The following is a 56,717-nucleotide window of genomic DNA, read 5'->3' on the forward strand; positions in this document are numbered from 1 at the left end:
CGTGCACGACCTCGGCCGTCCGGTCGGGGCGGCCGGCGTAGTGGTAGGCCCACGGGGCGTCCAGGTCCGGCTCGTTGTTCAGTCCCTCGAAGCGCCCGAGCGCGTACCCGGCCTCCATCTCCGGCGCCCCCGGGCGCCGGCCGGGCTGGCTCACGGCGGAGGCGCCGAAGCCGAAGAAGCGGTCCAGCAGCCGGGTGAAGGCCGCGTCGCCGCCCGCGAGCGCAATCCGGGAACGCATGTCCGGCAGGAGCCGGAACGAGTAGTTCCACGCGCCGCCCTCGTAGTAGGTCGAGGGGCGCAGCAGGCCCGTGGCGGGATCAAAGGCGTTGCGCCACCACGTCGCCGGCTCGTCGAGCTCCGCCGCCAGGTGGTGATCGCCGACGCGGCGGGCGATCTGCGCCGCGCACCAGTAGCCGACGGCCAGGTCCAGCGTGTGGCTCAACGGCTCGGCGGAGCCGTGGAGGAGGAAGTCCTCGCCGTAGCCGCGGCGCAGGTCGTGGTGCAGGTGGACGAGGGCCCGGTCCCAGTCCAGCCCGGGCAGCCCGCGAGCGCAGAGCTCGGCGAGGAAGGTGTGGGCGAGCGCGCTGCCCTGCCGGGAGAAGCGGTCGGCGCCGCGGGCCATCCGGTAGCCGATCGGGAAGTTGCCTTCCTCCTCGCAGATCGTCACGAGGGCGTTGGCGAGCTCGACGGCGCGGTCCGGGAAGAGGAGCGCCAGGAGCGGCAACTGCGTGCGGTAGATGTCCCACAGCGTGCACAGGTCGAACGCGAACGCCCCGTGCCCGGGCCAGAACGGGCTCTCGTCGGGCGCGAACGCCGGCTTGACGAGCGAGTGGTAGAGGGCGGTCGAGAACACGGTCTGACGTCCGGCGTCGTCCGCGTCCACCCGCACCGCGCCCAGGTGCACGTCCCACGCCGCCCGGGCCGCCCCGGAGACCCGGGCGAACGCGCCGGGGCCGGATCCCCCGTCCCGCTCGAGGTTGGCCCGCGCCTGCTCGGGGCCGCGCAGGGAGAAGCCGATCCGCACCTCGACGGGCGCCTCGGGCGCGGCGGCCCCCGCCCACAGGAGCCCGAAACCGCGGAGCGTCGTGGGCCGGATCGCGTCGAAGTCGAGCCGCGAACCGCCGCGCATCAGGCGGCGGTCGTACCAGAGCATCTGCTGCCAGCCCAGGGCGTCGCACTCGATGTGCACGGAGAGCGGGGCGCCCTCGACGACGATGCGGCCCTGGGCGACGCCCGGCGCCACGAGCTCCAGGTGGGCGCGCAGCGGCACCGTCTCACCGTGCGGGATCGCGAGCCCGCCCTGGGAGAAGTCGACGACGATCCGCGCGTCCTCGTGGCGCGGGAAGACGTAGCGGTGCACGACCGACTTGGGCCCCGCGACGAGCTCGGCCCGGACCCCGGAATCCAGCGTGGCCGCGTAGTAGCCGGGGACCGCCCGCTCGTCGCCGAGGCCGTAGGCGGTGCCGAGCGCGTCGAGCGGCTGGAGCATGGGCGTGACGCGGAAGTAGTTGTAGTACTTGCGGATCGCGCCCGTGCCCGATTGCTGGAAATGCGTGAAGCCGCTCGCCTCCTGGCGGGACCGGATCTCCTCGGGCACGCCCTCCGTCGCGAGCCCGTACCGGCCGTAGCCCGTGGGATAGGCGCCCGAGTACGCGCACGCCGAGACCATGCCGAACGGGTAGGCCGCGCCCGGGTGCGTGTTGCCGATCTGCGGCTTGGGAAACCACCACGTCGCGGCCAGGCCCACGGGCTCCGGCAGAGCCGTGGGGGCGGTCCCGATGAACGGATCGACCGCCGCCGCCGGGCCCGCCGCGCGGGGCGCGTGCTCTTCCATGGCCCCACGCTAGGCGCGGGACGTGTCGCCCCTGTTTCGCGCCGGTAAAGCCGCGGAGACTAGCCTTCCGCCTTGCCGCGGCGCCAATAGCCCATAAAGGCGACCTGCTTGCGGTCGATCCCGACGTCGCGGACGAGGTAGCGGCGCAGCTCCTTGATCACGCCCGCCTCGCCGGCGATCCACGCGTAGAACGGCGCCGAGGTGCCCTGCGTGGTCTCCCACAGGATCGTCGCATCCACGTCGACGTCCTCCGGCTCGGCCGGTGCGCCGGCGGCGCCCTCCGCGCCCGCCTCCGGCGCGCGGACGGCCTCGCGCACCGCGGCGTCGAGCAGCTCGCCGTGGGCGCGGCCCTCGCGCGGGAGCCAGCGCACCGCGACGCCGGAGCGGCTCGGGCCGTCCAGGACGTCCGCGGCCGTCGGGACCTCGATGAGCGCGTCGCCCGTGAAGCCGGCCGGGAGGGCGTCGAGGATGGAGCAGATCGCCGGCGCGGCGGTCTCGTCGCCCGCGAGCAGGAGGCGCCGGGCGGCGCCGGGACGGAACTCGACGCCACCGTAGTCCGGACCCGTCAGGCGGCCGTTGGGGCCGAGCAGCGTCAGCGGGTCCCCGGCCACCGCGCCGGCCGCCCACACGGACGCCGGACCGCCGACGAGCCGGCCGTCCTCCTCGTGGACGTGCATGACGAAGTCGATGTCGATCTCGGGCCCGTCGCCCAGGTTCCCGGGGTGGCCCGCGGCGCGGTGCGCGCGGATCGTGTAGGTGCGCATGGAGCCGCGGACCGCCGGATCCAGGGCGAGCCACGCGCGGTACCAGCCCGCTGCCTCGTCCTCCGAGATCGTGCCGTCCGGGCGCAGTGAGGCGAACGGGTCGTCCCCGCCGGCCGGGGCGCCCTCGGGCGGGATGATGGCCTTGACCCGCACGTCCAGCGGGTGCCCGCCGACGCCGAAGTGGGCCAGGTCCTCCCCCGTGAAGGTGATGCGGCGGAAGCCCGGGCCGAGGTCCTGGACCGCGCCGACCGTGAGGCGGTAGGCGAGGGTCGGGCAGACCTCGGCGGAGGGGCGCGCGGACGGCGCGGCCCCGGCGTCGTCCGCGGCATCCGCGGCGTCGCCGGCCTCCGCGGCGAGCTCCGCCATGGCCTGCGCCGCGTCCCCCGCCGAGCCGGGCTCGACGACGCGGTTGCGCCCGATCGGCAGCACGAGCGGCGTGCCCGCGACCGGGTCCGGGATCACGCGGCACTCCATGCCGAACACGTCGCGCACGACCTCTTCCGTGACGACGCCGGCCGGGGAGCCCTCGGCGACGATCCGCCCCTTCTTCAGGGCCACGAGGTGGTCGGCATAGCGGGCGGCCAGGTTCAGGTCGTGGAGCACGATCGCCACGGTGGTGCCGCGGCTGCGGTTCAGCTCGGAGACGACGTCGAGCACCTCGAGCTGGTGGGAGACGTCGAGGAAGGTCGTGGGCTCGTCGAGGAGGAGCAGCTCGGTCTCCTGCGCGAGCGCCATCGCGATCCAGACGCGCTGGCGCTGGCCCCCGGAAAGCTCGTCGATGGGCCGCTCGGCGAGCTCGGCCGTGCCCGTGGCGGCGAGGGCGCGTTCGACGGCGGCGTCGTCGTCCGCGGACCAGCGGCGGAACCAGCCCTGGTGCGGGTAGCGGCCGCGGCCCACGAGCTCGGCGACCGTGATCCCGTCGGGCGCGATCGGCGACTGCGGCAGCAGCCCGAGCACGCGCGCGACCTCGCGGGCGGGCTCGGTGTGGATGTCCTTGCCGTCGAGCAGCACGGTGCCCCCGGCCGGCTTGAGCAGCCGCGAGAGCCCGCGCAGCAGGGTCGACTTGCCGCAGCCGTTGGCGCCCACGATCATCGTGATCTTCCCGGCCGGCAGCTCGAGGGTCAGGTCCTCGACGATGCGGGCGTCGTCGTAGGACAGCGTCAGTTCGTTCGCCTGCAGGGTGGTCATGGTCAGCCTCCGGTTCCTCGGGAGTTGGAGCGCACCAGCAGCCAGAGGAGGAACGGTGCGCCGAGCGCGCCGGTCACCACCCCCACGGGCAGGCTGGTTGCGCCGAATGCGTTGGAGCCCGCGAACTCCGCGCCGAGCACCAGGACGGCGCCGGTGAGCGCGGAGCAGAGCAGGCTGGGCCGCCCGCCGCAGAGCATGCGGGCGATCGGGCCGGACAGGAACGCGACGAACGCGAGCGGTCCGGTGACGGAGATCGCCGCGGCGCACAGGGCCACGCCGACGACGACGATGCCGAGCCGCGTGGCACGGACGTTCAGTCCCAGCGCCGCGGCGGAGTCGTCGCCGAGGGCGAGGATGCGCAGCCGCGCGGAGGCGAACGCCGCGAGCGGGAAGAGCACGGCGAGGGCCGCGGCCAGGATCCCGGCGCGCTCCCACGTGCTCGTGTTGAGCGAGCCGACGAGCCAGTGCAGGGCCTCGCCCGCCGTGCGCACGTCGGTCCGGGTCAGCAGGTAGTTGATGACGGCCTGGAGCATCGCGGCGAAGCCGATGCCCATGAGGATGAGCCGCCCGCCCGTGTGCCGGCCGGAGTCCGCGAGGGCGTAGAGGGCCAGCGCGACGGCGAGGCCGCCGAAGAACGCGAGCGCCCCCAGCGCGGGACCCTGCAGGGAGAAGACGAGGATGCCGACGACGGCGGCGGCCGCGGAACCGTAGCCGACGCCGATCACGTCGGGGCTCGCGAGGGGGTTGCGCAGGAGCGTCTGGAACGTCGAACCGGACGCGCCGAATGCCGCGCCGGCGAGGATCCCGACGACGGCTGCCGGCAGCCGGTCGTCCATGACGATGAAGCTCACGCCCTGGATCGTCCGGCCGCCGAGGACGGCGAGGAAGTCCGGCAGCGACACCACGAAGGTGCCGAGGAGGACCTTGCAGAAGAAGAGGACGACGACGGCGCCCGCGAGGGCGGCGGCGACGGTGCGGGTGCGGCGGCGCGAGGCGTGGCCGGGGGCCGGGACCGCGCGCTCGGCCCGGGTCGCGGGGGCGCTCACAGGGTCACCTGCTTCCGGGTGCGGATGAGCCAGATGAAGACGGGGGCGCCGATGACGGCCGTCATGACGCCGACCTGGACCTCCGACGGCGGCAGCAGGACGCGGCCCGTGACGTCGGCGAGCAGCAGCAGGACGGGCCCGGCGAGGAGCGAGAGCGGCAGCACGGTGCGGTAGTCGCCGCCCGTGAGCGCGCGGACGGCGTGCGGCACGACGAGGCCGACGAACGCGATCGGCCCGGCCAGCGCCGTGGCGCCGCCGCAGAGCAGGACGATCCCGAGACCGGAGACGAGACGGGCGCGGCCGACGCGGATCCCGAGGCCGCGGGCGGCGTCGTCCCCGAGGGCGAGGGCGTTGAAGAGGCGGGCCGAGCCGAGCGCGATCAGCGCGCCGACGGCGAGGAAGCCGGCGACCTGGGCGGCGTCCTCGAGCGGGCGGGCGGCGAGCGTGCCGACCTGCCAGAAGCGGAAGCCGTCCAGCGCGGTGCGGCTCGTCAGGAGCACGGCGTTCATGAGGCTCGTGAGCCCCGCGGCCAGGGCGGCGCCCGCGAGGGCGAGCTTGACCGGCGTCGCACCCTCCCTCCCGATGCTGGCGACGAGGTAGACGACGACGGCGCCGAGGGCGGCGCCGGCGAACGCGAACCAGATGTACCCGGTGAGGCTTCCGATCCCGAAGAAGGAGATGCCCGCGACGACCGCGAGCGCCGCGCCGGCGTTGATGCCGAGGATCCCCGGGTCGGCGAGGGGGTTGCGGGTCACGCCCTGCATCGCGGCGCCGGCGAGGCCCAGGGCGGCGCCGACCATGAGCCCGACGACGGTGCGGGGAATGCGCGTCTGGACCACGACGTGGTCTCCGTTCTCCGGGTCCGTGGCCGTGAGGGCCTCCCAGACCGTGGACAGGCTCAGGGGCCGGGCCCCCACCGCGATCGAGAGGAAAACGGCGGCGACGAGCACGGTGAGCAGGACGGCGCCGAGCAGGGGCGCCTTGGCCCTCATGCCGTGCTCCTTCCTAGACTGGGGCCATGCAGCCCGAGATCACCGTGTTGACCGCCCCGAACCCGGGTCCCATGACCCTGGACGGAACCAATTCCTACATCCTGCGCGCGCCGGGCTCCGGCTCCACGGTGGTCGTGGACCCCGGGCCGGACGAGGCCGGACACCTCGCCGCGCTCGCGGCGGCCGGCCGCGTCGAGCTCGTGCTGATCACCCACCGGCATCCCGACCACACGGCGGGGATCGACGCCTTCCACGCGCTGACGGGCGCGCCCGTGCGCGCCGCGCTGGACGGGTTCTGCCGGGACGCCGGGCCGCTCGCCGACGGCGAGGTGCTGCGTGCGGGCGGCCTGGCCCTCCAAGTGGTCGCGACCCCGGGGCACACCTCCGATTCGCTGTGCTTCTTCGCCGCCGACGACGGCCCGGGGTCGATGCTGACCGGGGACACCGTCCTGGGCCGCGGGACCACGATCCTGGACTTCCCGGACGGGACGCTGGCCGACTACCTGGCCAGCCTCGACGTGCTCGACGGCTTCGCCGAAGCGGCCCTGCTCCCCGCCCACGGGCCGGCGCATCCGGCCCTGGGCCCCGTCGTCGCCGCCTACCGGGAGCACCGGCTTGAGCGGCTCGAGCAGGTGCGCGCCGCCGTCGCATCCCTCCAGGCGGCGGGCGGCCCGGCCGCGCCGGGCGTCGCCGAGGTGGCCGACGTCGTCTACGCGGACATCGACCCCTCGGTGCGCGGCGCGGCCGAGCATTCCGTGGCGGCCCAGCTGGCCTACCTCTTCGGAGACCGCTAGTTCTTCGCGGCCTCGGCCGCCTCGACGGCGAGCGGGACGAACTCGTCGAGGGCCCACACGAGGCTCAGCGGGTTGGACGCCGAGATCGCGAGCGTGAGCTGGTCATCGCTCGTGGCGATCAGCCCGCCGTTCTTGATGCCCGGGATCTGCCCGATGAGCGGATCGGCGGCGATGGCCTCGTTCGTGGTCCCGGCCGGGACCCAGGTGAAGAAGACGTCCGACTCGAGCTCGTTGGCCCGCTCGGCGGCCCACGGGAAGTAGAACTGCCCCGACGGCGTGTTCTCCTCGACGACCGGCGCCTGCGTCATGCCGAGCGCGGTGAGGAAGCGGGGGCGGTTGTCGCCGCCGGCGTAGACGCTCAGGCTGCCCTCGGTGACCGTGAGGTCTCCCGCGATGAAGGTCGTGTCCTGGAAGACGGGGTTCGCGTCGGCGGCCGCGGCGATCTTGGACTCGACGTCCGCGATGACCTGCCCGGCCTCGGCCGACTTGCCGAGGGCCTCGCCGATGGCCTGCGTGGAGTCCTGCCACTGGGCCGTGTAGTTCTCGGCGAGCGGGCCCACGACGGGGGCGATCCTCGAGAGCTTGTCGTACTCCTCCTGCGTCAGGCCGGAGTAGGGGGCCAGGATGACGTCCGGGGCGACCTTGGCGATCTCCTCGAAGTTGATGCCGTCGGTCGGGTCGTACTGGACCGGGGCGTTCTCCGAGCCGATCGGGGCGCCGAGCTCCTCGAGCCTGGCGTCCTTCCAGTCGGTCGAGCCGTTCTCGTTCTGTCCCCAGATGTCCAGGTCCATGCCGGCGGGAACGACGCCGAGGGCCAGCGCGATGTCCGCATTGACCCACGAGACCGTGGCGACGCGCTCCGGCTGGGCCTCGATGACGGTCTCGCCGTAGAGGTGCTCGATCGTCACGGGGAAGGCGTCGGCCGCGGGCGCGGTCGTGCCGGGATCGGCGTCCGTGGAACCGCAGGCGGAGGCGCCGAGGACGACGGCGGCTGCGGCGGCGATCAGGGACGCGCGGCGGGTGATCTTCATGGGAGTCCTTTGGGTGTTGGGGTGGGTCGGAACGCGAACAGGGAATGACCCGCTTGGTAAGGTTAGCCTTGCAGAACCTCATGACGCAAAGGTCTCCTACCGTATTGTGGCGCGCGCAACACCCGGCGGCGCGTTACAGTCGGCATCATGACGATCCGCGAGCGGCATCCCGAAGCACACTTCACCCACGTTCCGCAGGCCACTGCGCTCGTCACGGGCGCCACGGCGGGGATCGGCGCGGAGTTCGCCCGGCAGCTGGCCTCCCAGGGCCACGCCCTGGTCCTCGTCGCCCGCGACGCCGCGCGCCTCGAGTCCTCCGCCGCATCGCTGCGGAGCCGCTTCGCCGTCCCGGTCGAGACGATCACGGCGGATCTGCTGACGGACGACGGCGTGGAGGCGGTCGCCCGGCGCCTCGCCTCGGTGGACTCCCCCGTCGCGCTCCTGGTCAACAATGCGGGTCACGGACTGCGCGGCAATTTCGCGGACAACGAGCTCTCCGACGAGCTGGACCTGCTGCGCATCCACACGCAGGCCCCGCTCGTCCTGGCCCACGCCGCGCTGCGCGCGATGGGCGCCGCGGGCGGCGGGCGGATCATCAACGTCGCGTCGATGGCGGCGTTCACCCCGCACGGCACCTACTCGGCCGCCAAGGCGCTCATGGTGTCCTTCAGCCGCTGGGCCAACGAGTACTACCGCCCCCGCGGCATCACGGTCACCGCGGTGTGCCCGGGGTACGTGCGCACCGAGTTCCACGAGCGGATGAGGCTCGAGCACCTTCGCGTCCCCCGCTTCGCGTGGCTGCAGCCGGACGAGGTCGTCCAGGCGGGGCTCGCCGACGCGGCGGCCGGCCGCGCCGTCTCCATCCCGACCCTGCGCTACAAGGCGGGAGCGGTCCTGGCCCGGCTCCTGCCCGACGCGCTGCTGGCCCGCGTGGGCCGCGGTTGACGGCCCACGCGAGACAGGTCCCTAGTCCCTAGCCGACCGTCAGCGAGGTGTCGTCGATGCGGAACAGCGTGGCGAGCGAGCCGTCCTCGACGCCGCGGAAGCGGATCGTGACCGTCTGGCCCTTGTAGGCGTTCAGGTTCACGGTCTTGAGCGAGTAGCCGCTGGACTTGTCCAGGTTGGAGAAGGCCGCGACGGTCGTCGTCGTGGATCCAGAGACGACCTGCACCGAGAGGGTGTCGTACTTCATCGACGCCGTCGTCTCATTCGAGAGCACGTGCAGGTGGAAGCCGAGCTGCGCGGTGCCCGTGCCGGACGGGACGGCGACCTGCTGGTCCAGGGTGTAGGTGTTGGCGTTGCCCCAGCCGTTGAGGCCCGCGAAGCGCGTGCCGGTGCGGGCGGCCGAGCCGGACTCGAAGGTGTCGGCGTGACTCGAGGTCCAGCCGGTGGAGCCGGACTCGAAGCCCGGGTTCTGCAGGAGCTGGCCGGTGCCCGGAGTGGGGTTGCTCCCGCCGCCCAGGGCGTTCATGACCTTGGCGGCGTCGACCAGGCCGGCGCCGCAGCCGATCGTGCAGCCGCCCGGCATGGCGCGCGTCCCGTTCTTGAGGGCCGTCTCGACGGCGGCCGGGGTGAGCGAGGGGCTCTTGGCCTTCATCATCGCCACGATGCCGGCGACGTGCGGGGTGGCCATCGAGGTGCCCTGGTAGAAGGCGTAGCCCTGGCCGGCCGGCACGGTGGAGCCCGTGTTCACGGTGGAGAGGATGCCGCCTCCGGCCACGCGGGTGTCCCCGCCGGGCGCGGTGACGTCGATCGCCGACCCGAAGTTGGTGAAGTAGGACGGGCCGCCGGAGGGGTTGGAGGAGGCCACGGTGACCACGTTGTTGCAGTTGGCCGGACGGACGTTGGCCGCGTTCTGCGCCTCGTTGCCGGCCGCGACGACCACGGTGGTGCCGCGCGAGACGGCGCCGTTGATCGCGTTCTGGTAGGTCGTGCCGCAGGCCCCGCCGCCGCCCAGGGACATGTTGATCACGTGGGCCGGGTTGGGGTTGGCGGGGACGCCGGAGACCGCGCCGCCGGAGGCCCACGTGATGGCGTCGGCGATGTCGGAGAGCATGCCGCCGCACTTGGCCAGGACGCGGACGGGGACGATCTTCGCGTCGGGGGCCGTGCCGGCGACGCCCGTGGAGTTGTTGCTCACGGCGGCGACGGTGCCGGCGACGTGGGTGCCGTGCCACGAGGAGGAGCCGCCCTGCGAGGATCCGCACTCGCCGGCGTTGTACCAGTCGCCCTCGTCGAGGGGATTGTTGTCGCGCCCGTTGCCGTCGCGGGCCGCGGCGGGATCGGAGACGAAGTCGTAGCCGGGCAGGACGTTGGCGTTCAGGTCGGCATGGGAGGTGATGCCCGTGTCGAGCACCGCCACGACGCTGCCGGCGCCGCGGGAGACGTCCCAGGCCGCCGGCATCCGCAGCCCGTTCGCCCCGTGGTAGCCCCACTGCTCGCCGTAGCGCGCGTCGTTCGGCGTCCAGGAGATGGTCATCCGGGCGTCCGGCTCGACCGATTCGACGAGCCCGCTCGCGGCGAGCTCCTGCATGAACTCCTTCGACGCGGCGGCGTCGAGGGGCTTGTCCGCCTTGATGACGAACCCGCCCGTGGACAGGGCCCGCAACTCCTTGACCGAGGTGCCGGCCCCGCGGGCGGCCTTGCCCCAGGCCTTGGCGCGGCCTTCCCTGGCCGCGGAGGACGGCGCGTCCTTGTAGTTGACGATGAACTGCTCGTAGCTCTCCCCGGGCTCGACGGCACCGAGGGCGACGCCGGCCGGCGCCGCGGCGACGGGGAGGGTCGGGGCGGGTGCGGCGGCCGCGGGGGCGAGGGCGCCCGACGTCAGGCCCGCGGCGCCGACGACGGCTGCCGCCGACAGGGCCAGGGCACGGGTGAAGCGAGTGGCATTCGATGCCATGGTGCACTCCTTGAAGGTGTCGATGGATGACGGCCGACCGGACGGTGATCAGGCGCCGGCGGGCGCGTACTACGGATCGTAGCCATCGATTGACAGGAATTGAAAGACTTCTCAAGGAAGTATTTGAGAAATTTTGAACGCTTCGGTCGATGTTCCACATAGTTCGTCAAGGCAACCGAAGCCCTCGCTTCAGGAGGTGCGCAGGCGGCGTTCTGCCGGCTAGTAGTAGACGGCCAGCGCCCCGTTCGGCCCGTCGATGACGTGCACCGGGGTGTCGAAGACGCGGGTCAGCACGTCGTCGACCATGATCTTCTCCGGGGGCCCGAACTCGACGACCCGGCCGTCCTTGACCGCGCAGATGTGGTCCGCGTAGTGGCCGGCGAAGTTGATGTCGTGGATGACGATCACCACGGTCTTGCCGAGCTCGAGCGCCGCCTGGCGCAAGTGCCGCATCATCTGCACCGAGTGGCGCATGTCGAGGTTGTTCAGCGGCTCGTCCAGGAGGACGTAGTCGGTGTCCTGGGCCAGCACCATGGCCACGTAGGCGCGCTGCCGCTGCCCGCCGGAGAGCTCGTCGAGGTAGCGGCCCTCCAGCCCGGTGAGGTCCAGGAAGTCGATCGCCCGGCTCACGACGGCCTCGTCCTCGCGGGTCAGCCGGCCCTTCGAGTAGGGGAAGCGGCCGAAGCCCACGAGCTGGCGCACGGTCAGGCGCGTGATGAAGTGGTTCTCCTGGCGCAGGATCGAGACGATCCGGGCGAGGTCCTTCGAAGTCGTGGAGACGACGTCGTACCCGGCGATGGTGATGGTCCCCTCGTCGAGCCCCAGGAGCCGCCCGATCATGGTCAGGAGCGTGGACTTGCCCGCCCCGTTGGGCCCGACGAGGGCCGTGACGCCGCCGGCGGGGATCTCGAGGTCGACGGGACCGATCGCCACGTCGGTGCCGTAGTTCTTCCTGACCTTGCTGAGCGTGATCACAAGCGGCCCTTTCGGAGGATGACGTAGAGGAACACGGATCCGCCGACGAGCTCGATGATGATCGAGACGACGCCTTCGGCGTAGAAGACGTTCCGCATGATGAAGTAGGCGCCGGAGAGCACCACGAACCCGGTGAGGAACGCGATCGGGAAGACGTAGCGGTGGTCGTAGGTATCGGCGAACTGGTAGGCGAGGGTCGCGACGAGGAAGCCGAGGAAGGTCATCGGCCCCACGAGCGCCGTCGAGACGGCCATGAGGATGGAGACGAGCAGGAGCACGCGGATCGTCTCGAAGCGGTGGTTGAGCCCCAGGTTCAGGGTCGCGTCCTTGCCGAGGCCGAGGACGTTCAGGCGCCGCGCCCCGAGGAGCAGGAGCCCGCCGGCCGCGACGCACAGCGGGATCGCGATCGGCAGGTAGTCCGCGTCGGCCTTGGCGATCGAGCCGAAGAGCCGGGCGGTGAGCAGGTCGAACTCGCTCGGGGTGAGGAGGCGCTGCATGAAGGTGGAGACGGAGCCGAGCCCGCCGCCGATGATGATGCCGATCAGGAGCATGATCTGCAGGTTGCCGTAGCGGCCGGAGAGCAGCCAGCCGTAGAGCAGGAGCGAGAGCCCCACCATGAGCGCGACCTGCAGGACGAACTGCCCCGTGCCCCGGAAGGCCACGAGCCCCGCCGCGCCGAGCGCGTAGACGGCCGTGGTCTGCACCGCGACGTAGAGCGACTCGAAGCCCATGATCGAGGGCGTGATGATGCGGTTGTTGGCGACGGTCTGGAAGGAGACGGTGGCGACGGCCTGGCAGAAGGCCACGACCGCCATGACCACGACCCCGAGCGTGCGCCGCTCGGCGATCCGCCAGAAGCCGTCGCTGCCGAACGGCATCGGATTGGCCCAGGCCAGGAGGCCGAACGCGAAGCCGACGGCGAGGACGGCCAGCACGCCGAGGACGATCCAGTAGCGCCGCCGGGCGCGGTGGTCCGGGAACGGCCCGGAGGCGCGTTGCGGTGCGGGTCCGGCCGGGGCCGGCAGGGTGCGCGCCTCAGCCACGGCGGCGCTGCCTCAGCAGGAGGGCGATGAACACGACGGCCCCGACGATCCCGAGGACCAGGGAGACCGGGACCTCGAACGGCATGATGATGGTCCTTCCGACGAGGTCGCAGACGGTCGTGATGGCGATGCCGAGCAGGCAGACCCACGGCAGGTTGGAGCGCAGGTCGTCGCCGCGGAACATCGAGACGATGTTCGGCACGATGAGCCCGAGGAAGGGCAGGTTGCCCACGACGACGGTGACGACGCCGGTCGCGACGGCGATCAGGCCCGTGCCCATGAGGATGATCCGGTTGTAGTTCAACCCGACGTTCGTGGAGATCTCCTCGCCGAGGCCGGCGACGGTGAGCCGGTCGGCGAGCACGAACACGGCCACCCCGACGAGCAGCACGATCCACAGGACCTCGTACTGCCCGCGCAGCACCGACGTGAAGCTCCCGGCGAACCAGATCCCGAGGCTCTGCAGCATGTCGGTCTGCAGGGCGAAGAAGGTCGAGACGGAGCCGACGACGGCGCCGAGCATGATCCCGACGATCGGCACGATGAGCGAGGAGCGCAGCGAGACGCGGCGCAGGAAGAGGAAGAACACCATGGTCCCGACGAAGGCGGCCGCGATGGCGCCGGACATGCGGGCCAGGATGGACGCCCCGGGGAAGAGCACCATGACGGTCAGCAGGCCGAGGCCCGCCCATTCGGTGGTGCCGGTGGTCGTGGGCTCGACGAAGCGGTTCTGGGTCAGCAGCTGCATGACGAGGCCGCACATCGCCATCGCCGCGCCGGCGAGGACCAGGGCGATGGTGCGGGGGATGCGCGTGATGGCGAACATCTCGTTGCCGTCCTCGGCGCCGAAGACGTCGTAGACGCCGGTCGCGAGGGACAGGGCGAGCAGTGCGGCGACGCCGAGGACGCCGAGCAGCAGCTTGACGTCGAAGAGCCGCCCCTTGGCCTGGGCGCGGGGCGCGGTGCTGGTGGTCACGGTGGGGCCGTCCGGGTTCGGTGGGTGCGCGGACGGCCGGCGGCGGGCCCGTGGGATGCGGGCTCCGCCGCCGGCCGGCGGCCGGGCGTGGCTAGTTCTTCGCCTCAAACGCGTCGGCGACGGCGTTGAAGAACTCGGTGTAGGTCTGGATGCCCTCGTTCGTGTAGGTGTCGGCGGGCATGTAGACGATGTTGCCGTCCTTGACCGCGTCGACGTTCTTCAGGGCCTCGGAACCCGCGAGCACCTCATTGGCGGGCACGTAGGCCCCGTCCTCGCTGCCGACGGCGGCGTCGCGGTCCATGGCCAGGATCCAGCCCGGGTTCGAGTCGGCGATGGCCTCGACGGAGATGTCGTCGCCCTGGTGGTCCGTGCTGGACTCGGAGACCTCGAGGGCCGGGGTCAGGCCGAGGATGTCGAAGACCGGGCCGAGGGTGCGGCCGACGGAGGGCGCGGCGTAGCCGATCTCGCCGCCGGAGGTGATGACGGCCATGACCGTATCGTCGGCCTGGTAGGCGGCCTTGGCGCGCTCGATGGCGGCCTCGAAGTCGGCCACGAGCTGCTCGGCCTCGGCCTGCTTGCCGAAGATCTCGCCGAGGACCGTGGTCTGGCGCTTGAGCTCGGCGTCGAACGGCTCGCCGTCGCGCGGGTCGAGGTCGATCACCGTGGCGTCCGGGACGAGCTCGCCGAAGTCCTTGGCGTAGTCGGCGAACCGCTGGCCGTTGATGATGAGGTCCGGCTCGACGGCGACGACGGACTCGAGGTCCGGCTCGCGGTGGTTGCCGAGGTCGACGATCGAGGCGTCCTTCGTGTAGGCGATGGTGTCCGGCATGAGGGCGACGGCGGCGGCGCTCAGCTCGATGCCCCAGTCGGAGAGGGTCTCGAAGGTGCGGTTGTCGGTCGCGACGACGGAGGAGAACGGCGGGGTCAGCGTGTGCGTGCCGGTGTTGTCCTGGACCTCGATCGCCGCGGCGGCGCCGGCATCCTGCGTGGATTCGGTGGCCGGGGCCTGGCCGCCGCAAGCGGCGAGGGAGAGGGCGAGGACGCCGGCGACGGCGCCGAGGCGGAAACGAGAGGCGTTCATGATGTCCTTATCAGCGAGCGGGGCCATTTGGGCACGAAAGCTTTTCTAAATGGCGAAGGCAAGACAAACCTAAGCGTGCCTCCGTTGAGACTTCAAGTGCATCCCTCGACGCCCCGGAGGGCCGCGGCCGGACGCCCCCGGCGACTCCGGAGCCGCGGAATCCGCGCCATCCCGCGGCTGTGGCGACCCCGTCGCGGGGGCCGCGCCCCGGCGTCGTTCCCCGACGGCTGTGGGCCATCTCACGACTGTTACCGGCCCCGGCGGGGCTACTGGCGGGCCGGGCGCCCCGGCGCTAGGCGGGCGGCCGGGGACCGACGGGCTTCGGCAGCGCCTCGGGGTATTTTTCCCGGAGCTCGGCGACGAGCCGCTCGCGCAGCTCGCCGCGCAGGGAGGCGAGGTCGGCGGCGTTGCGGGCGCTGACGAAGATGCTGATCTGCATCATGCCGCCGGCGGCGTCGGCGACGGTGACGGATCCGTGGCGCCCGTCCCAGAGCTCGCTCGCCTCGAGCAGCTGGGAGACCCGGGCGCGCAGCCGCTCGACCGGCGCCTGCCACGTCAGGTCAAGCAGGATCGAACCGCTGAGCTCCGTGGAGCCGCGGGACCAGTTCTCGAACGGGGTCGTCGTGAAGTGCGTCGAGGGCAGGATCAGGCGCCGTTCGTCGGCGAGCAGCACGACGACATAGGTCAGCGTGATCTCTTCGATGCTTCCCTGTTTCCCTTCCACGAAGACGACGTCGTCCACCCGGATCGCGTCGGTGAAGGCCAGCTGGAGGCCGGCGAACACGTTGGAGAGCGTGCCCTGGACGGCGAGGCCCGCGACCACGGAGATCAGGCCGGCCGAGGCCAGGATGCCCGCACCGAGCGCCCGGACCTGGGGGATGAGCAGCAGGATGCCGGCGACGGCGAGGGTGAGGACGACGGCGGTCGCGACCCGGCGCAGCAGACTCACCTGGGTGCGGAGCTTGGAGAGCCGGCGCGGGTTCGGACTCTCGCGGCGGTACTTGGCCAGGAGCGAGTTCTCGACGAGGTGCAGCAGGACGGTCGCGAGCCACGCGATCGCCCCGATGAGGCCCACGAACATGAGGAAGTCGGAGGCCTCGCGCCACGACGCGTCCGGCGCCGTGGCCTGCAGGGCGCTGAGCGCGCCGGCGAAGGACAGCACGAGCGTCGTGGGGATGCGGCAGCGGTTGATGTCCGAGCGCAGCACGGGATGCCGGCTCAGGATCCGGTTCACGATGAACGCGGCGACGTAGCTCACGACGACGGCGGCGAGGACGGCCACGCCGACGGCGATCCACGGCAGCGCCTCGGCGGGCACGCCGCTGGCCTCGACGGAGTCCGTGATCGCCTCGAGCGGTTCGCTTCCCGCGCCGGGGAGCGACGGCAGGGAGGACGGCACCAGGGTCGGGATGTAGGGCATGGCTCCAGCGTTCCACATCGTCGCGGCACTCGGCGAGGAGCGCGGCGGCACCCGTTCCGTGACCTCGGCCACCGCTCCGTGACCGCGGGCCGCCCCGGAGGGCCCGGCGCACCCCGTTCCGCAACCTTCGCGCGCCCCCGTCCGCGACCTGCGCGGCGCCGCGCCCCGCCGTCGTCCGGGGGCACGCCGTGACCCACGGTCACGAAAATGCGGCACTTGGAAAAACCTCTGGCGCGGGACGCGCAGCGGGCGCACCATGGGCACGTCACACCAACCACCCCCTGAGGGAGATGAGCATCATGAAGACCCTTCGAGCCGGAATCGCCAGCGCGCTGCTGGTGGCCGGCCTCGGGCTGGCGCCCATTGCGCCGGCCGCCGCCGCACCCTATTGCGGCATCACGTGGGGATCGCTCGCGGAGACCCGCGCCGCGATGTCCACGGCGCAGCTCACCGGCGTCCGCGCCGGCCGCCACGGCTGCTTCGACCGCCTCGTGTTCGACCTGCGCGGCAAGGCCCGGGGCTACGACGTCCGCTACGTCACGGCCGTCTACACCGAGGGCGAGGGCCGCCGCGTTCCCCTGACGGGAGCCGCCGACCTGCAGATCGTCGTCCGCGCCCCCGCCTACACCCCGGCCGGCCGGCCCACGTACCTGCCGGCGAACCGCAACCAGGCCGTGCCCGTGCCCGGCTACTCCACCTTCCGCCAGGTGGCGTTCCTCGGCAGCTTCGAGGGACAGACCTCGTTCGGGCTCGGCGTCCGCGCCCGCCTGCCGTTCCGCGCGTTCGTCCTGGACGGGCCGGGGACCGGATCCCGGCTCGTCGTGGACGTCGCCCACCGCTGGTAGGCCGCCGACGACGGACCGCACCGCGGCCCGGGCCCCACGCGGGGCCCGGGCCGCGTCATGGAGGTGCCGTGGCGCGCCGGGCGTGCCACGATGCTCCTATGAGCTCCCGCCCGTACCTGCAGGTCGACGTCTTCACCGCCGCCAAGTACCGGGGCAACGCCCTGGCCGTGGTGCTCGACGGCACGGAACTGGACCCCGCGGCGATGCTGGGATTCGCGGCGTGGACCAATCTCGCCGAGACGACGTTCGTGCTGCCGCCCACGGCTCCCGGCGCGGACCTGCGGGTGCGCATCTTCACGACCACGACCGAGCTCCCCTTCGCCGGCCATCCCGTCCTCGGAACCGTCCACGCGTGGCTCGAGTCCGGGGGTGTCCCGGCCCGGCCGGGCGAGGTGGTGATCGAGTGCGGGGCCGGCCCCGTCCCCGTGCGCCTCGGCCAGGACACGGACGGCGAGCGCGTGCTGTCCTTCCAGGCGCCGGCGTTGCGGCGCACGGGCCCGCTGGATCCGGACGTCCTCGAGTGGGCGGTGGCCGGTCTGGGCCTGTCTCCCCACGACGTGCTGGCGCACCAGTGGGTCGCCAACGGGCCGAACTGGGCCGGCCTGCTCCTGCGCGACGCCGAGGCCGTGCTCGGACTCGAACCGGACTTCGCCGCGCTCGCGGGCCTCGAGGTCGGCGTCATCGGCGCCTACGGGGCGCCGGGCAGCGCCGCCGGTTCCTATGCCGGGACGGCGTACGACGACGGGGCGCGCCCCGGGCGTCCCAAGGGCGCCCGGGCGGAGCTCGAGCCGCTCCCGGCGTCCCCTGGTGAAGCGGCCGGCGGGGCCTTCCAGGCGGCCGTCGCCTCGGCCCCGGCCGACTACGAGGTCCGCGCGTTCTGCCCGGGCGAGGGACTCCCGGAGGACCCCGTGACGGGAAGCCTCAATGCGGGCCTCGCCCAATGGCTCATCCCCAACGGCCTGGCCCCCGAGCACTACACGGTGCGCCAGGGCACGCGGCTGGGCCGGACGGGCCAGGTCGGCGTGGCCCGCGACGCGGAGGGGATCTGGATCTCCGGCCGCGCCGTCACGTGCATCACGGGGAGCGTCGAGCTGCCCTGAACGGGAGTACGCTTCCTCCAGTGAGCACAGCCCCCTCCCCCGCGCCGGCCACGGAGCGCGAATCCTGGACCGCCCTCTGGGCGCTCGTCATCGGCTTCTTCATGATCCTCGTCGACTCGACGATCGTCTCCACGGCGATGCCGGCGATCATGCGCGGCCTGGACACCGACATCAACGGGGTCATCTGGGTCAACAGCTCCTACCTCCTGGCCTTCGCCGTCCCCCTGCTCATCACGGGCCGGCTCGGGGACCGCTTCGGCCCCAAGAACGTCTACCTCCTCGGGCTCGCCGTCTTCACGGCCTCCTCGCTGTGGTGCGGGCTCGCCGGGGACGTGGGGACGCTCATCGCGGCCCGCGTCGCCCAAGGGCTGGGCGCCTCGCTCATGACCCCGCAGACGATGACGTTCATCACGAGGATGTTCCCGGCCGAGCGGCGCGGCAGCGCGATGGGCCTGTGGGGCGCCGTGGCGGGCATCGCGACCTTGGCCGGCCCCATCCTGGGCGGCGTGCTCGTCGACACGCTCGGCTGGGCCTGGATCTTCTTCGTCAACGTGCCCGTGGGACTCATCGCGCTGGCCCGCGTGTGGACCAAGGTGCCGCAGCTGCCGCGGCACAGCCACCGCTTCGACCTGCCCGGCGTCGCGCTGTCCGCGGTGGCGATGTTCCTGATCGTCTTCGGCATCCAGGAGGGCAACACCTTCGGCTGGGGCGAGATCGCCCGGGGCGTCACGGTGTGGCACCTCATCGGCGCGGGCGTCGCCGTGCTCGCCGCGTTCCTTCTCTGGCAGCGGCTGAACCGGCACGAGCCGCTGCTGCCGCTCGGGCTCTTCCGCGACCGCAACTTCTCCCTCGCCAACGTCGCGATCGCGTGCATGGGGCTCGCGATCACGGCCATGAGCTTCCCCATGATCCTCTACCTCCAGTCCGTCCGCGGGCTCACGCCGACGCTCTCGGCCCTCATGATCGCGCCCATGGCCGTGCTCGCCGGCGTCCTGGCCCCGCTCGCAGGCCGCCTCGTGAACCGGCTCGACCCGAAGCTCCTCGCGGTGCCCGGATTCCTGCTCTTCGGCGGCGCGATGCTCTGGTACGGCGCCGTCATGGGCCCCGCGACGCCCTACTGGCTCCTGCTCCTGCCTCCCGTCGTGATGGGGCTCGGCAGCGCGCTGATCTGGCCGTCCGTCTCGCTCACGGCGACGCGCGACCTGGGCCCCGCGGAGGCCGGTGCCGGCTCGGGCGTCTACAACACCACGCGCCAGGTCGGCGCCGTGCTCGGATCGGCCCTCATCGCCGCGCTCATGCAATTGCGGATCACGGCGGAGAGCGAGGCCGCCGTGGCCGCCCTGCGGCAGGACGCCGCGGACGGCGCGGCGTCCGTCGTCGTCTCCGCCGAGGGACCGCTCGGGCAGTCCGTCCCGGAGTTCCTGCACGCGGCCTTCAGCACGGCGTTGGGGCAGTCCCTCTTCCTGCCGGGCCTCGTCGCGGTCGCCGCCGCCCTGGTCTGCGTCTTCTTCCGCCGCCCCGGAACGATCTGACACGGGCGATACGCCGCGGAAACGCGTGCGTGACATCGGCGGGCGATGCTGGGTCCATGGTGAGACTCACGGGCCGTTCGGGCCTCAAGCGCCGCGCGTCACCGGCCCATCCCCTGGCCTGCTCCGAGTGCGGGCAGCTGCCCGAGCCGGAACGCGCCCGCCGGACGGTCGCGCTTGTCGCCGCCGTGCTGCCGGTCGAGCTCGCGGTCCACGCGGCCCTGCTGCACCTGCACCTGCCCTTCACCGCCAAGGTCCTGCTGCTCACCATCACGGCGACGGCGCTCGCGATCTGGGTCGCGGAACCCTCGGCGGCGCGGCTGCTGCGCGGGTTCCTCCACGCACCGCACGTGCGCCGCCACGAGGAGCTGCACGCGGCGCAGGCGCTGTGGCGGCTGCGCTTCGGGCTCCCCGACCGGGCCGGGGCGCTCGAGCGGGTGACCCACGAGCTCGCCGTGCTCGACGCCAACATCCTCTCCATCCACGTCCACCCGCTCGCCACCGTGGGGGGCGAGGTCCTCGACGAGCTCGTCGTCTCCGCACCCGCGGGGCTCGCGGAGGCGGAGCTGCTCGCGGCCCTGCGCACCGCGGGGACCCGGCACCCGGCGGCCTGGCCCACGACGCCGCTCTCGCTCGCGGACGCGCAGACGCGCAGCCTGGGCCTCGCGGCACGCGTCGCGGCGGACCCGGACGTGCTGCCCGAGGCCGTGGCCGAGCTGCTGTCGGCGCGCGTGGCGCACGCCGGGACGATCCGCTGCGCCGATCCGGCGTGGGACGGCCGCCCCGCGGGCCCGCCCGGCTCCTTCGCGGCGGACGCCGCCGACGGGGAGGTCCTGCGCCTGCCCACGGCGACGGGCGCCCCGCTCACCGCCTACCGGCCGGGCGAGCCGTTCACGCCGGCCGAGTCCTCCCGCGCCCACCGCCTCGCCGAGCTCGCCGAGGCCGTCGCACACAGCCGCGGCGGGCGTCCCGGGGCGGGGGGCGTGCTAGATTCTCGGGCATGACGGCCCCCTCCGCGATCCCCGAAGACGCCTTGCGCCTGCTCGTGGAGCAGGGTTTCGATGCCACGAGCGTCGACCAGCTCGCGGCCGCGGCGGGCATCAGCCGCAGCACGTTCTTCCGCCGCTACGGCACCAAGGAGGACATGGTCTTCGCCGACCTGGAGTCCGTCCTCGCCGAGCTCGAGCGCACGCTCGCGGCGGCCGGGCCGCACCCGGGCCACGCGGCCGTCGCGGGGGCGCTCGGCGTCTTCGACCACCACGCGGCCCGCCCCGAGGCGTCCCTGCTGCGCCACCGGCTCCTGCAGGAGGTCCCGGCGCTGCGCGACCGCGAGCTCGTGAGCACGCACCGCTACGAGCGCGCCTTCCGCCACGGCCTGGCCGGTGCGTTCCGGCCCGTGGCCGCCGCGGCGGGCGAGGCCGTTCCCCCGGCCTGCATCGCGTTCTGCGCGGGCGTCGTCGCCGTCCACAACGCCTACCTGCGGCGCTGGCTCTCGACGCGCGGTGCGGGCCTGCGGGCCGAGCTCGAGGGCGAGCTGCGCGCGCTGGCCGGCCTCTTCGCCCCGTACTTCGCGGTCCCCGGCTCCGGGGGCCCGGGCTCCGCCGGAACGGCGCCGGACGCGCCGGCGGGACCGCCACCGGGAACGACGCCGGGGCGGGGCCCCGTCGTCGTCACCGTCCTGGACCCCGGCGCGGGGACCGAGGACATCGTCGCCGAGGTCCGGCGGGCCCTCGGCGTGTGACACCGCGTTTCTTGACGTGAAACGCAGTGTCATGGATGCTGGTGGGAGGCAACCCCACGACGAAGGACCCTCCATGACCTCCTCCCCCGCGACCGGTACGCGCCCCACGGCCCCCTTCCCCGACGGCACGGTCGAGCCCGGATACGAGCTCTGGGGCGATGTCGACGTCGACCCCGCGGGCGTCTTCGACGACGTCCCGGAGGCCGACCGCGCCTACTGGGACCGCGCCCGCCGCTTCAGCCTCGAGGAGGTGCGGCCCGTCATCGACGACTACTGGAACCGCGCCGACTACCCGTTCCACCTCGCCACGCGCCTCGGCGAGCTCGATCTCCTGCGCGACGGCGTCGACGTCGACGGCTACCCGCGGATGTCCCCGCTCGCCGCGGGACTCGTGAACATGGAACTCAGCCGCGGCGACGGCTCGGTGGGCACGATCGGCGCGGTCCAGGCCGGACTCGCCCTGCGCTCCGTGGCGCTGTGCGGCTCGGCGGAGCAGATCGGGCAGTGGGTCCCGAAGCTCGCCCGCGCCGAGGTCCTCGGGGCGTTCGCGCTCACCGAGCCGACGCACGGCTCCGATTCCGTCTCCCTCGAGACCCGCGCGACGCGCGTGGACGGGGGCTACGTCCTCAACGGCGAGAAGAAGTGGATCGGCAACGGCTCCACGGGCGGCATCACCGTGGTGTGGGCGCGCGACGACGAGGGCGACGTGCGCGGCTTCATCGTCCAGCAGGAGTGGGAGGGCTACACCGGCACGACGATCGAGAACAAGCTGAGCCTGCGCGCCATCTGGCAGGCCCACATCCGCCTCGAGGACGTGTTCGTCCCCGACAGCCACGTCATGCCGGGCGCCCGCACGTTCAAGGACACCTCCAAGGTCCTCTTCGCGACCCGGCTCGGCGTCGCCTGGTCCGCCGTCGGCCACGCCATGGCCTGCTACGAGACGGCCGTGCAGTACGCGGGCCAGCGGATCCAGTTCGGCCGCCCGCTCGCCGCGAGCCAGATCATCCAGGAACGCCTCACGCGCATGCACTCCGAGCTCGCGACGATGCAGCTCATGGTCCGGCAGATGACGCGCCGCGAGGAAGCCGGGACCCTGAGCCCCGTGCAGGCCTCGCTCGCCAAGTACACGTGCACGCGCACGGCCCGGCAGATCGCCTCCAACGCGCGCGACCTGCTCGGCGGCAACGGGATCCTGCTCGACAACCGGATCGCCCGCCACTTCGCCGACCTCGAGGCCATCCACACCTACGAGGGCACCGAGACCGTGCAGGCGCTTATCATCGGGCGCTCCATCACGGGGCACTCGGCCTTCACCGGTTGAGCAGGAAGGGACGCAGATGCCCCAGGACCTCGTCCGCCGGGAAGAGCGTGGACGCGTGCGTGCGGCCGGGCAGCTCGGCGAAGCGGGCCGCGGGCATGAGCTCCGCGGCGCGGCGGGCATCCTCGAGGCGCCCGCGGTCGCGGCCGCCGGCCATCAGGAGCGCGGGCAGCTCCAGGCGGGCCAGCTCCTCCTCCGGCAGCCCCTCCTGGACCTCCGTCCGCTCGAAGTAGGCCACGAGCGCTTGCGGGTCGTTGGCCAGGAACGCGGCCCGCGTGGCCGGATCAAGCGGGCGCCCGGCGGCCGCGAAGCCGTCGACGAACGCCTGCATGCCGCCGTCGCGCAGGGCATCGAGGTAGCCGTCGAAGAAGATCCTCTCGACCTGTCCGGCGGCGGAGCGGAAGGTCCCGCCCAGGCTCGCGATCCGCTCCACGCGCTCCGGAGCGCCGGCGGCGAGCGAGAACGCGGTGCGTCCGCCGAAGGAGTACCCGACGACGGCGGCGCTGCCGATCCCGGCCGCGTCCATCGCTGCGAGCACGTCCGAGGCGACGAGCTCCATGGCGTACGCGCCCGGATCGTGCGGCTTGCCGCTGCGGCCGTGGCCGCGCAGGTCGGCCCGCAGGACGGTGAAGTCCTCCTTGAGCGCCTTGACGTAGCCCAGCCCGCGCCAGATCGCCCGGGACAGCGCCGAACCGTGCAGCAGCACGACGGCGGGGCCCCGGCCCTCGACGTCGAAGGACACGCGCGTCCCGTCCAGTGGATTCGTGGTCTCGGCCATGCCTCCACCCTATCCACCACCCCGTCCCCGGCCCCCACCCGCTCCCAGGAGGGAACACCATGAGCCACGCCACCGACGGCGACACCCCCGTCATCCTCGCCGGGGCCCGCACGCCCTTCGGCCGCTTCCGCGGGGCGCTGTCCCCGCTGACCGTCAACGAGCTCGGCAGCCACGCCATCCGCCACGCCCTGCTGCGCGCCGGGATCGGGCCCGAACGCGTGGGCCACGTGATCGTGGGCCAGGTCGTCCTCGCCGGGGCCGGGCAGGGACCGGCGCGCCAGGCGGCCCTCGGCGCCGGGATCGGCTGGAACGTGCCCACCGTGACCATCAACAAGCTGTGCCTGTCCGGGCTCACGGCCGTCATCGACGCGGCGCGCCTGATCCGGACCGGCGAGGCCGCGTTCGTGGTCGCGGCGGGACAGGAGTCCATGTCCAACGCACCGCATCTGGCCCCGGGGCTCCGCTCCGGCGTCGTCATCGGCGAAGCGCCGCTGCGGGACTCGCTCCAGCACGACGGCCTGCAGGACCCGTTCACGGGCGAGCTCATGGGCGCGGCGACGGACCGCGGCAACGCCGAGCGCGGGATCGGACGGGCCGGGCAGGACGCCTTCGCGGCCCGGTCCCACCAGCGCGCCGAGGCCGCGCGCGCCCTGCTCGCCGAGGAGATCGCGCCGATCGAGGTTCCGCAGCGGCGGGGCGCGCCCATCGTGGTCGCCGAGGACGAGGGCATCCGCCCCGGGACGACGGCGGAGCAGCTCGCCGGGCTGAAGCCCGCCTTCTCCACGGCCGACGACGCGACGATCACGGCCGGCTCCAGCTCGCCGCTCTCCGACGGCGCGGCGGCGGTCGTCGTCGCCTCGAAGCGCGCCGCCGAGGCCGCGGGACTGGCCTGGCTGTGCGAGGTCGGAGCGCACGGGCAGACGGCGGGCCCGGACGGCTCGCTGCACTCGCAGCCGAGCGACGCCATCCTGGCCGCCCTCGCCCGCGAGGGCCTCTCGCCCGGGGACCTCGACGCCGTCGAGGTCAACGAGGCCTTCGCCTCCGTGGTGCTGCAATCGGCCGCCGACCTCGGACTCGACCCGGAATCCATCAACCGCGAAGGCGGCGCGATCGCGCTCGGCCACCCCGTCGGCGCCTCCGGGGCGCGGCTCGTCCTGCACCAGGCGATGGCGCTCGCGCGCACGGGAGGAACCGGCGTCGTCGCCCTCTGCGGCGGAGGCGGCCAGGGCGACGCCCTGGTGCTGCGCTCGATTCACAGTGCGTTGTGACCCATTTTTCAGGGAACGCCAAGCTTCGGGCCCTAGTTTTATAGATACCTCATGAAGGTGCGAGTGATGAGAGCACCGGCCGGATATCGACATCCCCCCAAAGTCGACCGGCCGGTGCTCACCCCTTTAAGCGGACCCCTCGACACCTCCCCGCATCGGGGACACACTGGGATCATCAGGCACGCCGAGACCAGGAGCCCACCATGAGCGCACACCACGGCGACGTCCCCGGCGAGGACGAGGTTCCGCTGCCCGGCGACGTCGAGAACATCGACGCCATCGCGAAGGCCGAGGAGGCCGCGGCCCAGGACGCCCTGGTCCGCAAGCACGACCACGACGAGGAGCTCGTCGAGGAATGGGAGGACGAGTCCTTCCCGGCCTCCGATCCGCCGTCGAACTACTAGGTGCGTGGGTCAGATCCTTCCGTTAACGCGCCGGGGTGAATCCGGTGGATAGCGCGTGGCGCTGGGAGAATCGATTCATGAAGGCAGTTGTTGGCCCGGAGGGCCTGTTCGACATTGAGCCGGGTGAGGCGCGGGCGCCGGGCTCGGTGGCGCGGGCTGGCGCGGTGAAGACGTTCCGTGGGTATGACCAGGGGCAGTGTTTCCTGCTCCCGCCGAGTCTGGATGACTGGCTGGACGAGGATGATGAGGCCCGGTTCATCTCCGAGGTCGTCGAAGAGCTCTTGGATCTGACGCCGGTCTACGCGTCGTACGCGTCCGCCTCGGGTGCGCCTCCGTATGACCCGCGGATGATGTTGAAGCTGCTGCTGTTCGCGTACGCGACGGGCGCGACCTCGTCTCGTGAGTTGGAGCGGCGCTGCAAGCGCGACATCGCCTTCCGGTGGCTGTCGGGCAACCAGGCGCCCGACTACCGGTCGCTGGCCCGGTTTCGTCGGCGTCACCTGGATGCCCTGCCGGGGTTGTTCCTGCAGGTGCTGCGGGTCTGCGCGGAGGCGGGGCTGGTGCGGTTGGGGCGTGTCGCGCTGGATGGCACGAAGCTGGCTGCGAACGCGTCGCGGCATAAGGCGATGAGCTATGACCGGATCGTGCCGAAGATCGATCAGCTCCAAGCCGAGGTCGCTGCGCTGCTCGCCGAGGCGGAGGCGGTCGATGAGGCCGAGGATCAGCAGTTCGGCCAGGACCGGCGCGGGGACGAGGTCGCCCCGGAGCTGGCCCGCCGTGAGGGGCGCCTGGTAAAACTACGTGCCGCGAAGGACGCGATCGAGGCCGACGCCGCCGAGAAGGCGGCAGCCGTGGCGCGGAAGAAGGCCGACGCCGCCGGTCAGCCCCCTGAGCAGGCCGACGCGGCCGTCGCGACTGCGGTGGACACGGCGGCGCCGAAGCCGAAAGCGCAACGCAATTTCACCGATCCTGAGGCGCGGATGATGAAGACGGTCCGCGGCTTCGATTACGCGTTCAACGCGCAGGCCGTTGTCGATGAGGGCCACCAGATCGTGTTGAGCGCCGAGGTCACCCAGCAGGCTACCGATATCCAGCAGTTCGTCCCGATGGCCGAGCAGACCCTACGGAACCTTGATGCGGCAGGGGTCGAGCGTTCCCCGGAGGTCGTCCTCGCTGACGCGGGCTACTGCTCGGAAGCTAACCTCGAAGCCGCCGACGATCTGGACGCACAGGTGTTGATCGCGACGGGACGGCAACGTCACGGCGAGAGCTTCCCTACCGCCGGCGCCCCGGACCCGGCCCCAGAGGACGCGAGCCGGCGGGAGCGGATGGCGCACGCGCTGCGCACCGAGCAGGGCCGCACCGACTACGCGCGCCGCAAAGCCATCGTTGAACCCGCGTTCGGGCAGATGAAGACCCGGCAAAACGCCGGACAGCTCCGGCTACGCGGACTCGCCGGCGCCCAAGGCGAATGGCTACTCCACACGATCTGCCACAACCTCCGCAAGCTCCGCGTCGCTACAGCCGCCGGGCTGGCGCCCGCATAGGCCTCCCCAGGGGTCCCGGGGCGTCACAGCACGCACCGACAGTCGCCACGAGCCCCTCGCCGTGCGATCCCGCACGCTCTCACACCGCAACGGCCCGCCCGTTCCCGTTCGCGACCGTCAGCGCGCGATGCCAGAGTCAACGCCGCGCGCCACGCCACCCGATTCTGACCCGCGCACCTAGGGCCCGGAGGGCTCCCACCGTCCTCCGACCGCACGCACAGCGGACTCCAAGAAAGGGCCCCTAGGCTGAAACCACCTTCTCAAGGTGCGAGTGATCAGAAGCACCGGGTATCCGCGGTTTGTCGCCTCCTTGTCCGCGGACGCCCGGTGCTTCATTCGTTTCCCGGGTCCGGCCGGACCGGGGCCCTGGTATAGCGTGGAGATGGACAAATCCGCACCGAGGAGGACATCCATGCGTTCCACCATCCAGCGGCTCGCCCTCACCGCCGTCGTCGCACTGGCCGCGCTCTTCGGCCTTGTCCCCGCGGCCTCCGCCGCCCCGCCCACCGAAGTCGTCGTCGAGGACACCGCCGGGGTGCTGGACCGTGCGACGCTCGACCCGGCCCTGGCCGAGGTCGACTTCTACTCGCCGACGAAGGTCGTCGTGTTCACGCAGGAGGGCCGCGGATCGGACAACTTCAACGAGCGCGTCCTCGCCTACGCCCGCGAGCACCATCCCGAATGGCTCAGCGCCGACGGCCAGAAGTGGGCGGACGGGCTCTACCTCGTCGGGCTCGACCCGGTCGGGCGGCACATCGGCACCTACATGGGTGACGACCGCGCCATCCCCCTCTCCCAGCGCGAGGACATCCAGGAATCCACGTTCGACCTGCTGCGCGACGCCCAGTGGACCGACGGCATGATCAAGGCGGTCGAGGAGGGCGCCCAGCGCATCGACCGGCCCTGGTACCGCTCCCCCGCCCTCTACGTCGCCGCCGGCAGCGTCGGCGGCGTCGCCCTGATCGGCGGAGGCGGAGCGCTCGCGGTCCGCGCGTCGTACCGCCGCCAGTTCGGGGCGGCCCTGGAGCGGGGCGATGCGAGCTACCGCAACGTCACCCTGGACCTCGAGGCCACGGAGCTGCACGCCCGCACGATCCCGGATTCGTCCCGCTACGGGGCACTCGTGCTGGAGCGCTACCGGGACTTCCACGCGAAGTACGACTCGGTGCACGCCCGTCGCGGGGAACTCACGGCCAGGACTCCCCAGCAGCGCTCCACCAAGAAGTCGGTCAACCAGGCCAAGGCCTGGGCCGACGACGCCGTGACGCTCGACGGCCTCGACGACGCGATCCGCGACACCAACGACCTGCTGAACAAGAACTCCCGCTGGGCCGAGGCCTGGCGGCGGCAGGCGGAACCGTTCTCCGACGAGCTCGAGACGATCGACACGCTCTTCACGGGAGACAACGCAGAGCTCCGCGGCTCGGCGACGGGAGTGGCCCTCACGGGCTTCGCCCTGCGCTCGCTCCAGCTCGTCGAGGACACGGGGGCCGAGCTGGCCGAGGACCGGATCACGCCGGACGACGCCCTCGACCGGCTGCGCGACGCCCGCACGGAGCTCTCGGAGCTGCTCTCGTCCCACGCCGAGGCGGTCATCGAGCAGTACACGAAGTCCTCCTCGGAGGCGGAGACCATGCGCCAGGAAATGGACAAGGCGCAGAAGAGCGCCTCCCGGACGCCGCGGCGCAGCGGCGTCGGCATCCTGGACACCGCCTACCCGGGACACGTGTACTACTCGCTCCCGGCCTTCTCGCTCGGCTACCAGTCGGGCACGCAGCAGGTCGACTCGAGCCGCGTCTCCGCGTCCTCCTCCAGCACCGGCTACGGCTCCAGCGGCGGCAGCTTCTCGGGCTCGGGCAGCTCCTCGCGGTTCTAGCCCCCTGCACCGGGGAGGCCCGGTGTCCTCACGCGCCGCGGACCGCGCCGGCGATGCGGTGCGATTCGTCGAGCAGTTCCTCCAGCTCGGAGGGATCGACGCGGTCCAGGCGGACCAGGACGAGCGCCGGCGAGCGCTCGTGGTGCGGCGTCCAGAAGAACGTCTCCGGGTCGGAGGCCGCCAACGCCTCGCGCTCGGTGGTCTTCACGGTGAGGACCCCGTCCTCCCACATCCGGGCCATCAACGTGCGGGCGAACCAGGCCGGCTGCCCCCAGCTGCTGCGTTCCACGACCCCCGGAAAGCCCCAGGCGATCCGGCGGACGTCCTCGACGGTCTGCATGCCCCCAGCGTGGCACCACCCCGGGATGCCGGCAAGGCCCTCCGTGATGCGGTTCACTTTTGCCGCGAATCGCGACATGATGGGGTTTACCGTGGCATTTCAACCGTTGCGCCACGGGCATGCCCCGAACCACCAAGCAGCCAGAACACCCCAGCAGAAGGAGACCGGCCGTGAGCTCCACCGCCACCGCATCCACCGAACCCGGGTACCGAGTCGTCAACCCCGCCACCGGTGAGGTGGTGGAGACGTTCCCGACCGCCTCCGACGCCCAGGTCCAGGAGGCGCTCGCCGCCTCGGCCGACGCCTTCGACGCCTGGCGGGGCCGCCCGCTCGCCGAACGCGCCGCGATCGTGTCCCGCATCGCCGAGCTGTTCACCGAGCGCGCCGACGAGCTCGCCGCGATCATCACCGAGGAGATGGGCAAGCCGCTCTCGCAGTCCAAGGGCGAGGCCGAGTTCTGCACGGACATCTTCAACTACTTCGCCACCGAGGGGCCGGGCCTCGCCGCGGACCAGCCGATCAAGACGTTCTCCGGCGGCCAGGCCGTGGTCCAGAAGCTGCCCGTCGGCCCGCTGCTGGGCATCATGCCGTGGAACTACCCGTACTACCAGGTGGCCCGCTTCGCGGCCCCGAACCTGGTCCTCGGCAACACGATCATCCTCAAGCACGCCGAGTCCTGCCCGCGCTCCGCGCTCGCGATCCAGCAGATCATGGACGACGCCGGCGTCCCGGCCGGCGTCTACCAGAACGTGTTCGCCTCCCACGCGCAGATCGCCGACATCATCGCCGACGAGCGCATCCAGGGCGTCTCGCTGACCGGCTCCGAGCGGGCCGGCGCGATCATCGGCGAGCTCGCCGGGAAGAACCTGAAGAAGGCCGTGCTCGAGCTCGGCGGATCGGATCCCTACGTGGTCCTCGACGCCGACGACGTCAAGGCCGCCGCCGCGGCTGCCTGGGAGACCCGCATGGAGAACACGGGCCAGGCCTGCAACTCCAACAAGCGCATGATCGTCATGGAGGACATCTACGACGAGTTCGTCTCCGAACTGACCTCCCTCGCCTCCGCCATGAAGCCCGGCGACCCGGCCGCCGACGAGGACGGCACCTACGGCCCGCTCTCCTCGCGCGCCGCCGCCGAGGGGCTGGCCCGGCAGGTCCGCGACACCGTCGAGCAGGGCGCCACCCTGCACGTCGGCGGCACCATCTCCGACGGCCCGGACGCCTACCTCGCCCCCGCCGTCATCACGGGCGTCACCGAGGGCATGCGCGCCTACTCCGAGGAGCTCTTCGGGCCGGTCGCCGTGGTCTACAAGGTCGCCTCCGACGAGGAGGCCCTCCGGCTCGCCAACGACACCCAGTACGGCCTCGGCGGCGCCGTCTTCAGCACGGACCCGGACCGCGCGCGCAAGCTCGCCGAGCGCCTCGACGTCGGCATGAGCAACGTCAACGCCGCCGCCGCCGAGGGCGCCGAGATGCCGTTCGGCGGCGTCAAGCGCTCCGGCTTCGGCCGCGAGCTCGGTCCGCTCGGCATGGACGAGTTCGTCAACAAGCGCCTGCTCTACATCGCCGAGTAGGCGGGCGCCGGCCTGGCCGGGACGCGCCCCTGCCCAGCTAGGCCGGGATCGGCTGGGCGGGGAGGGACCCGATCAGGGAGGATCCGGCGTCGTACACCTCCAGCGCGTCCGCGAGGACGCGGACGGTGGCGATGGCCTGGAGCCACGTGTCGACTCCCTCGCAGTACATCATCGTGGACGCCATGGGCCCGACGGCCACCGCATCGCCGTCGGCCCGTTCCCAGCGGCCCATGAGCCGGTTGCAGCCGTCGGATCCGTACGCGCGGCCGTCCGCCTCGAAGCGGAGCCAGGGGCTGCCGCGCTCGTCGGAGCCCCACTGGAACGTGGTCAACGTGGTCTCTGCGTCCATGGGGCCACGGTACGGGCGCCGCGGGATGCGCGCTACCCCGGCGGAGCCTGCCTCCGGGCGGGCCGGGCGCCGTTAGAGTGGGGGAAAGTCCATCCACAAGGAGAACCATGACGTTCCGCCCCTTCCGCAAGCGCCGTACCCGCCGCGCCGCCCGCGCGCTGCACTATGACGCCGCGGCCCCCGTCGCCGCCGGCCGGGCCGCCGTCGCGACGCGCGCCGGTGCCGCGCCCGACGCGGCGGACGACCCCTTCTCCGGGATCGCCCCGCCCCCGGAGCGGGTGGCGCGGCTGTGGAGCGACAACCTCGGGCGGACCGCCACGCGCGCGGCCCAGATCCTGCTCGTCCTCGCCCTCGCCGCCGTCGGCGTCGCCGGCCTGCTGCAGGTGACCCTCGCCGCCCTGCCCGTGCTGATCGCCCTGATCCTCGCGAGCGCCCTCTGGCCGCTCGTGCGGCTGCTGCGCAAGGCGATGCCGGCGATGCTCGCGGCCTGGACCGTGTTCCTGGGCTCGCTCGTGGTCCTCGGGGGGATCGGCACGGCCCTGTTCTTCGCGGTCCGCGCCGAATGGCCCACGCTCCTCGAGCAGGGCATCGCGGGCTTCAACCAGCTCATGTCCCTCATCGAGGACCTGCCGTTCACCATCACGCAGGAGCAGATCGACGAGGCGCTGGAGACGGCCACGTCCTTCCTGACCAGCAGCCAGTTCGGCGCCGGCGCGTTCGCCGGGCTCTCGGCCGCGACGAGCTTCTTCGCGGGGCTCGTGCTGCTGCTCGTGATCCTGTTCTTCTTCCTCAAGGACGGCGACCGGATCTGGGAGTTCTTCCTGTCCTGGATCCCCGCCGAGCAGCAGCCCAAGTGGCGCGACTCGGGCCACCGGACCGTCGAGACGCTCGGCGGCTACATCCGCGGCACGGCGACCATCGCGGCCGTCGACGCGGCCGGCATCGGCATCGCGCTCGCGATCCTGCAGGTGCCCCTCGCCCTGCCTCTGGCCGTGATCGTGTTCATGACGAGCTTCATCCCGATGGTCGGCGCGACGTTCGCCGGCATCCTCGCGACCCTCGTCGCGCTCGTCGCCAACGGGCCGGTCATCGCGCTCGTCGTGCTCGGCGTCGTGATCCTCGTGAACCAGCTCGAGGGCAACTTCCTGCAGCCCGTGGTCATGGCGCAGGCCCTGAACCTGCACGCGCTCGTCATCCTGCTCGCCCTGACGGTCGGCACCGTCCTCGGCGGCCTCGTCGGCGCCGTCCTGGCCGTTCCGCTCACGGCCGTGGCCTGGGCCGTGATCAAGATCTGGACCGGGCGGGACCGCGAGGAGCTCGAGGCCGGGAAGCGGGGCGGGGAGGGCCGGAAGAGGACGACGGCGTAGCCCGGCTCCCGCCCCGGGCAGGACGAGCGTCGGGGACGGCGGGCGCTCAGACGAGCCGTCGCGCGCCCGGCCCCGGGACCACGGTGAAGACGTCGGGTGCGCCGTAGCCCGCCGCGTCGAACGCCGTCCTGACGGCGGCCTCCACGGCGGCCGCGTCGCCGGCGCGCACGAGCGCCACGGCCGATCCACCGAATCCGCCGCCCGTCATGCGCGCCCCCGCGGCCCCCTGGGCCAGGGCCGTGTCGACGGCGAGGTCGAGCTCGGGGCAGGAGATCCCGAAGTCGTCGCGCATCGACGCGTGGCTCGCCGACAGCAGGGCGCCGATCGCCGCCAGGCCGGCCCCGTCCTCCAGGCCGCCGTCCTCGAGCGCCGCCACGGTGTCCAGCACGCGCCGGTTCTCGGTCACGATGTGCTTGACCCGGCGGAAGACGTCCGGGTCGAGCCGCGAGGCCGCCGTGGCGAGGTCCTCCTCGGCCACGTCCCGCAGGGCCGGGACGCCGAGTTCCGCCGCGCCCCGCATGCAGGCGGCGAAGAGCTCCTTGTATCCGCCGGTCTCGTGCGCGTGGCTCACGCGCGTGTCGATCACGAGCAGCGCCAGCCCCGCGCCCGCGAGCGGCAGCGGCACGGACCGGGCCTCCCGGGTCCGGCAGTCCAGGAACAAGGCGTGGTCCGCCTCGCCGAGCAGGGCGGCGGACTGGTCCAGGATGCCGGTCGGCGCCCCGACGAAGTCGTTCTCCACCTCGCGGCACAGCAGCACGAGCTCCTCGCGCGACAGCCCGGCGCCGAGCAGCTCGTTCACGGCGAGTCCCACGGAGCATTCGACGGCGGCCGAGGAGGAGAGCCCCGCCCCGATCGGAACGTCCGAGTCGAGCAGCACGTCGAAGCCCGGTGACGGAGCCCCGCGGCGGGCGAACGCCCACGGCACCCCGGCGATGTAGCGGGCCCAGGAGGGCAGCTCGTCGGTGTCGAGCCCGTCGAGGGCGACCTCGAGCACCTCCTGGCCGGCCGCCCCCTGCAGCCCCGCGAGGCGCAGCCGCCCCGAATCGGTCCTCCGGACGGCCACGCGCGCGCTGTGGGGGATCGCCAGCGGGAGGACGAATCCCTCGTTGTAGTCCGTGTGCTCCCCAATCAGGTTCACGCGTCCCGGCGCGGCCCAGACCCCCTCCGGAACGGCCCCGAACCGTGCGTTGAAGGCGGAGGCCAGCGCCCCGGCGTCGTACGACCCGCTCATGCGGCACCTCCCGCGGCGCGGCCCGCGGCTCCCGCGGTGGGGCCCGCCTGGACGGTGACGCTCCGCACGGCGGCGCGCAGCCGCTCGGCCGTGGCCTCCGGCATCACGTCGCCGATGAACGCGCCCATCGCGGCCTCCGAGCCGGCCAGGTACTTGAGCTTGTCGGCGGCCCGCCGGGGGCTCGTGAGCTGCAGGTGCAAGCGGTACTCGCCCGCGTCCGGATGCCCGATCGGCGCCTGGTACCAGGCTGCGATGTACGGCGTCGGCGTCGGATAGAGCGCGTCGAGGCCGCGCACGAGGCGCAGGTAGACGGCGGCAAGCTCCGCACGTTCCCCGTCCGTCAGCCCCGTGAGGTCGCCCACGTGGCGGTTCGGCACGACGTGCACCTCGATCGGCATGCGGGCCGCGAACGGGACGAGCACCGTGAAGTGCTCGGAGCGCTCCACGATCCGGGAGCCGTCGGCGACCTCGGCGGCGAGGACGTCCTCGAAGAGGTTCCCGCCCGTGTCCTCGCGGTGGGCGACGGCAGCCCGGAGCTGCGTCAGCGTCCGCGGGGTCGTGTACGGGTAGGCGTAGATCTGCCCGTGCGGATGGTGCAGGGTCACGCCGATCTCCGCCCCGCGGTTCTCGAACGCGAAGACCTGGCGCACCCCCGGCAGCGCGGAGAGCTCGCGCGTGCGGTGCGTCCACGCCTCGACGACGGTGCGGGCGCGCTCGATCCCGAGATCGCCGAAGGAATCCGCGTGGCCGGCCCCGAAGGCGATGACCTCGCAGCGGCCGTGCGCCGGGTGGACGGCACCGAGGCCCGCCCCGAGCTCCTGCGCGTGCTGTTCCGGGCCGAAGGAGGGGAAGCGGTTCTCGAACACCACGACGTCGTAGTCCTCCGCGGGGATCTCCGTCGCCCGGCCGTCGCGGCTCGGGCAGAGCGGGCATTCGTCCGCCGGCGGCAGGTGCGTGCGCTGCTGGCGGTGGGCGGCGAAGGAGACCCAGTCCCCCGTGAGCGGATCGTAGCGGAGCTCGGAGGCCCCCGGCCGCCCGGGCAGGTCCCGGGAATCACGGGGCACGGCGGGCGCGGGACGGCCCGCATCCTGGAAGTAGAGCAGCTCCCGGCCATCGGCGAGGGCGGTACGCACGGGTTCAGTCATCACGGTTCCGTTCAACGGGGAGGGGCGCTCCGGCATCGCCCGGCTGGCCGCCGCTCACCGCACCCGCTCCACGTGCAGCAGCAGCGCCCGCTCCGGGTTCAGTGCCGGCATCGGCAGTCCGACCGTCCCGAGGTAGCCGCCCGGAAGCTCGAGCGGCTCCGCGAGCCAGGCCGGAGGCCTCCGGTGCCCGAACGTCCCCGCCTCGCCGCCCGGCACGATCGCGCTCACCCGGTAGGCGGACGCCGGATCGAGGCCGGGCACGGCCACGGTCCCCGGGGACTCGTCGTCCGACGCCGCGAGGCACGCGAGGGCGAACAGGGCCTCGCCGCCGTCCTCGGCCACGGTGCCGTAGAGCTCGAACGCCTCGTTCCCCAGGTCCGCCCGCACGGAGGTGCCGGAGTGGAGCAGCCCGCGGTGGCGCCGGTAGAGCGCGATCAGCCCGCGCAGCGTCTCCCGGTCCGCCCCCTGCGCCTCGCGGATGTCCCACTCCATGCCGAAGTGGCCGAAGAGCGCCGTGATGCCGCGGAACCCCAGCGCGTGGGTGCGCCCCGAGGTGTGGGCCGTGGCCGGGCCGATGTGCTGGCCGACGAGCTCCGGCGGCAGGACGCGCTGCGTCCAGTGCTGGATGCCCTGCCGGTTGAGGGCATCGTTGGAATCGGAGGCCCAGACCCGGTCCGTGTGCTCGAGCACGCCGAGGTCCACGCGTCCGCCGCCCGAGGAGCAGGACTCGATCTCGAGCCCGGGATGGCGCTCCTTGAGCGCGTCCATGAGCGCGTAGGCGGCGAGGGTCTGGGCGTGCTGGGAGGGCGCGCCGGCGCTGGAGACGTCGGCGAGGTCCCGGTTCTGGTCCCACTTCAGGAAGGAGACCGGGTGCCCGGCATCGCGGGCGCGGGACAAGACGGCGTCGAGCGAGTCGCGCACGTGGGCGAACGCGGCGGGGTTCGCCAGGTCGACGACGTGCTGCTGGCGCCACGTAGGGGCGAGCCGGTCCGCGCGCGCCCGACACAGCCACTCCGGGTGGTTCCGGGCGAGCTCCGAGTCGGGGTTCGCCATCTCCGGTTCGACCCAGAGCCCGAACTCCATCCCGAGGCCGCGCACGTGCGCGATGAGCGGCTCGAGCCCGTCGGGCCAGGCCTCGGGCGAGACCTCCCAGTCGCCGAGCCCGGAGGTGTCGTCCCGCCGCGAGCCGAACCAGCCGTCGTCGAGCACGAACCGCTCGACGCCGAGCTCCGCCGCGGTGTCGGCGAGCTCCTTGAGCACGCCCAGATCGTGGTCGAAGTACACGGCCTCCCACGTGTTCAGCACGACCGGCCGCGGAGTGCGCGGGTGGTTCGGGCGCGAGCGCAGGTAGCGGTGGAAGCGCTCGGTGATCCCGTCGAGGCCGGCCGTGGAGTGCGCGGCGTAGAGCCACGGGCTCGTGTGCGCACCCCCCGGCTCCAGCACGAGCTCGCCGGAACCGGGCAGCTCCCCGGCCCCCAGCAGTCGCTGCGGGGTGGAATGGCGCTCGGCGAACACGCCGTAGTTGCCGCTCCAGCCGAAGTGCACGGCCCAGACCTCGCCGGAGCGGTTGCCGAAGCCCGTGGTTCCGGCGGCGAGCAGGAGCGGGGAGTCGTGCCCCGTCCGGCCATGGCGCCCGTCCCGCCGCCAGGTGCCCTGGCGGAACGGCAGCCGCTGCGGGTGGCGTTCGCGCGTCCAGCGCCCGGTCGTGTCGAGCAGTTCGACGGCGGCGGGCCCGGCCGGCACCACGGCGTTGAGCGCGTCGATCCGGTACGGGGCCGCGCCCGTGTTGGCGAGCGTGTGGCGCAGGCGCAGCAGCCCCCCGGGGAGCAGCTCGATCCGGGTCGCGAGCCGCAGCCCGGCCTCGGCGTCCTCGGCGGTGAGCGTCAGGCCGCCGTCCTCCTCCTCGACCCGCGGGTGGGTGAAGACGGCGGAGGCGTCGCGGCCCTCGCGGCTGCCGGTCAGCAGAGGGGTCCCGGACCAGCCGTGGGCGGCCTGCGGCCACAGCGGGAAGACGTGCGGGGTGTCGTAGCTCGAGTGCAGGACGGAGCCGGCGGGGACGGTGCCGGGCAGGGGGCCGGGATCGGCGCCGAAGTGGACGACGGCGGGGCCGGACTCCGTGCCCGGGTCCAGGACGAGGGCGGTTCCTTCGCCGGCGAGGCGGATCAGGGCCACGGGGTCTCCTTCACGATGGTGCGGGATTCGGGGGTGGTGCGGGAGCCGGGGGTGGTGTGCGTCAGGGTGAACGCCAGCACCAGCCTTGCACGGTCCGCGGTCAGGGCGTGCCGCGCGGGCACGTCGACGCCGCAGGAGCGGCTGCCGAGGCCGTGCTGGCCGGCGTCGATCACCAGCTCCCAGGACGACGGCGCCGGCAGCGCGTGCGGGTGCGTCGCCGCGGCGAGCTCGGCCTGGCTCCACGGCGAGAGCGTGAAGCCGGCGTCGTCGGGGCCGTCGAGGACCTCGATCCCGAGCGTCGTCCCGCCGGCGAGGGCCAGGCTGAGCCGACGCAGCCGGCCGCGGCGGCCGTTGGCCTGCGGCCGGGGGTAGTCGGTGCGCAGCGCGCCGGCGGGCAGGGCGTGCCGGCCGAGGCGCTGGGCGGAGCACGAGTCCGGGTAGGACTCCCCCGGCCCGGCCCCGTACCACTCGACGGCGGAGGCGTCGTCGAGCGCGTCGTGCGGGAGCGTGAAGGCGAGGCCGAGCTGGGCCAGCGGGAACCCCGGGTCGGCGAGCGCCTGGAACTCGGCGTCGAGCACGAGCGCGTCTCCGCGCCGGCTCCACGCGCACCGTGTTTCGAAGCCGAGCGGCAGGGCGGGCGGGGCCCAGCGGTGGACGGCCGTGACGGCACGCCCGGCATCGGCAGGCTCCACGGACACCGTCCGGCGCTGTAACACATGCAGCCCGGCGGCCTTCCAGCGCTCGGCCAGCGGGGCCGGATCGGCCGGATCCGTGCCGGCGTGGGCGTCCCAGTCGAAGCCCTCCGGCGCGTGGGCCTCGACACCGACGGCCCCGACCCCTCCGGGGCGCAGGTCGCGCGTGGGCTCGATCGATCCGGCGTCGTTGTCCGTGGGGGCGCGGAAGAGCTCGAGCCGCGGGCCGGAGATCTCCACGGCCCCGAGCCCGGCCAGGAGTCCGGCGGGGTCGAAGCGGGGCGCGCCGGAACGCGCGGGCGGCGCTTCGACCACGGCATCCGGCGTCCCCGCCGCGGCCGCGTCCGGCGTCGCACCGGGCGCCCCGACGACGGACTGGCCCCACGCCACCTCGTGGCCGGCCGCGGCCCACCAGGTGTCCCGGGCCAGGCGGGCGGAGACGGTCAGCACGCCGCCCGTTGCCGCGCCTCCCGTTTCCCCGAGGGCCGACACCTCGGCCGGATCGGGAACCCGCACGGCGGTCCGCGGGGCCACGGGCGGGACGTCGAGGACCCCCGAGGCGAGCTCGACGCCGTCGTGCCCGGCGAGGCTCCAGGTGAACGTGAACGCGGAGAGGTCGACGAAGTCCTGCCGGTTCAGCACCGTCAGTCCGCCCCCGGCTCCGGCTCGGGCTCCGGCATCGACGTCGCTGGTGATCCGCACGGGCTCGATCACCTTGGCGTACTCGAGAAGCCCCGGGGTGGGCGTGCCGTCGGCGAAGACGAGTCCGTCGAGGACGAAGTTCCCGTCGTGCACCGGCTCGGCGAAGTCGCCCCCGTAGGCGTGGACCTCGCCTCCGTCCGGGGCCGCGGCGAGCAGGCCGTGGTCCTTCCACTCCCACACGAAGCCGCCGGCGGCCCGGGGGTAGGCATCGAAGAGGGCCTCGTAGTCCGCGAGCCCGCCGGGCCCGTTGCCCATGGCGTGCGCGTACTCGCACAAGACGTACGGCTGGGCGGCGATCCGCGCGGCGCCCTCGGCGCTGGCCGACGGCACCGGCTCCCCGCGCAGGAGGGACTCCGATTCGGCCGGCGTGGCATACATGCGCGAATACACGTCGGTGTAGGCGGCGTCGTGGTCGCCCTCGTAGTGGATCGGCCGGGACGGATCGTGTTCGCGCAGCCAGGCCGCCATGGCCGCGAGGTTCTCCCCCGTGCCGGACTCGTTGCCGAGGGAGAACATCACGACGCTCGCGTGGTGCGCGTCGCGGCGCCACGTGCGCTCGATCCGGTCCAGGTACGCCTCGCGCCAGGCCGGGTCGGCGGACGGGTTGCCCGCCCAGTGCGCCGCGGCGAAGCCGTGGGTCTCGAGATCGCACTCGTCGACGATCCAGAAGCCGAGCTCGTCCGCGAGCTCGAGCAGGTGGTGGTCCGGCGGGTAGTGGCTCGTACGGATCGCGTTGATGTTGTGCCGCTTCATGAGCGCCAGCTCGCCGCGCGTGAACTCCTCGGTGACCGCCCGCCCCGTGCGCGGGTGGAACTCGTGCCGGTTCACGCCCTTGAAACGCACCGGGGCGCCGTTGACCATGAAGACGCCGTCGACGATCCGCACGCTGCGGAAGCCCAGCCGCAGGCGCACCGTCTCGGTGGCGGAGGCGAGCTCGGCGGCGTAGAGCCGCGGGGTCTCCGCGGTCCAGCCCTGCACCGCGCCCACCTCGAGCTCGATCCGTGCGGTCGTGTGCCCAAGCGCCCCTGCCTCCCCGGGCGCCTCGAGGACGTGCTCGATCCCGAGCTCGGGGATCCGCAACGTCAGCGGGAAGGACCCCGGCGCGGCGTCCGCCTCGAGCGCCAGGCGCCCCGCCCCGGCGTCGTACTCCGCCCACGCGCGCACGTCCCGGATCCCGCCCGCGGGCTCGGCGATCAGCGTGACGTGGCGGAAGATCCCGGGCAGCCACCACTGGTCCTGGTCCTCGAGGTAGCTCGCCGCGGAGAAGCCGTGCACGCGCACCACGAGCCGGTTCTCCTCCAACGGCGCCAGCAGGGCCGCGGTGGCGTCGAACTCATGGGTCAGCCGGCTCCCGGCGGCGTGGCCGAGCTCCGTGCCGTTGAGCCACACGCGGAAGGCCGACTCGACGCCCTCGAACCGCAGCAGCACACGCGCCGAGCGCTCGAGGACATCCCGCGAGAAGCCGAGCTCCTCGAGCGTAAAGGCGCGCAAGTGGTCGCCCACCCCGTCCGCGTCCGGGACATACGGGGGATCCAACGGGAAGGGGTAGGCGACGTTCGTGTACCAGGGCGAGCCGAAGCGGTTCCGCTGCCCGAGGACCAGGGGCCCGTTCGCGGCGTCGAGCACCCAGTGCCCCGGGACCTGGACGGTGTCGCCGAAGACGGCGTCCGGCGCGGCCGGATCCGCCACGGCGGTGGAGCGGGAGGACGCGTAGCGGAAGCCCCAGGCGCCGTCGAGGGACGCCTCCGGACGGTCCGAATCGAGGTGCGCGCGGGCCGGCAGGGCGCCGTGGCCGGGCGACGGATCGAGGTTCCAGGGCAGGGCGGGGGAAGCGGTCGTCATCACACGGGCTCCTACTTGTTGCTGCCGAGCGTCAGGCCGGCGACGAAGTGCTTCTGCAGCACGATGAACAGGGCGATCGTGGGGATGGCGATCATCACCGCGCCCGCGGCGACCAGGTTGTTGTCCGTGAAGAAGGCCCCCTTGAGGTTGTTCAGGGCGGAAGTGACGGGCATGGCGTCGCCGTCGCGCAGCAGCACGAGGGCCCAGAAGAAGTCGTTGTAGATCCACGCGAACTGCAGCGTGCCGAGCGCCGCCATCGCGGGGCGGGTCAGCGGGAGGATGACCTGGAAGAACTGCCGCCAGATGCCGGCCCCGTCGACTTGGGCCGCCTCGCCGAGCTCGTCCGGCAGGGCCTTCATGAAGTTGCTCAGCACGAACACGCAGAAGCCCATCTGGAACGCCACGTTGATCAGGATGATGCCGAGCTGGGTGTTATACAGGCCCAGGGAGAGGAACATCCGGTACAGCGGCGTGATGATGACCTGCTGCGGCAGCAGGTTCGCGGCCGTGAAGAACATCAGCATCGGGATGTTGAACCTGAAGCTGAAGCGGGCCAGGACGAACGCGGCCATCGCGGAGAGGAACAGCACGAGCACGACCGCCGGGATGGCGATGATGAGCGAGTTCACGAAGTACTTCGGCAGCTCGGCCTGCGTCCACGCGGTGACGTAGTTGTCGAAGTTCAGCGTGTCCGGCCAGGAGACGTAGCCCTTGACCGCCGTCTCCTCATAGGGGCGCAGCGAGGTGTAGACGGCCCACAGCAGCGGGACCATCCAGGCCACCGCGCACGTGATCAGGACCGCGTGCAGGAGCACGCGTGCCGACGGGACGGGGCGGCGCCGCAGCGGGGGCACCGGCGCGGCGGTGCGGGCGGTGCGGGCGGTGGTCGCGGTGGTGCTCATCGCGCGTCCTTCCGGAAGGTCTGCCACAGGTAACTGATGATGAAGCCGAGCGAGATCACCAGGAGGATCACGGCGATCGCCGAGCCGAAGCCGATCCGGCTGGCCTCGCCGATGATGTTGTTGGTGATGAGCACCGAGAGCAGCTCGAGCCCGTTGGTGCCCTTGTTGATGATGTAGACGATGTCGAACGCCCTCAGGCCCTCGATCACGGTGACCACGAGCACCACGATGTTGATGGGCTTGAGCGTGGGGAAGACGACCTGGAAGAACGTCTGCACCTGGTTGGCCCCGTCGATCTGCGCGGCCTCCTTGATGGAGGGGTCCACGCCCTTCAGGCCCGCGAGGTAGAGCACCATGATGTAGCCGACGTGGCGCCACGCGGCGGCCACGAGGACCGCTCCGAGGTTGATGTCCGGATCCCCCAACCAGTTCACGTTGGCGCCGGAGAGCTGGTTGATCAGGCCCTGGTCCTGCGAGTAGATGAGCGTCCAGATGAAGCCCACGAGCGCGAGCGAGAGGACCACGGGCAGGTAGAAGACGCCCTGGTAGAACCGCGTGGCCCGCAACTGCTTGTCCAGGACGACGGCGAGCAGCAGTCCCAGCGGCGTCGCGATGAGCGCCAGGACGGCGAGCCAGATGACGTTGTTGCGCAGGGCGGGCCAGAACGGCGGGTAGATCGTGACGATCTGCTGGTAGTTCTGCAGCCCGATGAACTCGATCGGCGTGACGCCGTTCCAGCGGGTGAAGGAAAGGAAGACCGAGGCCATCGCCGGCCCCCAGACCAGTCCCATGACCACGAGCGTGGGGACCCCCAGCATGACGGCGAGGGCCACCCGGTCGCCCGTGGAATGGCGGCGGATCCTGCGCGTCGCGGGCGGGCGCGCGGTGTTCGTCTGGCTCATCGGTCTTCCCTTCCCCTCTCCGCCTAGCCGGCGAAGATGGCCTTCTTCTGCGCTTCGATGTCCGCAAGGACGGAATCGATGTTGCCCGGTTCGCGGATGAACGCCTGCAGCGAGGGGATCATCACGGTGGAGGCGAAGTCCGGGCGCGTGTCGCGGTCCAGGAACTGGGCGATGTGCGCCGCCTCGCCGACGACCTCGGACGCCTTCTGCTGCAGGGCCGTGTAGCCCGAGGTGTCCATGCCGTTCACGGGGGCGACGAGGCCCTTGTCCGCATCGGTGTTGACCTTCTGCGCCTCGGGCGTGCCGAGGAACTCGAGCAGGGCCTTGGCCGTGCCGGCGTTCTGGGTCTGCGCGCTCATCATGAAGCCGTCGATCGGGGCGTCGATCGAGTCCGTGCCGTGCTCCGGGTTGACCTCGGGGAAGGTGAAGAAGTCGAGGTCCTCGAGGGCCTCTCCCCCCTCCGCGTCCTGGAACTGCTGGGAGACGAACATGCCCAGCAGGTAGGTGCCGGACTTCTTCTGCAGCAGGCCCTGGGCGGCCTCCTGCCAATCGCGGCCGAGCGCGCCCTCCTGGTGGTAGGGCAGGAGCCTGGCCCAGGTGTTGAAGACCTCCTTGACGGGATCCGTCTCCCAGGACTCCTCGCCCGCGAGGAGCCGGGTGTGGAAGTCGTAGCCGTTGATGCGCATGTTCAGGATGTCGAACGTGCCCATGGCCTCCCAGCCGCCCTTGTCGGCAAAGCCGATCGGGGTCAGGCCGTCCGACTTCATGCCCTCGGCCAGTTCGATGTACTCGTCGAGGGTCGTGGGGACGGAGTAGCCGTTCTCCTCGAACACCGACTTCCGGTAGAAGACGGCCCACGGGTAGTAGGAGACGGGGACGAAGTACTGCTTGCCGTCGGAGCCCGTGGAGGCCTCCTTGAACGACTCGTTGAAGTTGCCGCCGATGTTCTCCCAGACGGAGCTGATGTCCCCCGCAAGGCCCTGATCGGCGAAGAAGCGCATGCGGTACCCGGCGAACCACGTGAAGACGTCGTCGGGGTCGCCCTGCAGGTAGGAGTTGATCTGCTCCTGGAAGGTGTTGTGGTCCACCGTGTTCACGCCGACCTCCGATCCCGAGGCCTCGATGAAGGCGTCGACGATCTTCTGGTAGGCGGCCTTGGGGACCGCGTCGGACTGGTTGGAGCCGAGGGTGATGGCGCCGGTGCCGTCGCCGGCGGCGGCGCCAGAGCCGCCACCGCCACAGGCGCTGAGGGCCGCCATCACGGACAGCCCGAGGCCGCCTCCGAGGACGGCGCGGCGGCTGACGGGGACGCTCGCGTGCCGCCCGAGCCCGAGGGGGCGGGGCGAGAGCGGGGCGCCGGACATGCGTGGGTCGAAACGGGGTGCCACGAGAACTCCTTTGTTGTGCCTGGATCCAGGTCGTGGAGGGTGCATTCCGTGGTGTTGATAAAACCACTCATGTTCGATCAAAACCGCTCGAAATGCGACGTGTGTGACACTATGCCATTCGTCACAACACAACACAAGAGTTCAGCCCCGCACAAAATATTGCATGACTCGGGCCGGGCCCGGACGACCCGCGTCCGGCGTCGCCTCCACCCTCCCCGCGTGGCCCCCATCGAGCGGCCCGGCCTGTACTTCCGCGGATTCTCCGCTACTGTGGAGCCCAACAACGACCCCGGCCCAGGACGGATGCAGCGCATGACCGAAATGCTCCCCCCGCAACGGCGGCGTCACATTCTCGAACAACTGAACAAACATGGACAGGTCCGCGTCACCGAGCTGTCGCAGAAGCTCGGCGTGTCCGAGATGACCGTGCGGCGGGACCTGAACCAGCTCGCGGCAGAGGGATCGGCGACGAAGGTCCACGGAGGCGCGACCCGTGAGGCCAGCGCGACGAGCGCCGAACCCGGATTCGCCAAGAAGCTCGGCCTGCAGTCGGGCCCCAAGGAGCTCATCGCCACGGCGGCATCCGCCCTGGTGCGTCCCGGCATGTCCCTCGCCCTGAATTCCGGGACCACGACGTTCACGCTCGCCCGGCACTGCACCTCCATCAACGACCTGACGATCATCACCAACTCGCCGCGCATCGCCGCCGAGTTCTACGCAGCGGACAACACGAGCCAGACCGTGATCCTCACGGGCGGCGTGCACACGCCCTCCGATGCGCTCGTCGGCCCGCTCGCGGTCGCCGCCCTGGGCCAGCTGCACGTCGACGTCGTCTTCATGGGAGTCCACGGGATGACGGTCGAGAGCGGCATCACGACCCCCAACATGCTCGAGGCCCAGGTCAATCGGGCGCTCATGGCCAGCGCGGCGCGCACGATCGTCCTGGCCGACCACACGAAGTGGGGCGTGACCGGGCTGTGCCGCATCGCCGACCTCGCCGAGGTGGACCTGCTCATCACCGACCGCGACCTCGACGCGTCCGCGCGGGATGAGCTGCGCGAGCACGTGGACGAGCTGCTCGTGGCGGACGCCGCCTCGTGAGCGCGGGCGCACCCGCGCTGGACGCGGCCCTCGCCCAGCGGATCGTGGACCACGTCGCCCCAAGCCTGGAGCAGAACGTGAACATCATGGACCCGACGGGCCTGATCGTCGCCTCCCGCGAACCCGGCCGCGTGGGCCGGCTGCACCACGCCGCCCGTCGCGCCGCCCGGACCGGGGAGGCCGTCGCCGTCCATCCGGGCGAGGCCCGCGGCGGGGAGCAGCCCGGCGTGAACGTGCCGCTCGTGTTCGACGGCGGCCTCCTCGGCGTCGTCGGCATCACGGGCGAACCCGCCCGCGTGGGGCCCCTCGCGGACCTGCTCGTCCTGGCGATCGGCCTCCTGCTGGCGCGCGAACGCGAGGCGGACGACGCCGCCCGCCGCGAGGCCCTCGACCGCGAGCTGCTCTCCCGGCTCGTCACGGCACCGACGGACCCGGAGGCCGCGGCCGCAGCGCTCGCCGCGGTCCACCCACCCCTCGCCGCCCCTTGGTTCCTGGCCGCGGTGCTCGAGGCGCCGGACCGGTCGGAGGGCCACGAGGCCGCCAGCCCGGGCAGCCGCGCCGCTGTCACCCCGGGTCCGCCCCGGCAGGCCGGCGCGATCTCGCGGGCCCTCGCTCCCACCGGCCGCTTCCGCACGGCCGTGTTCCTCGGCGCCCTGTGGGTCCTGGGCTCCGCGACGGACGCGGATCGGGCACTCCTGTGCCGGACCGCCGGGGCCCACGGGGGCCTCGTGCTCCTCGGCGACCCCTGCCCCGATGCCGCGACGCTGGGCGGTTCGGCCAAGGCCCTCGGCGCGCTGTGCGCGCGGCCGGCCGTCCTCCCGCAGGCGGACGGGACCCCGCCGAACGTCCTCCACTTGCGGCACCTCACGGCCGAGCTCGCCGTGGCCGCGCTGGATCCCGAGGCGGCCCGGCACCTCGCCGCCCGGTGCGAACCGCTCGGACGGCAGCACCTCGAGACGCTCGCCGCCTACCTGGGGTGCGGCGGCTCGGCCGCGGGAGCCGCCCGCGCTCTCTTCGCCCACCGCAACACGGTGCTGCAGCGGCTCGATCGGATCACGACCCTCTCCGGCCTGGATCCGCGCGATCCCCGGGAGGCGCTGACCCTGCGGCTCGCCCTCGCCGCCGCGCGTGATGGGACTCCGGAGCCCTCATGACCGCATGACCGCATGACCGCATGACCGCATGTGCAGCCTGCCCACGACTACTGCCGTCTCGAGGCGGAATCCCGGGCGGTCTACCCATATCCGGCGGTCGGGCGCCGACGTAGAGTCGACCCATGTCCTCGCCGCACGCCACACAGCCGTCGTCCCACAACGCACCGTCGTCACCCCGCCCCACCCCAGAGCCGTCCGGGCCGCGCATTATCGCCGTTCCGGATTCCTTCAAGGGCAGCGTCTCCGCCGCCGAGGCCGCGGCCGCCCTGGCCCGTGGCGCCCGCGCCGTCTTCGGCGCCGGCGCGCGGATCCGCGAGCTCCCGTTCGCCGACGGGGGCGAGGGCACCCTCGACGCCCTGCTCGCCGCGTGGGGGACCCCGGCGCTCACGGTCGCCGCGTCGGACGCCCTCGGCCGGCCCCGCGAAGCCCGCTACGGGATCTCCTCCGACGGGCGCACGGGGCTGATCGAGGCCGCCGAGGGCAACGGCCTGCCCCACGTCGCCGACGTGCCGTTGCAGCCGCTGCGCGCGGACAGCCACGGCGTGGGCCTGATCGCGCGCCGTCTCCTGGACGACGGCGTCGGGGAGGTCCTTCTGTGCATCGGCGGCTCCGCGAGCACCGACGGCGGGACGGGCCTCCTGCGCGCGCTCGGCGCACGCTTCACGGACGACGCCGGGGCCGAGGTCCCGCCCGGAGGCGCCGGGCTCGCACGGATCGCCGCGGTGGACCTCGAAGGGCTGCATCCGCGGGCGCGCGGGGTCCGGTGGCGGATCGCGGTCGACGTCGAGAACCCGCTGTGCGGCGAACGCGGGGCGGCCGCGGTGTTCGGACCGCAGAAGGGCGCGGGGCCCGGCGAGGTCGAGGCGCTCGACGCGGGGCTGGCCCGCTTCGCGCGTGTCCTCGCCCGGCACGGGGGACACGACGGACACGCGGGAGACGCGGAGGTGGAGGCGTCCGGCTTCCTCGAGGCGCCGGGCTTCGGTGCGGCCGGCGGCCTGCCGCTCGCGCTCGTCGCGCTGCTCGGGGCGGAGACCGTCCCCGGCGCGGAGCTCGTCGGCGACGCGGTGGGACTGCGCGGGGCCCTCGCCACGGCGGACATCGTCCTGACGGGCGAGGGCTCCTTCGACGAGCAGTCGCTCGGGGGAAAGGTCGTGGACGCCGTGCGGCGCCACGCCCCGGAGGCGGCGTCCGTCGTCGTCATCGCCGGGACGGTGCGGCTCTCCGCCGCCGCGTGCCGCCGGGCGGGGATCACGGCCGCGCTCTCGATCGCCCGCGGCCCCGCGGAGCTCGCGGCGCTGCAGGCGGACGCGGCGGAACTCATCGAGGACGCCGCGGCCCAGGCCTGCGCGCTGCTCGCGCCGGCCCGAACGGGGGCTCCCGGCTACTTCAGGTAGTCGCCGTGGACCCAGCCGGTGCGCGTGCCGTGGACCACCTGGAACCACACGCCCTTGCTGGCCTTGACCGTGACCTTGGTGTTGAGCGGGAGCACGGCGAGGGAGGCGAAGTTCGTGCCCGCCCCGGCGCGGAAGTTCACGCGGGCCGTCGTCGTCTTGCTCGCCGCCGGCTTCGCGGCCGGGGTCGCGGGCTTGGCCGGTGCCGCGGGCACGGCCGTCAGCTGGCTCGCCGGAACCCAACCGGTCACACCGGAGGCCACGACGCGCCGCCACGAACCCGAGCTGCCCGTCACGGAGACCGTCGCGCCCTTCGCGAGGACCTTGAGGACCGGCTGGTTGTCCGCCGCGCCCCTGCGGACGTTGACCTGCACGGTGGTGCGGTAGTTGGCCGGCGTCAGGTTCGTGATGGTGCTGCCGCCCGTCGCGGCCTTCTTGGCGAGGTACTGCGAGGAGACCCACCCCGTCGTCGTGCCGGCCTTGACCTGGATCCACGTCCCGTTGGCCGCCACCTGCGTCACCGCGGTGCCCTTCGCGAGGACCTTGAGGACCCTGTGGCTCGTGCCCGCACCCGCGCGCAGGTTCAGGTTCGCCGTCGTGGTGTGCGTCGTCGCCGCGGGAGCCGGGGTCGCGGGCTTCGGCTCGGGGGTGGCCGGTTTCGGGGCCGGGGCGGGCGTGGCGGGCTTCGGCGCCGGGGTCGCGGGCTTCGGCGCGGCCGCCGCGGCGGCCTTCTTCAGGTACTGCGAGGAGACCCACCCCGTCGTCGTGCCGGCCTTGACCTGGATCCAGGTTCCACTCACCGCGAGCTGCGTCACCGCGGTGCCGTTGGCGAGGACCTTGAGGACCTTGTGGCGCGTGCCCGCACCCGCGCGCAGGTTCAGGTTCGCGGTCGTGGTGTGCGTCGTCGCGGCGGGAGCCGGAGTGGCCGGCTTCGGCGCGGGGGTGGCCGGCTTCGGGGCCGGGGCGGGAGTGGTCGGCTTCGGGGCCGGCGCGGGCGTGGTGCCCGTCGCGGCGAGGTAGCTCGAGTAGACCCAGCCCGTGGAGCCGGAGTAGCTGAGCTTGTACCAGCCGTTGCTCTCCTCGCTCACGGCGACCACCGCGTCCTTCGGGAGCACCCGCAGCACGGGGGAGGAGGTCGAGGCCGCCTGGCGGATGTTGACGGCCGAGATGGCCTTGTAGTTCGCCCCGACGGGCTTCACCGTGCCCACGGGCGCGAGGTCTCCGGCGTCGGGGACGGACGGCGCCGGCGTCGTACCGGTCTTGACCTTGATCGGCGAGACGGCGGCGTGGGGCACCCAGCCCTTGACGCCCGCCGCGGTGACGCGGACGAATCCGTTGGCCATGTCGCCCGGGACGCCGGTCATGGCGGTGTTCACGGGCAGGTTCTTCAGGACGGCCGACGTCGAGCTCGCGGCCGCGCGCAGGGTCGTGGCGGTCGCCGCGAAGTAGCCGCACGAGGTCGGCCGCAGGTCAGGGTAGATCAGGCTCGCGTTGGCGGCGAGGTCGACGCCGCGGGACTTCAGCCAGGCCGTGGGGTCGAGGTGCTTGCCCGTGTACCAGGCTCCCTCCCAGACCTCGAAGTGCAGATGCGGCCCGGTGGAGGGGCCCGAGGAGCCGACGAGGCCGATCTGCTGCCCCGCCTTGACCGTGCTCCCGGCCTTGACGTGGGTCGTCGCGTTCCACATGTGCACGTAGACGGTGTGGAAGGTCCGCCCGCCGATCACGTGCTTGACCACGATGTAGCCGCTCGAGGCGCTCGTGCCGTTGTTGGTGCGGGTCACCGTGCCGTCCGCGACCGCGTAGATCGGGTCGTTGTTGGCGGCGCCGAGGTCCTGGCCCAGGTGGTTCGTCGAACCGCCGATCGTCGGGATGCAGCGCGCCCCGTAGCGGGAGGAGAAGCGGTAGCTGCCGGCCTTGAGCGGCAGCACCGTCTTGGCGGCGGCCGGGGCCGCGGGCAGGGAGGCCGGCAGGGTTCCCGGCGGGCCCGGGACGAGGGCGAGGGCCGGGGCGGCCTGCGCGGCGGGAGCCGCCAGCAGCGCGACGGCGAGGGCCGAGGTCGTGGAAACGGACAAGGCACGGCGGGCTGAGGCCATGTCGAATCACCCTTTTGAGTTGGGGCCGGATCGGGTCCGGTCGCGGTCGGAACGTGGGCCCAACCCCCCACAGAGCCGACCCAGAACCCAGAGTAGCTGAAGACACATGCTTCACATAAGTGTCGTTCCACAACTTTCTTCCCATCAGCCCCAATAATTCGCCCTGGGCTCCCGATAGGATCGACGCACCATGACTCCGGCAGCCTCTTCCACCCGCGTCGACGCCTGGCTCTGGGCCGTTCGCGCCTACAAAACCCGCTCGGCGGCGACGGCCGCGTGCCGCGCCGGACACGTCCGCGTCAACGACCGCCCGGCCAAGGCCGCGCAGACGATCGTCCCCGGCGACGTGCTCCGGGTCCGCCAGCACGGATTCGACCGGATCCTCGAGGTACGGCAGCTGATCTCCAAGCGCGTCGGGGCCGAGGCCGCGGCCCGCTGCTACGCCGACCACACGCCCGAACGGCCCCGCGAGGTCGTGCCGATGGTCCCCGTCCGCGACCGCGGGACGGGCCGGCCCACCAAGAAGGACCGCCGGGAGATGGAGCGGCTCCGGGACACGATCCGCAAGTCGTAGGCCTGAGCGCGGTCCGGTGGGCGGCGGGCATCCCGGTGGGCGGCCGGCATCCCGGTGGACGGCGAAGGGCCGCCCCGCACCGAAGCGCGGGGCGGCCCTTGCGGGTCGTGGGACGGACCTGTCCGGTTACGGCCCCTCGGCCGGGCGGGAGCCCAGCTCCGAGTCGAGGCGCAGCAGTCCATTACCGTCCTCGCCGATGAGCTTCACGCGGCCGATGATCTCGGAGACGGTGGCCTCCTCCTCGACCTGCTCCTCGACGAACCAGTTCAGCAGCGGCAGGGCGTCGATATCGCCCTCGGCCTGCGCCAGCCGGTAGAGGTCGCGGATCGCCTCGGAGACCTTCTTCTCGTGGGCCAGGGAGGCCTCGAAGGCGTCGAGCACGGACTTCACCGCGACGTCCGGGGACTTGATCGCGCCGATCTCCGGGTGCGCGTCGCGGTCGGTCATGTGGGAGATGAACTTCTCCGCGTGGACGATCTCCTCCTGCGACTGGGCGCGGAACCACGCGGCGATGCCCGGGAGGTCCTTGACCTCCATCTCGATCGAGAGCTGCCGGTACACGACCGACGCCTCGATCTCCAGCGTTACCTGCTTGTTGAATGCTTCTTCAAGTTTTCCTGTCAGCTCCATGGCCCCAAATCTACGACTGGAACTCAATTAAGTCATCAAAGTTTGGCCTAACTGACAGTGTCCTGCGGAGGATACGTCACGCTCCGCTGCCGCGCCCGGCGAAAGCGAGCCTGACCTCACCGCGGGCGTCCCGGGCCGGTGCGCCTAGGATGGCCGGATGGGCCATATCGACGTCTCCGCCATCGACTACTTCCTCTCCGACGGGACGCAGCTGCTGAACGCGGTCTCCTTCAAGGTCGCCGACGGCAGCAAAACGGCCCTCATCGGCCCCAACGGGACGGGCAAGACGACGCTGTTCAAGATCATCGCGGGCGACCTCGCCGCCGATGCCGGCACGGTGGGGCGCTCCGGGACCATGGGCGTCATGCGCCAGTTCGTCGGCCAGGTCCGGGACGAGTCCACGGTGCGCGACCTCCTCGTCTCCGCCGCCCCGCCCGCGATCGCCGCGGCCGCCGCCGAGCTGGCCGCCGCGGAGGACGCGATGATCGCGGACCACGCCTCCCCCGAGGCCGAGGAGAAATCGCAGATGCGCTACGCGCAGGCCATCGTCGACTGGGGCGACGCCGGCGGCTACGAGCAGGAGACGGTGTGGGACGAGGTCTGCTCGGCGGCCCTCGGCGTTCCCTACGAGCGCGCCCAGCACCGGGCGGCCTCCACGCTCTCCGGCGGCGAGCAGAAGCGCCTTGTCCTCGAGGCGCTCTTCGCGGGCCCCGACGAGGTCCTTCTCCTCGACGAGCCGGACAACTACCTCGACGTTCCCGGCAAGCGCTGGCTCGAGTCCCAGCTGCGCGCCTCCCCCAAGTCCGTCCTGTTCATCAGCCACGACCGCGAGCTGCTCAACCAGGCCGCGGAGCGGATCGTGACCCTCGAGCCGGGGATCAACGGCGCCTCGGCGTGGATCCACGGCGGCGGCTTCGGCAGCTACGTCGGGGCCAGGGCCGACCGCAACGCCCGCTTCGAGGAGCTGCGCAAGCGCTGGGACGAGGAGCACGCCAAGCTCAAGGAGCTGGTGAACATGTACAAGAACAAGGCCGCGTTCCGTTCCGACATGGCCAACCGCTACCACGCCGCCCAGACGCGGCTCGCGAAGTTCCTCGAGGCCGGCCCGCCGGAGGCGCTGCCGATCGAGCAGAACGTGAAGATGCGGCTGCGCGGCGGGCGCACGGCCAAGCGCGCCGTCGTCGCGCAGCGGCTCGAGCTGACCGGGCTCATGAAGCCCTTCTCGACGGAGATCTGGTTCGGCGACCGCGTCGGCGTCCTCGGCTCCAACGGCTCGGGAAAGTCCCACTTCCTGCGCCTGCTGGCCGCCGGCGGCACGGATCCGGAGCGGGAGCACCTGCCGGTGTCCGACGTCGTGCTGGCGCCCGTCCCGCACGAGGGGACGGTCAAGCTCGGCGCCCGGATCCGCCCCGGCTACTTCGCGCAGACCCACGTGCGCCCCGACCTGGCCGGCCGCAGCCTCCTGGACATCCTGCACCGCGGCGACGAGCACCGCTCGGGGCTGGGCCGCGAGGCGGCGTCCGGCGCCCTCGACGGCTACGGGCTCGCGGGCCAGGCGGAGCAGGCGTTCGACTCGCTCTCGGGCGGGCAGCAGGCGCGCTTCCAGATCCTCCTGCTGCAGCTCTCCGGCGCGACCCTGCTGCTGCTCGACGAGCCCACCGACAACCTCGACCTGCACTCCGGGGAGGCCCTCGAGCGGGCGATCGACGCCTTCGAGGGCACGGTGCTGGCGGTGACGCACGACCGCTGGTTCGCCAAGTCGTTCGACCGCTTCCTCGTGTTCGGCTCCGACGGGCGCGTCTACGAATCCGAGGAACCGGTCTGGGACGAGGCGCGGGTGCGCCGGGAGCGCTGACCCGGCAGGACGGGTACGACGCCGGGGCCCGCCTCAGCGGCCCGCGACCCGGTCGGCGACCCGCGCCAGGAGGGACGTCGGGCCCGCGGCCCCGGCCCGGGCCTCGCGGCGGTCGGCCCAGCGGTAGGCGGCGTAGAGCCCGTGCACGGCCGCGAAGCGCAGCGGCTCGGGCTCCCAACGGCGCTGCGGCCGGTTCACCCACGGCATCGCCGTGAGCTCCGTGGAGCGCCCGAGCACGAGGTCGGCCAGGGTGCGCCCGGCCAGGTAGCTCGCCGTGACGCCCGTGCCGACGTAGCCTCCGGCCGAACCCAGGCCCGTGCGCGGATCGTGCCGCACGGAGGCGTGCCAGTCCCGCGGCACGGCCAGGACGCCGGACCACGAATGCTCGATCCGCGCGTCGGCGGCGTCGGGGAACATCCCGGCCAGCACGGAGGCCAGCTGCGCCGCCGTGCGCCCGGCCGTCACGCCGTCGGCGTCCACGCGCGAGCCGTAGCGGTAGGGGACGCCGCGGCCGCCGATCGCGATCCGCCCGTCGGCCGTGCGCTGCAGGTACACATACGCGTGGGCGAGGTCCTCCACCGTCTCGCAGCCCGCCCAGCCGATCCGCTCCCACACGTGGTCCGGGAGCGGCTCGGTGACGATCATCGAGGAGTTCATCGGCAGCCAGAGCCGGTGCAGTCCCTTCAGGTCGGCTGTGAACCCCTCCGTGGCGCGCAGCACGTGGCGCGCGGTGACGCGCCCGCGCCCGGTGAGCGCGGCAGGGAAGGAGGGCCCCGGCGTCGTCCTCCCGCCCGCGCCCGCCCCGACGATCTCCCGCACCGGCGTGTCCTCGTAGATCCTCACACCGAGCCGCTCGACGGCGTCCGCGAGGCCGCGCACGAGCCGTGCGGGCTGGATCCGGGCGCAGTGCGGGAGGTGGAGCGCGCCGAGGGCCCCGGAGATCCGCAGCCGCCCGGCGGTCTGTTCCGCATCGAGACGGACGGCCCCGTCCTCCGGCCACCGGGCCTCCTCGCGCTCCAGCTCGTCGAGCCGGGCCAGCTGCGCCGGGTTGCGGGCCACGAGGAGCTCGCCGCCCTTGACGGCGTGCGCGTCGATCCCCTCCGCGGCGGCGGTCGCGATGACGTCGTCGACGGAGGCGTTGAGCAGCTCCTGGAAGCGGCCGGCGAGCGCGCGGCCGTGCGAGGCCGCGTAGCCGTTGCGGTCGCCCGTGATGGTGTTGGCGAGCCAGCCGCCGTTGCGCCCGGAGGCCCCGAAGCCGGCGAAGCGGGCCTCGAGCACGGCGACGTCGAGCGACGGATCGGCGCGCTTGAGGTGGTAGGCCGCCCAGAGGCCCGTGTAGCCGGCGCCGACGATCGCGACGTCGACGTCGAGATCCCCCGGAAGCGCCGGCCGCGGCGCGGGCAGGCCCGTCCCCGCGTACCAGAAGGACACCCGCCCGTGAGTGGTCATGGCAGCAAGCTACCGCCGGGCGGGCGGCGCGTCCACGCGCGCCCGGGCCGGATGCGGCAGACTGGTGCCATGTCCGCACCCGTGCAGCACCGCTACGCCGTCTTCCTGCGCGGCATCAACGTCGGCGGCATCCGGATCAAGATGAAGGACCTCGCCGCCGCGCTCACCGCCGCCGGCTTCACCGGTGTCGCGACGTTCCTGGCCTCCGGCAACGTCGTGCTCGGCTCGGACGCCGATCCGGCCGACGGCGGCGCGGAACACGTGAAGTCCGCCGTGGAGTCCACCCTGCGGGAGGCCTTCGGCTACGAGGCGTGGGTCGTGGTGTTCACGCCCGGGGAACTGACGGAGATCGTCGACGGCTACCCCTTCGAGGCGCCGTCCGACGGCGTGCCGCACCACGACTACGCGGTCCTCACGACGGGCGAGGACGTGGCCGCGGCGCTGGCAGCCGAGATGGTGGAGCCCTCCCCCATCGAGCGCGTCGCGACCGGGCGCCTGGCGCTGTACTGGCAAGTGCCGAAGGGCGCCAGCCTGGAGACCGCGGTGGCCAGGGCCTCGGCGAAGTCGAAGCTCGCCACCCGGACCACGACGCGCAACCTCAAGACGCTGCGCAGGGTCCTCGCCGCCTGCTAGCGCCGCGAGAGCGGGCCGTCCTCGATGCGGCGCGGGCCGTTGATCATCACGGCCCCGGCGAGCATCACGAGGATGCAGCCGCCGAGCATCGCGAACGACGCCGCCCAGCCGCCCGTCGCGTCGTGGACGACGCCGAAGACGAGGGGGACCAGCGCGGCTCCGGCGTAGCCGAGACCCTGGCTGAAGCCGGAGAGCACGCCGGAGCCGTAGGTCGTGCGCGAGCGCAGGTTGACCATCAGCAGGGCGGTCGCGAACGTGCCCTGGCCGAGGCCGGAGAACGTCATCCACACGAGCGTTCCCTCGAGCGGGGAGAAGAACAGCCCGGCGTGGCCGACGATCCAGCACGCCGTGAACAGGCCCACCGCGACGATCGGGTGGCGCAGCCGCGGGACCCACAGCGGGACGAGCAGGCTCACCGGGAGGCCGAGGATCGCGAAGTAGGCCAGCGCGCTGCCCGCCGTCCCGGCGTCGACGCCTTGGGAGGACAGGTACGGGGGCAGCCACGTGAAGTAGACGTAGGTCTGGGCCGAGTTCCCGGCCAGGAAGATGGCCAGCCCCCAGGCGACGGGGTGCTTCCACGGGTTGAGCCTGCTCCCCCGGGGCACGGGGACGGCGACGCCCGGGACTCCGGTGCCGCGTCCGGCGTCGTTCCCTTCCGCCCGGCGCTCGGCGCGGTCGCGGAGCAGCTGCACCGCCCAGGGGAAGAGGACGACGGCGGAGGCGAGGGTCCAGAACGTGATCGAGCCGCGCCAGCCGAACGCGCCCGCGAGAGGGACGGCGAACTGGGGGCTCATGGCCGTGCCGATCGCGAGCATCGTGACGTAGCCGGAGGTGACGACGCCGAGCCGGTCCGGGAAGTAGCGCTTGACGAGCGGCGGCAGCACGACGTTGCCGATCCCGTAGCCGGCCATCGTGACGGCGGACAGTGCCAGGAAGGCCGGCACGGTGTCGACGAACGCGCGCGCCAGCTGGCCGGCCATCGCGAGGCCGACCGCGAGCAGGAGCGTGCGCTCGAGGCCGAACCGGGCGATGAGCCGGGGCGTGCCGAGGCCGGCGACCGCGAAGATGCCGGGCGCGAGCATGGCCAGGACGCCCGTCGTCGCGGACGTGAAGCCGAGCTCGGGGCCGATCTCGCCGAGCAGCGGGGGCACGGCGACGACGGCGGCCCGGAGGCTCAGCGCCATCAGCAGGATGCCGAGCAGCGCGCCGATGCGGCCACGCCATGGCCGGCGCGGGAGCGTGAACGCCACGGCTCAGCCGGCCTTGAGGCGGTCGACCTGGAGCAGGAGCTGCTCCATCGAGCCGCCGAAGCGGCTCGCGCTGGACTGCGGGTCCTCGGCGCCGGGCATGATGGCGTGGTAGTAGAGGCCTTCGCCGATCAGCATGATGGCCGCGGCGGCGTGCGGGTCCCCCACCTCGTCGGCGATCAGGCCGAGCCACTGGCCGTGGACGCGCTCCAGCGCCTCGCGGGCCGGCTCGTGGTTGGCGGAGGCGAGGCGGACGACGGCGGCGAAGTAGGCGTCGAGCTCGGTCCCGACCAGGACGGAGCTGCGGACGAAGTGGCGGCTGGGGCCCTCGGCCGAGGTGGCCATGGATACGAGGTCCTCGTCGACGATCTCGAGCAGGCGCTGCACGACGCCGTCCGCGAGCGCGTCCTTGGACTTGAAGTGGTAGAGCAGGCCGCCCTTGGAGACGCCGGCCAGCTGGGCGGTGGCGTCCATCGTGGCACCGCGCTCCCCGTCCCGCCTGAGCAGGTCTCGGTACGCCTCGAGGATCTTCTCCCTGGCGGCTGGTGGTCGCGGCATGAGTAGCACTCTAGCGCTTGGGGCTGTGGTGGAAGTCATCGGTGTGACGGCTCGCCAACTGAACCGTCCAGCCGGTACAGTTATCGGCATGGAACAGCTTGATCCCGTGCGCGGGGCCGCACCGCGCATCACCGCCTCGGCCACTTCCGCCACGGCCACCGCCGCCGCGCGCCGCTCCGCGGCCGGGACCACGACCGGCCGCGGAGCCGGCCCGGGCGCCGGCCGCCGCTGGGCGGCGCTGGCCGTGCTGATGTTCCCGGTCCTGCTCGTGGCCGTGGACAACACGGTGCTGAGCTTCGCCGTTCCCGCGGTGTCGGCCGCGCTCGAGCCGAGCGCGCAGCAGCTGCTGTGGATCATCGACATCTACCCGCTGGTCCTGGCCGGACTCCTGGTGCCCATGGGGAGCCTGAGCGACCGGCTGGGGCGGCGCCGCATGCTCCTGATCGGGGGCGCCGGCTTCGCAGTGGTCTCCGCGGCGGCCGCGTTCGCGCCGCATGCCGAGGCGCTCATCGCCTCCCGTGCCTTGCTGGGCTTCTTCGGCGCCATGCTCATGCCGGCCACCCTGTCCCTGATCCGCAACATCTTCGAGGACCCCTCCGAGCGCCGCACCGCGATCGCCGTCTGGGCCGCCGGCTTCTCCGGGGGCGCGGCGCTGGGGCCGATCCTGGGCGGGTGGCTCCTCGAGCACTTCTGGTGGGGCTCGGTGTTCCTCCTCGCCGTTCCGGTCCTGGTCCCGCTCCTGGTGCTCGGCCCGTTCCTGCTGCCCGAGTCCCGGGACCCGTCGCCCGGGCCCGTGGATCCCGTGAGCATCCTGCTGGCCACCATGACGCTGCTGCCGCTCGTCTACGGCATCAAGGCGGCCACGACGGCCGAATCGCCACTGGTTCCCGTCCTCGCCGCCGGGCTCGGTCTGGCCTGCGGCGCCGTGTTCGTCCGCCGCCAGCTCGCCCGCAGGAGCCCGATGCTGGACGTGAGGT

Annotated in this window: 47 protein-coding genes (2 of these 47 only partly in view); 21 read left to right on the top strand and 26 right to left on the bottom strand. The window is 72.7% G+C overall.

Annotation, left to right across the window (positions count from 1 at the left end; all coding sequences use genetic code 11):
- The 4 genes in view from AC0QR5_RS10370 to AC0QR5_RS10385 are tightly spaced (at most 59 nt apart) and all read right to left on the bottom strand, a layout consistent with a single transcriptional unit that may run on beyond the window.
- Positions 1-1,834, bottom strand: the 5' portion of a protein-coding gene (locus AC0QR5_RS10370; RefSeq protein WP_329863591.1) for a glycoside hydrolase domain-containing protein. Its footprint begins 407 nt before the window's first position; the window shows 1,834 of its 2,241 coding nt (coding positions 1-1,834); the start codon lies at positions 1,832-1,834; the stop codon falls past the left edge of the window.
- Between the two features lie 59 nt (positions 1,835-1,893).
- Positions 1,894-3,786, bottom strand: a complete 1,893-nt coding sequence (locus AC0QR5_RS10375; RefSeq protein ID WP_329863593.1) for an SIP domain-containing protein — start codon at positions 3,784-3,786, stop codon at positions 1,894-1,896.
- 2 nt (positions 3,787-3,788) lie between these two features.
- Entirely contained in the window at positions 3,789-4,832 is a 1,044-nt protein-coding gene (locus AC0QR5_RS10380; RefSeq protein ID WP_329863594.1) for a FecCD family ABC transporter permease, read from the bottom strand.
- A complete protein-coding gene (locus AC0QR5_RS10385; protein WP_329863596.1) occupies positions 4,829-5,824 on the bottom strand; it encodes a FecCD family ABC transporter permease in 996 nt (331 codons plus the stop codon). Before AC0QR5_RS10385 ends, AC0QR5_RS10380 begins: the two co-directional genes overlap by 4 nt.
- Positions 5,825-5,850: 26 nt before the next feature.
- On the opposite strand from AC0QR5_RS10385, the gene AC0QR5_RS10390 reads away from it, so the two are divergent.
- Entirely contained in the window at positions 5,851-6,618 is a 768-nt protein-coding gene (locus AC0QR5_RS10390; RefSeq protein ID WP_329863598.1) for an MBL fold metallo-hydrolase, read from the top strand.
- Here AC0QR5_RS10390 and AC0QR5_RS10395 read toward each other — a convergent pair.
- A complete protein-coding gene (locus tag AC0QR5_RS10395) occupies positions 6,615-7,649 on the bottom strand; it encodes an ABC transporter substrate-binding protein (RefSeq protein ID WP_329863600.1) in 1,035 nt (344 codons plus the stop codon). The genes AC0QR5_RS10390 and AC0QR5_RS10395 overlap by 4 nt on opposite strands.
- A gap of 147 nt (positions 7,650-7,796) precedes the next feature.
- Here AC0QR5_RS10395 and AC0QR5_RS10400 point away from each other — a divergent pair, with 147 nt between their 5' ends.
- On the top strand, positions 7,797-8,594 hold the full coding sequence (locus AC0QR5_RS10400) for an SDR family NAD(P)-dependent oxidoreductase (RefSeq protein WP_475372467.1): 798 nt from the start codon (positions 7,797-7,799) through the stop codon (positions 8,592-8,594).
- Positions 8,595-8,622: 28 nt separating this feature from the next.
- Here the strand turns inward: AC0QR5_RS10400 and AC0QR5_RS10405 are convergent, their stop codons facing one another.
- The 6 genes from AC0QR5_RS10405 to AC0QR5_RS10430 all read right to left on the bottom strand — a co-directional run bounded on the left by AC0QR5_RS10405 (position 8,623) and on the right by AC0QR5_RS10430 (position 16,043).
- A complete protein-coding gene (locus AC0QR5_RS10405) occupies positions 8,623-10,548 on the bottom strand; it encodes a S8 family peptidase (protein WP_329863604.1) in 1,926 nt (641 codons plus the stop codon).
- Positions 10,549-10,767: 219 nt separating this feature from the next.
- Positions 10,768-11,523 carry an iron ABC transporter ATP-binding protein gene (locus tag AC0QR5_RS10410; RefSeq protein ID WP_329863605.1) on the bottom strand — a complete coding sequence of 252 codons (756 nt, stop codon included), beginning with the start codon at positions 11,521-11,523 and terminating at the stop codon, positions 10,768-10,770.
- Positions 11,520-12,566 carry an iron chelate uptake ABC transporter family permease subunit gene (locus AC0QR5_RS10415; protein ID WP_329863607.1) on the bottom strand — a complete coding sequence of 349 codons (1,047 nt, stop codon included), beginning with the start codon at positions 12,564-12,566 and terminating at the stop codon, positions 11,520-11,522. Before AC0QR5_RS10415 ends, AC0QR5_RS10410 begins: the two co-directional genes overlap by 4 nt.
- Positions 12,559-13,542, bottom strand: a complete 984-nt coding sequence (locus AC0QR5_RS10420; protein WP_329863609.1) for an ABC transporter permease — start codon at positions 13,540-13,542, stop codon at positions 12,559-12,561. The genes AC0QR5_RS10415 and AC0QR5_RS10420 overlap by 8 nt, the downstream gene beginning before the upstream one ends.
- 91 nt (positions 13,543-13,633) lie before the next feature.
- Positions 13,634-14,623, bottom strand: a complete 990-nt coding sequence (locus AC0QR5_RS10425) for a siderophore ABC transporter substrate-binding protein (protein WP_430970764.1) — start codon at positions 14,621-14,623, stop codon at positions 13,634-13,636.
- A 292-nt stretch (positions 14,624-14,915) separates the two neighbouring features.
- Positions 14,916-16,043, bottom strand: a complete 1,128-nt coding sequence (locus AC0QR5_RS10430) for a mechanosensitive ion channel family protein (protein ID WP_329863613.1) — start codon at positions 16,041-16,043, stop codon at positions 14,916-14,918.
- Positions 16,044-16,342: 299 nt separating this feature from the next.
- Between AC0QR5_RS10430 and AC0QR5_RS10435 the strand changes: the two genes are divergently transcribed.
- The 6 genes from AC0QR5_RS10435 to AC0QR5_RS10460 all read left to right on the top strand — a co-directional run bounded on the left by AC0QR5_RS10435 (position 16,343) and on the right by AC0QR5_RS10460 (position 22,579).
- Entirely contained in the window at positions 16,343-16,888 is a 546-nt protein-coding gene (locus tag AC0QR5_RS10435) for an AMIN-like domain-containing (lipo)protein (RefSeq protein ID WP_329863615.1), read from the top strand.
- 98 nt (positions 16,889-16,986) lie between these two features.
- On the top strand, positions 16,987-17,988 hold the full coding sequence (locus AC0QR5_RS10440; RefSeq protein WP_329863617.1) for a PhzF family phenazine biosynthesis protein: 1,002 nt from the start codon (positions 16,987-16,989) through the stop codon (positions 17,986-17,988).
- A gap of 101 nt (positions 17,989-18,089) precedes the next feature.
- The gene (locus AC0QR5_RS10445; protein WP_475372523.1) at positions 18,090-19,520 is read left to right on the top strand and encodes a DHA2 family efflux MFS transporter permease subunit; all 1,431 of its coding nucleotides are present in this window, start codon (positions 18,090-18,092) and stop codon (positions 19,518-19,520) included.
- Positions 19,521-19,576: 56 nt separating this feature from the next.
- On the top strand, positions 19,577-20,521 hold the full coding sequence (locus tag AC0QR5_RS10450; protein WP_329863621.1) for an ACT domain-containing protein: 945 nt from the start codon (positions 19,577-19,579) through the stop codon (positions 20,519-20,521).
- Positions 20,518-21,258 carry a TetR family transcriptional regulator gene (locus AC0QR5_RS10455; protein ID WP_329863623.1) on the top strand — a complete coding sequence of 247 codons (741 nt, stop codon included), beginning with the start codon at positions 20,518-20,520 and terminating at the stop codon, positions 21,256-21,258. The genes AC0QR5_RS10450 and AC0QR5_RS10455 overlap by 4 nt, the downstream gene beginning before the upstream one ends.
- Positions 21,259-21,331: 73 nt before the next feature.
- Positions 21,332-22,579 (top strand): acyl-CoA dehydrogenase family protein, encoded by a 1,248-nt coding sequence (locus AC0QR5_RS10460; RefSeq protein ID WP_329863625.1) that lies wholly within the window; start codon positions 21,332-21,334, stop codon positions 22,577-22,579.
- Here AC0QR5_RS10460 and AC0QR5_RS10465 read toward each other — a convergent pair.
- Positions 22,569-23,354 (bottom strand): alpha/beta fold hydrolase, encoded by a 786-nt coding sequence (locus tag AC0QR5_RS10465; RefSeq protein WP_329863627.1) that lies wholly within the window; start codon positions 23,352-23,354, stop codon positions 22,569-22,571. The genes AC0QR5_RS10460 and AC0QR5_RS10465 overlap by 11 nt on opposite strands.
- 59 nt (positions 23,355-23,413) lie before the next feature.
- Here AC0QR5_RS10465 and AC0QR5_RS10470 point away from each other — a divergent pair, with 59 nt between their 5' ends.
- The 4 genes from AC0QR5_RS10470 (at position 23,414) to AC0QR5_RS10485 (ending at position 28,449) form a co-directional block, all read left to right on the top strand.
- The gene (locus AC0QR5_RS10470) at positions 23,414-24,622 is read left to right on the top strand and encodes an acetyl-CoA C-acyltransferase (protein ID WP_329863629.1); all 1,209 of its coding nucleotides are present in this window, start codon (positions 23,414-23,416) and stop codon (positions 24,620-24,622) included.
- A gap of 203 nt (positions 24,623-24,825) precedes the next feature.
- Positions 24,826-25,026 (top strand): hypothetical protein, encoded by a 201-nt coding sequence (locus AC0QR5_RS10475; RefSeq protein ID WP_329863630.1) that lies wholly within the window; start codon positions 24,826-24,828, stop codon positions 25,024-25,026.
- A 77-nt stretch (positions 25,027-25,103) separates the two neighbouring features.
- Complete coding sequence (locus AC0QR5_RS10480; protein ID WP_430970734.1) at positions 25,104-26,573, top strand: IS1182 family transposase; 1,470 nt, start codon at positions 25,104-25,106, stop codon at positions 26,571-26,573.
- Between the two features lie 412 nt (positions 26,574-26,985).
- A complete protein-coding gene (locus AC0QR5_RS10485; RefSeq protein WP_329862022.1) occupies positions 26,986-28,449 on the top strand; it encodes a DUF5129 domain-containing protein in 1,464 nt (487 codons plus the stop codon).
- Positions 28,450-28,477: 28 nt separating this feature from the next.
- On the opposite strand, the gene AC0QR5_RS10490 is transcribed toward AC0QR5_RS10485, so the two are convergent.
- The gene (locus AC0QR5_RS10490) at positions 28,478-28,789 is read right to left on the bottom strand and encodes an MmcQ/YjbR family DNA-binding protein (protein ID WP_329862023.1); all 312 of its coding nucleotides are present in this window, start codon (positions 28,787-28,789) and stop codon (positions 28,478-28,480) included.
- A gap of 170 nt (positions 28,790-28,959) precedes the next feature.
- Between AC0QR5_RS10490 and AC0QR5_RS10495 the strand changes: the two genes are divergently transcribed.
- Positions 28,960-30,363, top strand: a complete 1,404-nt coding sequence (locus AC0QR5_RS10495; RefSeq protein WP_329862024.1) for an NAD-dependent succinate-semialdehyde dehydrogenase — start codon at positions 28,960-28,962, stop codon at positions 30,361-30,363.
- Between the two features lie 37 nt (positions 30,364-30,400).
- On the opposite strand, the gene AC0QR5_RS10500 is transcribed toward AC0QR5_RS10495, so the two are convergent.
- On the bottom strand, positions 30,401-30,712 hold the full coding sequence (locus AC0QR5_RS10500) for an META domain-containing protein (RefSeq protein WP_329862025.1): 312 nt from the start codon (positions 30,710-30,712) through the stop codon (positions 30,401-30,403).
- A gap of 107 nt (positions 30,713-30,819) precedes the next feature.
- On the opposite strand from AC0QR5_RS10500, the gene AC0QR5_RS10505 reads away from it, so the two are divergent.
- Positions 30,820-32,079 (top strand): AI-2E family transporter, encoded by a 1,260-nt coding sequence (locus tag AC0QR5_RS10505; RefSeq protein WP_329862026.1) that lies wholly within the window; start codon positions 30,820-30,822, stop codon positions 32,077-32,079.
- Positions 32,080-32,125: 46 nt separating this feature from the next.
- Here AC0QR5_RS10505 and galK read toward each other — a convergent pair whose 3' ends face one another.
- The 7 genes from galK to AC0QR5_RS10540 are packed head-to-tail and all read right to left on the bottom strand — an operon-like array spanning position 32,126 to position 43,055.
- The gene (gene galK / locus AC0QR5_RS10510; protein ID WP_329862027.1) at positions 32,126-33,310 is read right to left on the bottom strand and encodes a galactokinase; all 1,185 of its coding nucleotides are present in this window, start codon (positions 33,308-33,310) and stop codon (positions 32,126-32,128) included.
- The gene (galT, locus tag AC0QR5_RS10515; protein ID WP_329862028.1) at positions 33,307-34,455 is read right to left on the bottom strand and encodes a galactose-1-phosphate uridylyltransferase; all 1,149 of its coding nucleotides are present in this window, start codon (positions 34,453-34,455) and stop codon (positions 33,307-33,309) included. Before galT ends, galK begins: the two co-directional genes overlap by 4 nt.
- 54 nt (positions 34,456-34,509) lie before the next feature.
- The gene (locus AC0QR5_RS10520; RefSeq protein ID WP_329862029.1) at positions 34,510-36,627 is read right to left on the bottom strand and encodes an alpha-galactosidase; all 2,118 of its coding nucleotides are present in this window, start codon (positions 36,625-36,627) and stop codon (positions 34,510-34,512) included.
- Entirely contained in the window at positions 36,618-39,863 is a 3,246-nt protein-coding gene (locus AC0QR5_RS10525; RefSeq protein WP_329862030.1) for a glycoside hydrolase family 2 TIM barrel-domain containing protein, read from the bottom strand. Before AC0QR5_RS10525 ends, AC0QR5_RS10520 begins: the two co-directional genes overlap by 10 nt.
- Before the next feature lie 11 nt (positions 39,864-39,874).
- Positions 39,875-40,765 carry a carbohydrate ABC transporter permease gene (locus AC0QR5_RS10530; RefSeq protein ID WP_329862031.1) on the bottom strand — a complete coding sequence of 297 codons (891 nt, stop codon included), beginning with the start codon at positions 40,763-40,765 and terminating at the stop codon, positions 39,875-39,877.
- Positions 40,762-41,667: a carbohydrate ABC transporter permease gene (locus tag AC0QR5_RS10535; RefSeq protein WP_329862032.1), complete on the bottom strand. Its 906-nt coding sequence runs from the start codon at positions 41,665-41,667 to the stop codon at positions 40,762-40,764. The genes AC0QR5_RS10530 and AC0QR5_RS10535 overlap by 4 nt, the downstream gene beginning before the upstream one ends.
- 23 nt (positions 41,668-41,690) lie before the next feature.
- A complete protein-coding gene (locus AC0QR5_RS10540) occupies positions 41,691-43,055 on the bottom strand; it encodes an ABC transporter substrate-binding protein (RefSeq protein ID WP_329862033.1) in 1,365 nt (454 codons plus the stop codon).
- 312 nt (positions 43,056-43,367) lie between these two features.
- On the opposite strand from AC0QR5_RS10540, the gene AC0QR5_RS10545 reads away from it, so the two are divergent.
- From AC0QR5_RS10545 to AC0QR5_RS10555, 3 genes are all read left to right on the top strand, one after another.
- Positions 43,368-44,156, top strand: a complete 789-nt coding sequence (locus AC0QR5_RS10545; RefSeq protein WP_329862034.1) for a DeoR/GlpR family DNA-binding transcription regulator — start codon at positions 43,368-43,370, stop codon at positions 44,154-44,156.
- Entirely contained in the window at positions 44,153-45,310 is a 1,158-nt protein-coding gene (locus AC0QR5_RS10550) for a sugar diacid recognition domain-containing protein (protein ID WP_329862035.1), read from the top strand. The genes AC0QR5_RS10545 and AC0QR5_RS10550 overlap by 4 nt, the downstream gene beginning before the upstream one ends.
- 122 nt (positions 45,311-45,432) lie before the next feature.
- Positions 45,433-46,704, top strand: coding sequence for a glycerate kinase (locus AC0QR5_RS10555; RefSeq protein WP_329862036.1), 1,272 nt, complete (start codon positions 45,433-45,435; stop codon positions 46,702-46,704).
- Here AC0QR5_RS10555 and AC0QR5_RS10560 read toward each other — a convergent pair.
- A complete protein-coding gene (locus tag AC0QR5_RS10560; protein ID WP_329862037.1) occupies positions 46,692-48,794 on the bottom strand; it encodes an SH3 domain-containing protein in 2,103 nt (700 codons plus the stop codon). The genes AC0QR5_RS10555 and AC0QR5_RS10560 overlap by 13 nt on opposite strands.
- Before the next feature lie 190 nt (positions 48,795-48,984).
- Here AC0QR5_RS10560 and AC0QR5_RS10565 point away from each other — a divergent pair, with 190 nt between their 5' ends.
- On the top strand, positions 48,985-49,368 hold the full coding sequence (locus AC0QR5_RS10565) for an RNA-binding S4 domain-containing protein (protein ID WP_329862038.1): 384 nt from the start codon (positions 48,985-48,987) through the stop codon (positions 49,366-49,368).
- Positions 49,369-49,494: 126 nt separating this feature from the next.
- Here AC0QR5_RS10565 and AC0QR5_RS10570 read toward each other — a convergent pair whose 3' ends face one another.
- On the bottom strand, positions 49,495-49,998 hold the full coding sequence (locus tag AC0QR5_RS10570) for a ferritin (RefSeq protein ID WP_329862039.1): 504 nt from the start codon (positions 49,996-49,998) through the stop codon (positions 49,495-49,497).
- 157 nt (positions 49,999-50,155) lie between these two features.
- Here AC0QR5_RS10570 and AC0QR5_RS10575 point away from each other — a divergent pair, with 157 nt between their 5' ends.
- Positions 50,156-51,853, top strand: a complete 1,698-nt coding sequence (locus tag AC0QR5_RS10575) for an ABC-F family ATP-binding cassette domain-containing protein (protein ID WP_329862040.1) — start codon at positions 50,156-50,158, stop codon at positions 51,851-51,853.
- 33 nt (positions 51,854-51,886) lie between these two features.
- On the opposite strand, the gene AC0QR5_RS10580 is transcribed toward AC0QR5_RS10575, so the two are convergent.
- Positions 51,887-53,302 (bottom strand): NAD(P)/FAD-dependent oxidoreductase, encoded by a 1,416-nt coding sequence (locus AC0QR5_RS10580; RefSeq protein ID WP_329862041.1) that lies wholly within the window; start codon positions 53,300-53,302, stop codon positions 51,887-51,889.
- 69 nt (positions 53,303-53,371) lie between these two features.
- Here AC0QR5_RS10580 and AC0QR5_RS10585 point away from each other — a divergent pair, with 69 nt between their 5' ends.
- Positions 53,372-53,935 carry a DUF1697 domain-containing protein gene (locus AC0QR5_RS10585; RefSeq protein WP_329862042.1) on the top strand — a complete coding sequence of 188 codons (564 nt, stop codon included), beginning with the start codon at positions 53,372-53,374 and terminating at the stop codon, positions 53,933-53,935.
- On the opposite strand, the gene AC0QR5_RS10590 is transcribed toward AC0QR5_RS10585, so the two are convergent.
- Together AC0QR5_RS10590 and AC0QR5_RS10595 are read right to left on the bottom strand one after the other, a co-directional pair.
- The gene (locus AC0QR5_RS10590; protein WP_329862043.1) at positions 53,932-55,185 is read right to left on the bottom strand and encodes an MFS transporter; all 1,254 of its coding nucleotides are present in this window, start codon (positions 55,183-55,185) and stop codon (positions 53,932-53,934) included. The two genes, AC0QR5_RS10585 and AC0QR5_RS10590, sit on opposite strands and share 4 nt — an antisense overlap.
- Before the next feature lie 3 nt (positions 55,186-55,188).
- On the bottom strand, positions 55,189-55,740 hold the full coding sequence (locus AC0QR5_RS10595; protein WP_329862044.1) for a TetR/AcrR family transcriptional regulator: 552 nt from the start codon (positions 55,738-55,740) through the stop codon (positions 55,189-55,191).
- Between the two features lie 88 nt (positions 55,741-55,828).
- On the opposite strand from AC0QR5_RS10595, the gene AC0QR5_RS10600 reads away from it, so the two are divergent.
- On the top strand, positions 55,829-56,717 hold the 5' portion of the coding sequence (locus AC0QR5_RS10600) for an MFS transporter (RefSeq protein WP_329862045.1). It continues 728 nt past the right edge of the window; the window shows 889 of its 1,617 coding nt (coding positions 1-889); its start codon is at positions 55,829-55,831; the stop codon falls past the right edge of the window.

The sequence above is a fragment of the Arthrobacter sp. J156 genome (assembly GCF_056172865.1).

Bases quoted from the DNA above. Each gene is read 5' to 3' on its own strand.
- AC0QR5_RS10375 (WP_329863593.1), bottom strand. From the start codon at position 3,786: ATGACCACCCTGCAGGCGAACGAACTGACGCTGTCCTACGACGACGCC.
- AC0QR5_RS10385 (WP_329863596.1), bottom strand. From the start codon at position 5,824: ATGAGGGCCAAGGCGCCCCTGCTCGGCGCCGTCCTGCTCACCGTGCTC.
- AC0QR5_RS10390 (WP_329863598.1), top strand. From the start codon at position 5,851: ATGCAGCCCGAGATCACCGTGTTGACCGCCCCGAACCCGGGTCCCATG.
- AC0QR5_RS10395 (WP_329863600.1), bottom strand. From the start codon at position 7,649: ATGAAGATCACCCGCCGCGCGTCCCTGATCGCCGCCGCAGCCGCCGTC.
- AC0QR5_RS10400 (WP_475372467.1), top strand. From the start codon at position 7,797: ATGACGATCCGCGAGCGGCATCCCGAAGCACACTTCACCCACGTTCCG.
- AC0QR5_RS10405 (WP_329863604.1), bottom strand. From the start codon at position 10,548: ATGGCATCGAATGCCACTCGCTTCACCCGTGCCCTGGCCCTGTCGGCG.
- AC0QR5_RS10425 (WP_430970764.1), bottom strand. From the start codon at position 14,623: ATGAACGCCTCTCGTTTCCGCCTCGGCGCCGTCGCCGGCGTCCTCGCC.
- AC0QR5_RS10430 (WP_329863613.1), bottom strand. From the start codon at position 16,043: ATGCCCTACATCCCGACCCTGGTGCCGTCCTCCCTGCCGTCGCTCCCC.
- AC0QR5_RS10435 (WP_329863615.1), top strand. From the start codon at position 16,343: ATGAAGACCCTTCGAGCCGGAATCGCCAGCGCGCTGCTGGTGGCCGGC.
- AC0QR5_RS10440 (WP_329863617.1), top strand. From the start codon at position 16,987: ATGAGCTCCCGCCCGTACCTGCAGGTCGACGTCTTCACCGCCGCCAAG.
- AC0QR5_RS10445 (WP_475372523.1), top strand. From the start codon at position 18,090: ATGATCCTCGTCGACTCGACGATCGTCTCCACGGCGATGCCGGCGATC.
- AC0QR5_RS10450 (WP_329863621.1), top strand. From the start codon at position 19,577: ATGGTGAGACTCACGGGCCGTTCGGGCCTCAAGCGCCGCGCGTCACCG.
- AC0QR5_RS10455 (WP_329863623.1), top strand. From the start codon at position 20,518: ATGACGGCCCCCTCCGCGATCCCCGAAGACGCCTTGCGCCTGCTCGTG.
- AC0QR5_RS10460 (WP_329863625.1), top strand. From the start codon at position 21,332: ATGACCTCCTCCCCCGCGACCGGTACGCGCCCCACGGCCCCCTTCCCC.
- AC0QR5_RS10465 (WP_329863627.1), bottom strand. From the start codon at position 23,354: ATGGCCGAGACCACGAATCCACTGGACGGGACGCGCGTGTCCTTCGAC.
- AC0QR5_RS10470 (WP_329863629.1), top strand. From the start codon at position 23,414: ATGAGCCACGCCACCGACGGCGACACCCCCGTCATCCTCGCCGGGGCC.
- AC0QR5_RS10475 (WP_329863630.1), top strand. From the start codon at position 24,826: ATGAGCGCACACCACGGCGACGTCCCCGGCGAGGACGAGGTTCCGCTG.
- AC0QR5_RS10480 (WP_430970734.1), top strand. From the start codon at position 25,104: ATGAAGGCAGTTGTTGGCCCGGAGGGCCTGTTCGACATTGAGCCGGGT.
- AC0QR5_RS10485 (WP_329862022.1), top strand. From the start codon at position 26,986: ATGCGTTCCACCATCCAGCGGCTCGCCCTCACCGCCGTCGTCGCACTG.
- AC0QR5_RS10490 (WP_329862023.1), bottom strand. From the start codon at position 28,789: ATGCAGACCGTCGAGGACGTCCGCCGGATCGCCTGGGGCTTTCCGGGG.
- AC0QR5_RS10500 (WP_329862025.1), bottom strand. From the start codon at position 30,712: ATGGACGCAGAGACCACGTTGACCACGTTCCAGTGGGGCTCCGACGAG.
- AC0QR5_RS10505 (WP_329862026.1), top strand. From the start codon at position 30,820: ATGACGTTCCGCCCCTTCCGCAAGCGCCGTACCCGCCGCGCCGCCCGC.
- galK (WP_329862027.1), bottom strand. From the start codon at position 33,310: ATGAGCGGGTCGTACGACGCCGGGGCGCTGGCCTCCGCCTTCAACGCA.
- galT (WP_329862028.1), bottom strand. From the start codon at position 34,455: ATGACTGAACCCGTGCGTACCGCCCTCGCCGATGGCCGGGAGCTGCTC.
- AC0QR5_RS10525 (WP_329862030.1), bottom strand. From the start codon at position 39,863: ATGACGACCGCTTCCCCCGCCCTGCCCTGGAACCTCGATCCGTCGCCC.
- AC0QR5_RS10530 (WP_329862031.1), bottom strand. From the start codon at position 40,765: ATGAGCACCACCGCGACCACCGCCCGCACCGCCCGCACCGCCGCGCCG.
- AC0QR5_RS10535 (WP_329862032.1), bottom strand. From the start codon at position 41,667: ATGAGCCAGACGAACACCGCGCGCCCGCCCGCGACGCGCAGGATCCGC.
- AC0QR5_RS10545 (WP_329862034.1), top strand. From the start codon at position 43,368: ATGACCGAAATGCTCCCCCCGCAACGGCGGCGTCACATTCTCGAACAA.
- AC0QR5_RS10555 (WP_329862036.1), top strand. From the start codon at position 45,433: ATGTCCTCGCCGCACGCCACACAGCCGTCGTCCCACAACGCACCGTCG.
- AC0QR5_RS10560 (WP_329862037.1), bottom strand. From the start codon at position 48,794: ATGGCCTCAGCCCGCCGTGCCTTGTCCGTTTCCACGACCTCGGCCCTC.
- AC0QR5_RS10565 (WP_329862038.1), top strand. From the start codon at position 48,985: ATGACTCCGGCAGCCTCTTCCACCCGCGTCGACGCCTGGCTCTGGGCC.
- AC0QR5_RS10570 (WP_329862039.1), bottom strand. From the start codon at position 49,998: ATGGAGCTGACAGGAAAACTTGAAGAAGCATTCAACAAGCAGGTAACG.
- AC0QR5_RS10575 (WP_329862040.1), top strand. From the start codon at position 50,156: ATGGGCCATATCGACGTCTCCGCCATCGACTACTTCCTCTCCGACGGG.
- AC0QR5_RS10580 (WP_329862041.1), bottom strand. From the start codon at position 53,302: ATGACCACTCACGGGCGGGTGTCCTTCTGGTACGCGGGGACGGGCCTG.
- AC0QR5_RS10585 (WP_329862042.1), top strand. From the start codon at position 53,372: ATGTCCGCACCCGTGCAGCACCGCTACGCCGTCTTCCTGCGCGGCATC.
- AC0QR5_RS10595 (WP_329862044.1), bottom strand. From the start codon at position 55,740: ATGCCGCGACCACCAGCCGCCAGGGAGAAGATCCTCGAGGCGTACCGA.